The organism is Ruminiclostridium papyrosolvens DSM 2782, assembly GCF_029318685.1.
Lineage (GTDB): Bacteria > Bacillota > Clostridia > Acetivibrionales > DSM-1351 > Ruminiclostridium > Ruminiclostridium papyrosolvens.
The window spans coordinates 1,705,343-1,763,013 of record NZ_CP119677.1; the positions used below are offsets into that span (position 1 = coordinate 1,705,343).

Here is a 57,671-nt window from a genome sequence, read left to right on the forward strand (position 1 = left end):
GCTTGAACTGGAGGAAGATGTTGAAATACCTTCGGTTCTTGCCTGTGGAGGAGAATTAAAAAATGTTTTTTGCCTTAATAAAGGAAAGAACTTTTATTTGAGTCATCATATCGGGGATTTGGAAAATGAGAGTACAAATATTGCTTTCCGTAATGGGATTGAACACTTTAAACGATTGTTTGAAATTTCACCCAAATGCATAGCATATGATCTTCACCCAAATTACTATTCATCTCAATATGCACTTAGTCAGCCGGATATTGATAAAATTGCCCTTCAGCATCACAAGGCGCATATAGCTTCTTGCATGGCTGAGAACCGACTCAAAGGTGATGTAATAGGAGTTTCCTTTGATGGAACTGGCTACGGTGAGGATGGGAAAATATGGGGAGGAGAGTTTTTTACGGGAGGTTATTACGGCTTGCGTAGGGCCGGACATTTGGATTATGTTATGATGCCGGGCGGTGATTCTGCCGTAAAACATCCGTGGCGTATGGCTTTAAGCTATTTATATGCCTCAGAACAGGGTGTGCTTGATAATATAATGGAAATTGTGGCCAAACTCCCGGCATTTAAAGACAGAAGTAGGGAAGAGATAATTTTTACATTAAGAATGCTTGAAAAGAAAATTAACAGTCCATTTACTTCAAGTATGGGCCGGTTTTTTGATGGTGCTTCTGCTTTATTGGGTGTTAAAACAGATATCAGCTATGAAGGACAGGCTGCAATTGAACTGGAATACTATGCTGATTTATGCTGTACAGAGCCATATAACTTTGATATTGAAAATGTAAACTCTGAAGAAGGCTTTAAAGTCAATATAAGCGATATTATTAAGCAGCTTGTTAATGATATTCTGACAGGTAACGGTTTTGAGTATATCTCAACCAGATTTCATGCCACAATAGCAGATATGGTACTTGAAGGATGTGTAAATATCAGGAGCAGGAATGGTTTGAATAATGTAGTTTTAAGCGGAGGAGTATTCCAAAATGTAACTCTGCTTCAATTAACGGCGGATTTATTGGAACAACAAGGTTTTAAGGTCTTTACGCATTCTGAAGTTCCTGCTAATGACGGAGGAATCGCTCTGGGACAGTCAATAATGGCGATTGCACAAATGCTTAAAAGGGGACAACAGGACTTTCCAGCTCTTGAAGATTGAAATGTAACTCAGCAGGGTATATACTCATTAATATGTATAAATGAATAAATTCTGATGTATATAATATAGTAGATAAACTTGACAACAGGAGGATTAAGATATGTGTTTGGGATTGCCTGCAAAGGTTGTAAGTATTGATGGTAACAGTAGTAATGTTGAAATGATGGGAGTAACAAATAAGATTTCTATAGAACTTTTGGAAAACGTACAGGTGGGTGACTATGTTCTTGTTCATGCAGGATGTGCCATACAGGTCCTTGACGAAGAAGAGGCACTTAGAACCATAGACATTTTCAACGAAATAAAGGAGCTGGGCATTAAATGAGAAATTATATAGATGAATTCAGGGACAGCGAAGTTATTGGCAAAATAGTGCAAAGTCTTCAAGGTTACTCCGGACGCAGACTAAAGATAATGGAAGTATGCGGAACTCATACAATGGCTATTTCCAGATATGGACTCCGTTCCCTTCTACCTCCTCAGATAGAACTGATTTCCGGGCCGGGATGTCCTGTCTGCGTAACGCCTACGTCATATATTGACAGTGCGACAGAACTTGCAGATAACAAAAATGTTGTTATTACAACATTCGGGGACATGATGAGAATCCCGGGGAGTAACAGCACACTGATTCACAAAAAGGCCCAAGGCAGCAACGTCCAAATGGTATACTCTCCGCTTAACGCAGTAGAATTAGCGAGAGAGAATCCAGATAAGGAGGTTGTTTTTTTATCAGTTGGTTTTGAAACAACAACGCCTGTAATAGCACTTTCCGTATCAAAGGCAAAAAGTGAGGGTATTACGAATTATTCAGTTCTCACTGCAAATAAAACTATGCCGGAAGCAATAAAAACTCTGTCAGGGGACAGTGAATTATTGATTGATGGATTTTTATATCCGGGACATGTTTCTGCAATAATAGGTACAGACTTTTTTTCTTACGTAGCGTATAATATGGAAAAGGCAGGTGTAGTTGCAGGCTTTGAGCCGTTGGATATACTGTACTCTATCAAAGTACTGGTAGACAATATTACAAATGGAAATATCGTTTTAGAAAATATGTACTCAAGAATAGTATCAAAGGAAGGAAATATTAAGGCTCAGCAAAAAATGTATGAAGTTTTTGAGCCTGTAGATTCAGTTTGGCGTGGAATAGGAATGATTCCCAAGTCAGGTCTTGGTATTGTAAAAGAGTATGAGATATTCGATGCGGCAAAAAAGTTTGATATTAAACAAAAGGATACACCTGAGCCAAAAGGATGTTTGTGCGGGGAGGTTCTTAAAGGAAAAAAACGTCCTGGAGACTGTAAGCTTTTCAAAAAAAGATGTACTCCAGAAAACCCGGTAGGTTCTTGTATGGTTTCTTCTGAAGGAACTTGTGCCGCCTACTATAAATACGGAGGATAAAATGGAAAAAAATATGATAACCATAGCTCACGGTAGCGGTGGAACAGCTACTTCAAAGCTGATAGAGCAAATATTTAAGAAGCACTTTTGTAATGACATACTGTCACAGGGAGATGACAGCGCAAGATTAGATATAGGTGATGCAAGGAATCTGGTATTTACTACTGACAGCTTTGTTGTTACTCCAATTTTTTTTAATGGGGGAAATATAGGCAAGCTGGCAGTATGCGGCACGGTAAACGATCTGGCAACAAGCGGTGCAAAACCTCTTTATTTAAGCTGTGGTTTTATTATAGAAGAGGGTTTTGATATTGAGGAGCTGGAAAGAATAGTTGAAGCTATGGGCGCAACTGCCAAGGAATGTGGTGTCAAAATTGTTACAGGCGACACAAAGGTAGTTCAAAAGGGAGCGGCTGACAAAGTATTCATAAATACTTCAGGTATAGGCATACTCCCCGATGGAGTAAACATTTCCGGCAGAAATGCAAAAGTCGGAGACAAAATCATAATTTCAGGTACTATAGGCGACCACGGTAGCAGTATATTTCTCGAAAGGGAAAGCATAGGCTTTAATGCGAATATAAAAAGCGATTGTGCTCCTTTGTCCGGTATGGTTCAGGATATATTATCTGTTGTCCCGGAGGTTCATGTTTTGAGAGACCCTACAAGAGGAGGAGTTGCCACAACTCTGAATGAGATAGCTGTTCAGAGCAATGTTTCCATTTTGATAAGGGAAGACAGCTTGCCTGTTAAGCGTGAGGTTCAGGGAGTATGTGAGCTTTTGGGTATGGACCCATTATATATGGCTAATGAGGGAAAAATGCTCTGTTTTGTTGGTGAGGACAAGGCTGATACAGTATTAGAAGCACTTCGTAATAACAAATACGGAAAAGATGCGAGGATAATAGGAGAGGTGACTGAGGAGGGACAACCCAAGGTTCTGCTAAAGGCACTTAGCGGCGGAAGTAGAATTATCAGCGTTCTTGCAGGGGATCAGCTCCCACGTATATGCTAATAATTGTTTTTTAGGGGGCGGTAAAACTTGATAATATCAATAAAGGATTTGGGAAAGGTCTATAAAAACGGACAGATAGAAGTTGAGGCGCTAAGAAATGTCAATGTAAATATAAACAAGGAAGAATTTGTTGCAATAATGGGGCCGTCTGGTTCAGGAAAATCAACATTAATGAACATAATTGGATGTCTTGACAAATCTACAGCGGGGGAATACTGGCTGGATGGAGTTAATATTTCTACATTGAACGAAACTGAACTTGCAAAGGTAAGAAACCACAAAATAGGTTTTGTATTTCAATCATTCAATCTACTTCCAAGAATTACTGCATTGCAAAACGTAGAACTTCCAATGATATATGCCGGAGTAGGCGCTAGAGAAAGGCGCAAAAGAGCCATGCTGGCACTGGAGAGGGTTGGCCTTGAGAAAAGAGTGCATCACAAGCCAAACGAGATGTCCGGAGGGCAGAAGCAGAGGGTTGCAATAGCAAGATCCCTTGTTAATTCTCCTGCCATTATACTTGCCGATGAACCGACAGGAAACCTTGACAGTACGGCAGGGGAAGAAATAATGACAGTATTTCAGGATTTGAACCGTGAAGGAGTTACTATTGTGCTTGTAACTCACGAGCCGGACATTGCAGAGCATACCAAAAGAGTATTACGATTTAAAGACGGTACGCTCAGAAGTGACGAAATGGTCCAAAACCCTCTTGACGCAAGAATTGTATTAAGTCAGTACAAGGAAGATGTTTAGCTACTGATTATTTATAAATATAAAAATTTTTGCCGCATTAAGTGGCCATGGAGGTATGAGGATGGAAGACAATATGCAAGTATCCGTTAACGGAGCTGCTAATCTCCCGCAAAGCACGAAAATGAACTTTTTTAAAAGAATTGCAGGAGTGTTTTTCTGGCCGGGAAAAGTGATGGATAACCTTGCTGAAAGACCAAGAATAGTTTTTCCTTTTATTTTTCTGCCAATTGTTCAACTGGTAGCTGTGCTAGCTATGATTCCAATGTACAAAGAGTTTACCAGAAATAGTACAGCAGAATTACTTGCCAAACAAAATCTTGAAATGACAACGGAACAATTAAACAAGGCTGTAAATCTTGCAATGTTTTGGGGCCCGGTGGGGATAGCAATAGGAGTTGTAATAGCATGGGTTCTGGGAGCTTTGATTTTATTGGGGATTATTAAAATATTCAAAGGACAGGGCGGTTTTAAACAGGTACTTTCAATAACAGGGTATTCCGCTGTAATTACAACTCTTTCAACGGTGGTGCATGTAATTAAGACAAATATCACAGGTGTATACGACCTTTTCAGTTATACCAGTATAGCTGTACTAATGCCTAATATGAATGGAAACTTCTTTTATGGTATGGCGAAATTCCTGGATGTATTCAGTATATGGCAGTATGCTGTTATAGCTATAGGTGTTGCAGCAGTTAGTAAGCTGCCTAAAAAGAAGGCGTATTTGATTGTAGCCGGTATATTTGTTGTTCAATTGCTGTATGCAGGAATAACTGAAGGCAGGATAGCAGGATAAATGTAGAATTTTCATTGGGGGACATGGAGGTTAAAATGAAAAAAAAGATAATTATTGGTGTGAGCATTGCAGTTGTTGTAGTGGCTCTGATCACTGTAGGTATAGTAAATAATGCAGGTTCAGTTGGTTCTGGTACTGTTTTTACAGTACAAACAGGTGAAATAAAAAAAGGTGATGTAAGTTCATTTATTTCTGCAAATGGTACAGTTTCTGAAATAGAAAAGGCTGAGGTGTACATTGATAACCCGGTAAAGGTAACTAAGCTATATGTAAAACAGAATGACATCGTTAAAAAGGGACAGAAGCTTGCAGATATTGATTTGGATGATCTGAATAATCAACTTGAGACGCAAAAGCTTCAGAAGAAAAGTCAGGAGCTGCTACTAAGAAAGGCCAGGTCAGCTGATACAACAATCAGTACTGTAAACAATCAAAATGAAATAAAAGCAGCTGAAAATGATGTTGCTTCAAAACAGAGAGCATATGAACAGGCCCTCAAAAACCGCAACGAGAAAAAGGCTTTATATAGCGCAGAAGCTATATCCAAGGTTGAACTTGACAGCGCCGAAAGTACCTTAAAAGATGCCGAGGATATGCTGGGTGTTGCAAAACTGACTCTTCAGGCAAAGAAAGATGTCCAAAACGAGAACAGCAAAACAAATAGTAAAACTAAGGCAGCACAGCAGATAGATATAGAGTCACAACAGGTAGCAATAGAAACAACCGATGTCGCAATTAAGAACCTAGAAAACAAGATTGACAAGTATAAGAAATCAATGTTCAGTACAATGGATGGAATTGCATCTCAGGTAAATGTTGCAGAGGGTTCATACACAATGTCAGGTCAGCCCGTATTTGTGGTTATCAATCCCGGAAAGCTGGAAGTTAAGCTTAATATAAATGAGTATAACGCCAAGCTTTTAAAGTCTGGACAAGCTGTGGATATAAGCGGTGATTCTATTTCCGAATCAGAAAAAGTTACGGGTAAGGTTAAGAGCATAGCCCCTATGGCAAAAGCAAATACAACTAACACCGGTTCTTCTGAAACGGTTATTCCTGTAGTTGTCAGCATTGATAATATTACGCCTTCCATAAAGCCCGGTATTACTGTAAGCTGTGATATTAAGACCGTAGATATTTCGAATGTGCTTACTGTAGATTTGGATATGCTGAGCCAGGATAAGGATGATAGCAAGTATGTATTTGTAATAAGCCCTGACAAAAAGACCATGCAGAAAAAGAAAATTGTGCTTGGAACAACTTCTGATATGAAAGCAGAAGTGGTAGGCGGCGGATTAAAGGAAGGCGATCTTGTTGTTACGAATCTAAACCCTGCATATAAGGACGGAGCCCGTGTAAAAATTAAAGATTAGTAAACGGGATTGGAGGATACAGAAAATGAATTTAGTTGAGAGCTTTAAACAGGCTTTATCGAGTCTTAGGGCAAACAAGCTCCGTTCCGTCCTGACAATGATAGGTATAATTATGGGTGTATTCTCGGTTATAACTATAGTAGCAATCGGAAATGCTACGCAAAGTTATGTGGACAACCAATTTGCAAAAATCGGAGCAAATATACTAATAGTATCATATAAGACAGACAGCCTGAGTACAAATGATAGGCTGGCTAGTGATGATTTAAAGGCTATAAGCAGAAATGTTAAAAAAATAAAAAATGTTGGAACAAATGTCAACCGACCAGGAACTATAAGACTTGATAACAAAACAAGAAATGCCAGTTTAAATGGTGTTTCGTCCCAGTACAAGGATATTGTACCAGTTGATATGGCACAAGGCAGAATGATAAATGAGATAGACAATTCTACAAGATCAAATGTAGTTGTGATTGATGAAGAATTTGCAAAAGCAAATTTCGGAAAACAAAATCCCATCGGTCAAAAACTAAAGGTTACCCTTGGCTCAGGAAGTACTCTGAGACTAAGAGTAATAGGAGTTACAAAAATTGAAGAAACTCCCTTCGGAGGAATGATTGATAACGAAAGCAGACCGGTAAGCCTTACTGTTCCTATGACTACGCTTCAGTCATATTCTCCTGATTCTGACCGACTGAACTACATTTATATTTCGGTAGACGAAAAGGATAAGACTACTCTGAAAAAAATTGCTGATGAAATAATAAAAACCCTTGAAAATAAGCATGGAAATAAGGACAAATATACAATACAGTTTAATTCTGATTTTCAGGAGGGCTTAAATACAGTACTGAATGTCTTATCTACAGTACTTCTGGTTATAGCTGTAATTACATTAATTGTTGGAGGTATAGGTATAGTAAATATACTTCTGGTTTCTGTTACCGAGCGTATAAGGGAGATTGGTGTAAGAAAAGCATTGGGTGCCAGAAAGCGAGATATAGTAATACAGTTTATAACAGAATCTATTATATTAACAGGAATAAGCGGTACAATCGGTATAATTATGGGAATATTAGGTGGGTTTGTAATTTCATCACTTGTAAAAATTCCACCGGTTATAAACATACAGGTAATTGTACTAGCTTTTCTGGGATCTGTTGCATTAGGACTGCTATTTGGAGTTTATCCTGCGAAACGGGCAGCAGACCTTGATCCTATAGAGTCACTGAGATATGAATAATTAGAGTTTTATTTTAAGCGGCCAGTCTTTTTGAGAGTTGGCCGCTTAAAATTTTAATACCTGATTTATATCCTTTTGCACATTGAGACCAGTGTTCCTGAGACCATTCCGATTAGAAAAGCTCCTCCGACAATCCCTAAGGCCATTGTTGTAGAGAGTGAAAATTCTGTATCCTCGGATATATCAGGTAACTGTTGGCATTTTTTAGTTGTTCTTGCGTATTTTCGGTTTCGTCCGTTCAAGTATACCCCTCCCTTTTAAGTAAAAACTTTTTTTAATCAATTGTATTATTTGCATTTATAACATATTTAATTACTTAATAACCTTGTCTAACTTGAATATATACGAAAAATTTTATTATACTATATAAAGAAAAGTAAAAATTCTATAATTTGTAATTGAAGGAGGTATTTATGATTGATACCCATGTAGAGGAAAAGCTATGCAGGTTGTTTGAAAAGAACGGAATAGAGGTTTACAATATCAATTCAAATAGATTTAAAACAAATACAATCAATATTTTCTTTCAGGATAATTTGAACAAGGATACAGTTGCTTTAAATGCACTTTTTCCTTCGGTATTGAGAAGAGGCTGCAAAGGTCTTCCTACAATAAAAGATATTAATTTATATCTTGAAAAGCTTTACGGTGCAGTGTTTGACTGCGGTATAGTAAAAAAGGGAGAAAGACAGATAATACACTTTTATTTTGAATATATTTCAGATAAGTATACTAACGATAGCCAAAGAAATTTTGAAAAGGCATTTGAATTTCTTATGAATATCATTTTCCGACCTGAACTTAAGGACGGCTCGTTTAATGAACAGTATGTACAACAGGAAAAAAATAATCTGAAAATGATTGTTGAAGGCAGAACCAATGACAAGATTCAGTATAGTATGGAAAGATGCTATGAGCTGATGTGCAAGGAGGAACCCTTTGGTCTGTACGAATACGGTACTGTTGAGCAAATAGATGAAATAACCAATGAGAAGCTTTATGAGCATTACAAGAAGAAAATAGCATCACTTCCTGCAGAGATTTTTATAACCGGAGAAATTGATGAAAAAGAGGTTGCTTTTATAAAGGAAAAACTGTCCCTTGTGGAAAGAAGTATACCTCAAAAATTGAATTCTAGCATTATACTTAAATGCGTTAAAGATGTAAGAGAGTACGAAGACAAAATGGATGTTAATCAGGCTAAACTGTGTATGGGCTTAAGGACACATGTACAGCCTGCTGATAATGATTACTATGCACTGTTGGTATTTAACGGCTTACTGGGAGGAGGTATGCATTCAAAGCTCTTTCAGAATGTCAGAGAGAAAGCAGGACTTGCGTACTATGTATACTCCGGGTTGGAAAAGTTCAAGGGGCTGATGGTTATTGCAAGCGGTATAGATATTAATAACAAAGATACTGCTCAGGAGATAATTATGAAACAGTTGGAGGAATTGCGTTCGGGAAATATAACGGAGTATGAATATGAGGCTACCTTAAAGTCTATAAAAACAGGAATTATGTCACTAAAAGACAGTCAGCTTTATGTGGTGGATTTTTATCTGAGTCAGTTAATAAACGGCACACATGATACAATGGAAACCTTGGTAGAAAAAATAAACAGAGTAACGGTTGACGATATTATCAAGGTAGCAGATAAGATACAGTTGGATACGGTATATTTTCTGACTTCAAACACACAAGAAAGCAATAAATAAAAAAGTTATGCAAAGCGGAGGAGCTTATGAATTTTGATACCATTGAATACAAAAAGTATAACGAATTATTTTACCGGTATGAACATCCCAGTGGTTTGAATTGTATAGTAATTCCTAAAAAAGGCTACTACAAAAAGTATGCCACATTTTCTACCCAATACGGTTCTGTAGACAATGAATTTATCATACCCGGAGAAAACGAACCCACAAAAGTTCCTGATGGAATTGCCCATTTTCTTGAGCACAAGCTTTTTGAGCAAAAAGACGGAAGTGTAATGGACAAATTTGCCGCTTTAGGTTCTAAACCAAATGCATTTACAAGCTTTAACCAAACAGTTTACCTTTTTTCATGTACAGACTTGTTCCATGAAAATTTCAAACTTTTATTAAATTTTGTTCAAAACCCGTATATTACTGATGAAAGTGTTGAACGTGAAAAGAAAATAATAGGTCAGGAAATTAATATGTACCGTGACGATCCCGGGTGGAGAGTAAACTTCAACCTTTTGAAGGCAATATACAAGAACCACCCCGTAAGATATGATATAGCCGGCACTATTGAGAGTATCAGCGAAATTACAAAAGAAACCTTATATCAATGCTACAAGACCTTTTACCATCCCTCCAACATGCTGATAACAGTAGTTGGTGACGTGGATCACATTAAAGTTTTTGAACAGGTTGAGAACTGTATACAAACATCGGAAAAGGCTTCTGAAATTAAAAGAATCTTTCCAAATGAAAGCACTGATATTAACAAAAGTTATATAGAGCAAAATATGCCGGTTTCTACACCTATATTTTATATGGGATTTAAAGACAGCAATCTTGACTTAGAAGGTGCGGAAATACTCAGGTATGAGCTTGCCACAAAACTTCTGCTTTCAATGCTTATGGGTAAAAGTTCGAGACTATACGAAGAGTTGTATGACAAGGGACTTATTAATTCCAGCTTTGAAATGGATTTTTCATTGGAGAAAAGTTATGCGTATTCAATGTTTGGGGGAGAGTCTGTAAACCCGGAAGAGGTTCAGGACAGAATTACAAAAGAAATTAAGTTACTGAAAAAACAAGGCCTTGATGAGGACACCTTTAAGAGACTTCTTAACGCTTCCAAAGGAAGATTTTTAAGGCAGCTTAACTCACTTGAAAATATTTCGAGGTCATTTATTAATTTATATTTCAAGGGTGTTACAATGTTTGATTATTTAGAGGTTTATGATAAAATGAAATTTGATTATATTACAGATGTGTTTGACAGTCATTTTGATATTAAACGCATGGCATTATCTGTTGTTAAGCAGAAATAAAAAGTGTTATTGTGGAGGTTATAAATGAATAGTACATTAGTCAGTTTTCCTGAACTTGGTTGGAGTTTTAATGTACCAAGAGTTGCTTTCAACATTTTCGGCAAACCAATATACTGGTATGGAATTATCATAGCAGCAGCTTTTTTGATATGCGTATTGTGGGCTATGAAAGATGCACCCAAATATGATCTTGTTCCTGATACAATAATAGATTTGATGCTGTTTGCAGCTCCGGCAGCTATAATATGTGCAAGGTTATATTATGTTATTTTCACCTGGTCTGATTATAGCGACAATCTTATTGATATTCTGAATCTGAGAAAAGGTGGCTTAGCTGTATACGGAGGAATAATAGGAGCTATAATTACAGCATATTTTCTTGCAAGATACAAAAGAATTCCTATCATGAAGCTTTTTGATTTTACCATACCATATGTGGCGCTGGGACAGGCGATTGGACGTTGGGGGAACTTTTTCAATCAAGAGGCATTTGGTACAAATACGAGTCTTCCATGGGGAATGACCAGCCCTACAATAACGTCTTATTTGACAAATAAGGCAGAATCAATTCAGAAAACCGTAGGTATAACTGTAAATCCGGATTTACCCGTCCATCCTACGTTTTTATATGAATCTATATGGAATCTTGTAATATTTGCATTTCTTATGTGGATGCGCAAAAGAAAGAAATTCAGCGGTGAAATATTCTGCCTTTATTTTATAACTTACAGTATAGGAAGAGCGTTTATAGAAGGTCTTAGAACAGATAGTCTGATGCTTGGAAATCTCAGGGTTTCACAGTTCTTATCTATTTTACTGATAGTTGTTTTCGGTATACTGGTAATAGTTCTGAGAAACAAAGCAAAAAATGCCGTTAATGAAGTAGAGTCCGAAACTGCACCAAGTGCATATGCAAATGTTCTTAAATACATGGAAGAAGAAGAGCAAGCAGAGCAAGAGCAACAAGCAGTTGAAAGCAATGAGCATAGCACTGAGAGTTTGCAGGAAGAAGAAAATACACAGGATGTTCAGGCAGAATTTGTTGAACAACAAGAACCTGATGATAGTGAAATTAAGCCTGACAGTGAAAATTCACAAGAAGATAAAAATAAAATGACAGACAGCCAGTAATTTAGGAAAAGGTGAAAAATGTATTTCGTTGAAAAGTCACAAACGACAAATCCTTATAAGAGATTTGATTATATGTTGTTTATATCAGTTCTGGTCTTATCAGGAGTAGGACTTATTGTTCTCAGCAGTGCAGTAAGAACCAGACCGAGTATTCTGAAGTCACAGATACTTGCTATGATAATGGGAGTTGCACTGTGCCTTATCTTGAGCATAATAGATTATAGAGATTTAAAAGTGCTAAGTTTATTTATTTTTTTTGGTGCAATGTCTATGATGGTACTTGTATTGTTCATTGGTTCCGGTGATGAGTTGGGAAGCAGAAGCTGGCTGAAAATTGCCGGATTCAGTATACAACCGTCAGAATATGCAAAGATAGCTTATATTATTCTGGCTTCGGTTTTTCTGGAAAGAATTAAGGACAGTACTGAAAAAAATAAATCAGATATTATTAAGTTTATAGTTTACTCCGGAGTTGCCATAGGTTTTGTGCTTTTACAAAAGGACTTGGGAACAGCACTTGTATTTGGCTTTATATTTCTTCTATTTATATATACTGTGGGTATTCCTTACAGATATATATTCATCTTGGGGGGAGGGGTGTTGCTTTCATTACCCTTCATATGGGTTTATGTTTTGAATGGTAAGAGAAGGGAAAGAATTCTGACTTTTATTTCTCCTGACAGGGACCCTCAAGGGGCAGGTTATAATGTAATTCAATCCAAGGTTGCGGTGGGCTCGGGACGGCTGTTCGGACAAGGCTACGGAAGTGGGTTGCAGACCCAAAGCAGGAATGTCCCGGTAAATGAGTCTGACTTTATTTTCTCGGTGGTTGGTGAAGAATTTGGGTTTATCGGTGGTGTAATTATTATACTTTTAGGGTTGATAATTCTTTTGAGATGTATTTATATCGCAAAAAACTCAAGTGATTCCTATGGTTCATTTCTTGCAATAGGAGTGACTGGCATGTTGGCCTTTAATTTCATGGAGAATATAGGAATGAGTATAGGGCTGCTTCCGGTAACAGGTTTGCCGCTCCCTTTTGTAAGCGCGGGAGGAACTGCTGTACTGGCAAATTATATGGCCATAGGCATTGTGTTAAGTGTGTCTTCCAGACGAAAAAAAGTAATGTTTAGTACTTAGTTCAAAAACAAGAGTTGAAATATATGCTTGGGAAATAAATAAGCTTTAAGGTGTTTTATTAAAATGCCCGAAAGCTAGTACTACTGGCCTATAAAAGGCAGGATTAACATCCTGTCTTTTATTTTTTTTATTCCAATTGGATGAAATATATTGATAATTTTAAGTTTTTGCAATAGAATATCTTTATAAGTGGTGAAAAGTGGTGGGAAGTGGAGGAAACTTATCGGATGTGGGGTGTACGAATTGTTCTATGGTGAATACCAACATACAATTGACCCTAAAGGAAGAGCAATAGTACCTTCGAAGTTTCGTGAGGGGTTGGGTGAAAAGTTCATACTGACCAAGGGACTTGATGGTTGTCTATTTGCGTACTCATCTGAAGAGTGGACAAGCCTTGAAAACAAACTTAAATCCTTACCATTTACAGATAAGGATGTCCGGGCGTTTATCAGATTTTTCTTTTCTGGAGCAACGGAATGTGAAGTTGATAAACAGGGCAGGATATTGATACCACAGAATCTGCGTGAATACGCTGCTCTTGAAAAGGACATATATATAATTGGTGTGTCTTCAAGAGTGGAAATATGGAAAAAGGCGGCTTGGGAAGCTTACAATAGCGACGACAACATCAGTGCGGATAAAATTGCAGAAAAGATGGCGTTACTCGGTATATAGCCGGAAACTTTGAGGTGAATAATGGAATTTAAACATAAATCCGTATTACTTGATGAGTGCATTGAAAATCTGAACATAAATCAGGATGGTATTTATGTTGACGGTACTATTGGCGGAGCGGGACATTCATCAGAGATATATAAAAGACTAGGTGAAAAGGGATGTTTGATAGGTCTTGACCAAGATAGCTTTGCTGTAGAAACATCGGTTAAGAGGCTTAGTGAAATTGAGTCACAGGCAGATTTCAAGGTTGTAAATACTAATTTTAAGAATATACGCAAGGCATGTTCAGAGTTGGGAATTGATGAAGTAGACGGTATTCTTCTGGACTTGGGAGTTTCGTCCCATCAATTGGATGAAGCATCCAGAGGTTTTAGTTACCAACATGATGCACCCCTTGACATGAGAATGGATACAAAATCAGACCTGTCAGCTTATGACGTGGTAAACAAGTATTCAGAGCAAGATATATACCGTATAATACGTGACTACGGAGAAGAGAAATGGTCTTCACGGATAGCAAAATTCATTGTGGAAGCCAGAAGTAATAAACCTGTGGAGACTACCTATGAATTGGTAGACATAATAAAAAGGGCAGTTCCAAGCTCTGCCAGAAGAGACGGTCCTCATCCGGCAAAAAGAACTTTTCAGGCTATCAGAATTGAAGTAAATAACGAGCTTGGAATATTGAATAAAACTATTGAAGATTGTGTAGATTTGCTTAAAGGCGAAGGACGGTTATGTATTATAACTTTCCATTCCTTGGAAGATAGAATAGTTAAGCTTCAGTTTAACAAAATGGTAAATCCATGTACCTGTCCCACATCCTTTCCTGTATGTGTTTGTGGGAAAAAACCCCGGGCAAAGCTTGTAAATAGAAAGCCAATTGTTTCGGGCGTAAGTGAACTGGAGGAAAATCCAAGAGCAAGAAGTGCGAAATTAAGGGTACTACAAAAAATTTAATATACAACCTAAAAGTATGATAACAAATGAAAAACCATAATATATCAACGTGTGAAGAAGTAATTGAAATACAAGCGACAAAGTTTGAGGAAACAAAAGCTAAAACTTCTAAAAATGAAAACGGGGGTTCAGCTTAACGGCTGATTCCCCCAATTATCTTTATTATTGACAGGGGTGTTGAAAGTGGCAGAGACAAAAAATGAATATGTACACGGCTCCTTAGCGGAAAAAATAAAATATGACCCATACGAAGATAATGCCATACTCAAGTCAAAAAAGACAGCAAGAAACAACAAAAAAGTTAAAGCAAGAATTGTATTTAACATTTTTCTTGTTTTTGCAATGTTTATTGTTGTTATGTTTAGGTATGCTCAAATCAGTCAGTTGAATTATGAAAATAACATACTGAAAAGAGATTATACCAAGATACAGAATGAAAATCAATTGTTGCTTATTGATATACAGAATGCCATGGATTTAAAGAATATAAGACAAATCGCAGAAACAAAGCTGGACATGCACAAGCCTTACAAGTCACAGATTGTTTATGTAAGTATACCAAAAAAGGATGTTACAATTACAGCAAACAAGGAGCAATCAAAGCTAACAGCACTGTTCAATGGTATACATAAAAGCTTTAACAAGTTTTTAAACATGATTTATTAGGCCTTATCACCTTGGCTGATTCAAACTAACATACCATGATTAATATGTATTATATCCGACAACAATAAAATTTGGATACTCATGGGGGGCTAAAAATGAATAAAATTAACTACAAATAAGCAGCTATAGATTTATTAATATTATATTATATTAAGTCTATAGTTTTTATTTTTGGACAATTTATTTTGGATATTAATAATATATTTAATTAATATGAAATATTATTTAGTAAACGGGACATTTTACTTAAATTGACAACAAGGGGGAGAATACTTTGGCTGGAGTAAATTTAAAAACAAAAAAACGACTTTTGTTCATACTTGGTACATTTACCGTACTAACACTTATTTTGGTGCTAAGGATTGCATGGATTCAAATATATAGCGGGAAAGAATATCAGGAGTTTGCATATAATCAACAGACAAAGAACCGTGTAATAAGTGCCAAAAGAGGTACTATATATGACCGTAATATGAAGCCTCTTGCAGTAAGCGGCTCGGTAGACACTGTCAGTGCAAGTCCTCAGGAGATAGGAAAACAAAAACTTGATATAGACAAGATTTCCGGTGAACTTGCAGGGATACTTGAGATGGACAAGGAGACTGTTAAAAAGAAACTCACTAAAAACAACCAATACGAACTCATAAAGCAAAAGATTGACAGAGAAATCGGAAACAAAGTTCGTGAATGGAAGAAAAAGAACAAAATTTCCGGCATCTATATTGATGAGGATACAAAGAGATTTTATCCCAACAGAAATCTTGCTGCTCACGTTGTTGGCTTCACAAATATAGACAATGACGGACTTGACGGTGTTGAAAGGATTATGGAGAAGTATTTAAAAGGCGTACCCGGTAAAATTCTCAGTGAAACAGATGCAAGCGGAATGGCCCTGAGCATGAGTGATGAAAAGTACATACAGCCTCAGGATGGCAACGACGTTATTCTTACAATTGATGAAACAATTCAGTATTTTGCTGAAAAGGCACTTGAAAAGGCCATTTCAGATAATAATGTATTAAACGGAGCCACCGCCATAGTAATGGACCCGCGAAACGGAGAAATACTGGCATTAGCTTCAAAGCCGGATTTTGATTTGAATAATCCCAGAGGAGTTCCCAAGGGAAAGGACCCTGCAACCTGGACAGGAAAAAGCAAGGATGATGTAGAGTATCTTCAGCAGACGGTGTGGAGGAATAAAGCAGTTGTTGATACATATGAGCCGGGCTCAACATTCAAGCCGGTTACATCAGCAGCAGGGCTGGAGGAAGGTGCTATCACACCGGACACTCAAGTTACTGACGCAACTGTAAAAGTAAGCGGATGGTCCATTAACTGCTGGAAACCGAATTTCCACTTACATGAAACCTTCAGAGAAGGGGTTTATAACTCATGTAACCCGGTATTCGTACGGCTTGCACAAAAATTAGGAGTTCCGCTGTTTTTTAAGTATGTAAAGGCCTTTGGTTTTTACGATAAGACAGGAATTGATTTACCGGGTGAAGCAAGCAGTATAATGTTTACAAATCCTACAGAGATAAACATGGCAACAGCTTCCTTCGGACAGCGTTTTCAGATTTCACCTATACAGCTGATACAGGCATATGGGGCAATTGCAAACGGTGGAGACCTGATAACACCCCATGTTGTTAAAGAGGTAGTAGACGAATCAGGCAGCGTAATAAAGAAATTTGAGCCTAACGTTGTAAGAAAGGTAATTTCCAGACAGACCTCCGATACCTTAAAATCTATCCTGCAAGGTGTTGTTGATGTAGGTACGGGTAAAAATGCAAGGATACCGGGCTATAAAATCGGAGGAAAAACAGGAACGTCAGAAACAGTACCGGACAAAAAGCTTCAAAAACTGAATATTATAGGAAAAAACGAGAGACGTATAGTTTCTTTTTCAGCCATAGCACCTACAGATAACCCAAGCTTGTGCGTACTGGTTGTACTGGATTACCCTGATGTATACAAGCCCGGCGGCGGAATGCTGGTTGCACCTGTTGTAGGAAAATTAATAGATGATATTCTCAGCTACAAGGGTGTTGAAAAAGAATACACAGAAGAAGACAAAAAACAGCTGCTAAAGGAAGTACAGGTACCAAATGTAAAGGGCAAGACTGTAGAAGAGGCAGTTAAACTGTTGAAACAAAGCAATCTAGAGTATAAAATAGAAGGAAGCAACACTGACAAAAAGGCAATTGTACAGGACCAGACACCTAAATCAAGTGCATTGCTCCACGAAAAATCCATTGTTATACTCTATACATATAAGCCACAAGAGGAGGCAATGGTCAAGGTTCCGGATGTTAAGAACAAGTCAGTTTACGATGCGACACAAACGTTTAAGAAACTTGGACTTAATATTCGTGTAAACGGTACAGGAACAGCTGTCAGCCAGAATATGGATGCCGGTACAAAAGTCAAAAAAGGTGCTGTTATCGAAGTTATATTCAGGAATGTAGTTTCTGATTAGTTTAGTGATAAAAAAACAGGGCAATACTTATAGAAATGTATGGAATTCTAATTGGAGGTGTTTTTCTTGCAGCTAAAAGAGCTGGTGAAGGATTTGAATATCAAAGAAATAAATGGAAGTCTTGAAGTGGAAGTTGACAGTATAGCATATGATTCCAGAAAAACAAAACAAGGAAGTCTTTTTGTTTGTGTTGAAGGAACTGTAGTCGACGGACACAAGTACATAAATGATGCTATAGAAAACGGAACCAAAGCGTTTCTTGTTCAGAAACATGTAGATGTGCCCGAAGGAATTACAACCATTGAGACAGATGATACAAGGTTTGGACTTGCAGCAGTATCCGATGCATTTTTTGGCCATCCGTCTTCAAAATTGAACCTTATAGGTATTACAGGAACAAAAGGTAAAACTACAACCACTTATATGGTTAAAGCTATTTTAGAGGCTGCAGGGCATAATATGGGACTGATAGGTACCGTTGCCAATCTTATAGGAAATCAGGTGTTGTATACTTCCAGAACAACCCCAGAATCCTATGATTTACAGAGTCTTTTTAATGATATGATTGACAATAAGGTAGACAGTGCTGTAATGGAGGTTTCCTCTCAGGGATTGGAACTTCACAGAGTAGCAAAATGTGATTTTGATATCGGAGTATTTACAAACTTTTCAAGAGACCACATTGGACCAAAGGAGCATGCAACACTGGAAGAATATTTTAATGCCAAAGCAAAGCTGTTTAAAATGTGCAACAAAGCGGTTATAAATATAGACAGTGAACATGGAAGAAAAATGGCAGAACTGGCTGAAGGAAAAGTGCTGACATACGGCTTGAGTAGTAGGTCGGATATATGGGCTTCTGATGTTATCAAGAAAACAGGACACACTTTCTTTAAACTCAATTCTCCATGGGGCAGTATTGACATTGAAACCGATTTACAGGGTGAGTTCAACATATACAATGCTTTAGCTGCCATTGGCTCATGTTGTTTGATACCGGGTATTACACTGGAGCATGTAAAAAAAGGACTTACAAAGGTTACGGTTCCGGGCAGAATGGAATCTGTTAAAACCGATGGCAATTATTCTGTTCTTATTGATTACGCACATACCCCGGATAGCCTTGAACAGGTGCTTAAAACAGTAAAAGAATTTGCACATGGCAGAGTTGTCAGTCTGTTTGGCTGCGGAGGGGACAGAGATAAGGGAAAGAGACCTGCAATGGGTGAGATTTCAGGAAATATAGCTGATTTTACAATTATAACTTCTGACAATCCGAGAACTGAAAACCCGGAGCAAATAATTGAAGATATTGAGGCAGGCATTAAAAACACAAATGGAAAATATATTAAAATAACAGATAGAAGGCAGGCAATAAAATTTGCACTTGAAAATGCTCAGGATGGAGATATAATTATTTTGGCAGGCAAGGGACATGAGACCTACCAGCAATTTGCCGAAAAAACAATACACTTTGATGAACGTGAGGTAGTAAATGAACTGCTGGTAGAACTCGGGAGGAGTGTATAGCATGATTTCTTTTGACTGCGTTGAACTGGCAGAAGCAGTAACAGGTAAACTGCTCTGGGGAGAACCCGACGTTACTTTTTTTGGTGTAACCACTGACTCCAGAAAAGTTACCAAGGCTAGCTTATTTATCCCGTTAATCGGGGAAAAATTTGATGGACATGATTATATTGAGCAGTGCTTCAAGGCTGGTGCGTCAGTTTGTCTGACTTCTAAACCAATACCGGAGGTAGCAGGCTGTTCTGCAGTTTTAGTGGATGATACCGCCAAGGCTTTACGGGATTTGGCTGCGTGGCATCGAAAAAAATTTGATATACCCGTTGTGGGTATAACAGGAAGCGTCGGTAAAACCAGTACAAAAGATATGGTGTCGTGTGTGCTGTCTCAAAAGTATAGTGTTTTAAAGACTCAAGGTAATTTCAATAATGAAATAGGCCTTCCCCTGACTGTTTTGAATATTGATAGCAGCCATGAAACAGCAGTAATAGAGATGGGAATGAGCGGTTTTGGGGAAATCAGCCGACTTACTGCTATTGCCAGACCTGATATTGCAATAATAACAAACATAGGAGTTTCCCATATTGAAAAACTCGGCTCCCAAGAGGGAATTTTAAAGGCAAAACTGGAAATCCTTGAGGGTTTACACAAGAATGGATTAGTAGTCCTGAACGGAGATGACCCGTTACTTAAGCCTTTAAAAGGAAAACTTCCTTTCAGGACTGTTCTCTATGGAATGCATGGAGGCAGCGATTACACTGCCTCAAACTATCAAACCATGGGAGAGCAGGGAACTAGCTTTGAGATAACAGTAAACGAAGCTCCGTATAACGTGGAAATTCCTGTTCCAGGTATACATAATGTGTATAATGCTCTGGCTGCTATAGCAGCAGGAATCGAAATGAAAATACCTATGGAAATAATTATTAATGGAATTAAACAGTTCAGCCCTGGAAATATGAGACAGAGTATTATAAACCATAATGGCATAAAAATTATAAATGATGCCTACAATGCAAGTCCTCAGTCCATGCAGGCTGCAATTAATGTTCTCGAAGAAATATCTTCAGGTTCACGAAGTATTGCTGTTTTGGGTGACATGTTCGAAATGGGGAATATGTCAAAGGATTTGCACTACTCAGTGGGAGAATTTATAAAAAACAAAAAGATAAATTATATTATTACCGTAGGACAGGATTCAGGAATGATATCACAGGCAGTGGCTGATTCAGGCAACGGTGAGATAAAATTGCGTCATTTTGAAAGCAACAAGGAAGCACTTAAATATATTCTGGGAATAGTTATGCCCGGAGACTACATATTGATTAAAGGCTCAAGAGGAATGAAAATGGAAGAAATCGCTGACGGAATAATGAAGTCAGAATGATTTCCATATAAATAAACAGGGGGAAATTGTTTTGTTTACTTTTTCTTTGACATCTGAACATATTATAGCGTTTGCGGCATCATTTTTGCTTGCTCTGATTGCAGGCCCCATATTAATCCCGTTTCTACGGAGGTTAAAATTCGGCCAGACAGTAAGAGATGACGGCCCGCAGACTCATTTGAAAAAAATGGGAACGCCGACTATTGGGGGGCTTATTTTTATTGTCCCGATAACGCTTACATCAATATACTTTTATCAAAGCTATCCCCAGATAATACCTGTACTGATGTCAACATTAGGATTTGCAGCAGTTGGATTTATTGACGATTTTATAAAGGTTGTAAAGAAGAGGAAGGATGGACTTTTTGCAGGTCAGAAAACGTTCTTTGAATTGATTGTATGCGTTTCATTTGCTTTTTATGTCATGAGATATACTGAAGCAGGAAGTTCAATAGTTATTCCCTTTACAAATACATTTATTCAACCATGGGTTTACTTTATACTAATTGTGTTGTTTATGTATTTCTTCTCAAATGCGGTAAACATTACGGATGGTCTGGATGGTCTGTGTGCGGGAGTTACGTTGGTTGTGGCTATATTTTTTACAATCGTTTCTCTTACAAACGGTGAGTGGGGGTACATAAAAGTATTTTCTGCTGCCATTGCAGGAGGCTGTCTTGGGTTTCTGGCTTTTAATATTCATCCGGCCAAGGTGTTTATGGGTGATACGGGAAGCCTTGCGCTGGGTGGGGCGTTGGCATCCATAGCAGTTATGATGAGAATGCCTCTTATATTATTTCTTGTAGGAGGAATATATCTGATAGAAGCACTTTCGGTAATTCTTCAGGTTGCATCCTTCAAACTTACAGGAAAGCGTATTTTTAAAATGGCGCCTATCCACCATCATTTTGAACTGAAGGGGTGGAAAGAAACCAAGGTTGTGGCAGTATTCATTATAGTGACTGTACTGTTGGCAATTGCTTCACTGATTGTCATAGGTTCGGACATATTTTGATAATGGGAATTTATAGCATATTTTTTACATATAATCAATATATACAAGGTACATGGCTGGAGGGATAAAATGAAGAACAAGAACACAAAGCCTTTTGATTTTTGGATATTTGCAGCAGTAATTTTGTTACTTTCATTAGGAACCATAATGGTATTCAGCTCCAGTTATTATTTTTCTACACAAAAGACTGGTGAATCATTTATGCTGCTAAGGCCGCAGCTACTTTACATGGCGTTGAGTATTGCGGTTCTGATAGGAACTATGAATTTTGACTATCGTAAATGGGGGAAGATATCACCTATTATACTTATGGTAAGTATAGGTTTACTTATATTGGTATTAATCCCCGGAGTAGGGCAGAACAAAAATGGTGCTCAGCGGTGGCTTGGAGTGGGTTCAAAAACTATACAGCCTTCAGAACTGGCAAAGTTAGGGGTTATTATGTTTTTGTCCTTCAGTCTATCCAAGAGAAAAGAGGTTTTACAGTCGTTTATTAAAGGACTGTTACCATATCTTATGTTAGTTGGTTTTATTGCCGGATTGGTTGTGGTAGAGCCTCATTTAAGCGGTACTCTTATAATCGTAATTACTTCATTCATATTACTTTTCTGTGCAGGAGCAAAAATATCACATTTTATTGTTATGGCCGCACCGGTTGTTGTTGGAGTTGTAGGTGCTATACTTGTGGCTCCTTACCGATTTAACAGAATTTTGGCCTGGCTGCATCCTTTTGATTATTACAAGGATCAGGGTTGGCAAACTGTTCAGTCTTTGCTGGCCATCGGCTCAGGAGGTGTTTTTGGAAGAGGTCTTGGACAAAGCATGCAGAAGTACCTTTGGATTCCAGAGCCTTACAATGACTATATCTTTGCAGTTTTGTCAGAGGAGCTTGGATTTATAGGGGCCCTTGTGGTAATGCTCTTATTTCTTATATTTATATGGAGGGGTATTAAGGTTGCCATGAATGCACCGGACACCTTTGGAAGTCTCATGGCTACAGGTATAACCTGTCTTATAGGACTGCAATTTCTGTTTAACGTTGCAGTTGTAACTAACTCCATACCACCGACAGGTATCTCTCTCCCGTTCTTTAGTTATGGAGGTACATCGCTGATATTTCTTATGTATGGAGTTGGAATACTGCTTAATATATCAAGATATTCAAATTATGAACGATTCTGAGGTGAGATTATTTGAAGGTTTTAATAGCAGGAGGAGGAACGGGAGGACATATAAATCCCGGACTGGCGATTGCAAAGTATATAAAGCAAAAGGATGCAGATGCTGATATTACATTTGTAGGGACAAAAAAAGGCTTGGAGACTAAATTGGTTCCAAGGGAAGGATTCCCATTGGAGACCATTACTGTAAGAGGCTTCAAGAGAAAGCTTTCTCTGGACACACTTATTGCTATAAAGGAACTGATACAGAGTTTCTTTCAGGCCTCAAGACTTATAAAAAGAACTAAGCCGGATGTTGTTATTGGTACGGGAGGATATGTGTGCGGTCCTGTGCTGTATATGGCAGCCAAAAAAGGAATACCAACACTAATACATGAATCAAATGCTTTTCCGGGTGTAACCAACAGGCTGCTTGAGAGATATGTAAATTATGTGGCTATAAGCTTCAAGGATGCGGAAAAGTACTTTAAGAACAAAAAAAAGTTGGTGCTTACGGGGAATCCTGTAAGGGAGGAACTGCTAAAATCAGACCGGGAAAATGTTATATCCGATTTGGACATTGCAGATGGAAAACCTTTGATAGTTGTTATGGGAGGCAGCAGGGGAGCAAGGAAAATTAACGAAACTATTGCAGATATGCTAAGCAACTATTTCAAGGGTGAGTTTAACATGATTTTTGCAACAGGAGAAGCTCAATTTGATGATATAAGCGCAACTGTTAAGGTTAATGAGAAGTACAAGAGTATGGTAAAAGTTGTACCTTACATATATAATGTGGACCAGGTTTATACAGCCAGCGATTTGATGATTTGCAGAGCTGGAGCAATTACCATAAGTGAGCTTCAAGTCATGGGAATACCCTCAATTCTGATTCCGTCACCTTATGTAACGGCAAACCATCAGGAGCATAACGCAAGGTCACTGGAGAGAGAAGGCGGGGCAGTGGTAATACTTGAAAGTGAACTTAATGCTGATTTGCTTTATAAGCAAATTTGCAATTTGATATCCAACAAGGATGTATTAAAGAAGATGTCAAAAAATGCTTCTAAAAATAGCGTAACAGATTCTGTTGAAAAAATATATCACCTTATTAAGGAGATAATATAAAAAACAGCAGGAGTTAAACTCCTGCTGTTTTTCTTGCTTTAAGCCTGTGGGTTTTGATCTCTGAAAGAAGAAAAAACCTTTTTTACTATAGTACCACCGATTTTTCCTGCTTCTCTGGAAGTGATATCACCATTATAACCTTCCTTTAAGTTGACACCAACTTCTCTTGCAACTTCGTACTTCATGTTGTCAAAAGCTCCACTGCTTCTTCCACCACTTCTGTTGTTAGCCATAATAAATCACCTCCTTAGTGATTATTATGGCACATAAAGTCCAAATTATAATAAGCAAAAAATGGTTTTTTCTTTAAGTAAAATTTGATAAAAAATATGTAGACTATTGTTGAAAAATATGATAGAATCATTTCCGGATAAAAAAACTTTTAAATTAGTCCAGAGAGGCTAGTAAGGGTATATATGGGAAAAGTGTATTTTAATGGATAGAGACCCTACCTTACTGCGCCTAGTCAGTAAGGTTTTTTTATTTGCATAAATCAATTTTCGTATATTGGATATGATTAGTATTATCATATTAGAAAATACGAGTTGATTAAAAAATTATTGGAGGGGATTTATACAATGAAAAAAGAAAGACCGGTAATACAAGTTGATCAAAAAGTTCCTTTTTTAAAGGCAATACCTCTCAGCTTACAGCATTTATTTGCAATGTTCGGGGCATCTGTATTAGTACCGTTTCTATTTAACGGTTATGCTAAGACACATTTTTTAGAAAAGGTTCTTCACACAACCTTTGAAAATCTGACACCGGATCAATTAGTTCAGTATAACAATATTCAGGTTATAGACCCGGCACTTGTACTTTTACTTAACGGTATTGGAACACTGATTTATCTGCTGCTTTGTAAAGGAAAAGCTCCTGCATTTCTTGGCTCCAGCTTTGCATTCCTTTCACCTACAGCTTCATTAATTGCAAGTTCATCAAGTTATAACGATAACTTTTCAAAGGCACTGGGCGGTTTTATAATATGTGGTTTGATATTCGTAATAGTAGCTTTTATAATAGGCAAAGTCGGTACAAGCTGGCTTGATATAGTTCTTCCACCTGCTGCAATGGGCCCTATAGTTGCACTTATAGGACTTGAATTGTCCGGCAATGCTGCTAAAATGGCGGGGTTACTGCCAAATGATAAGGGTGCTTTTGACACAAAGGCCATAATTATATCTTTGGTAACTCTTGCAATAGTTATAATAGGCAACCTTTGTTTCAGAGGATTTTTATCAGTAATCCCTGTACTGGTTGCCGTGGTTGTCGGCTACGGTATGGCAGCTTTAATGGGCAAAGTTGATACCACTTCAATAGCATCTGCACATTGGTTCAGTGCACCAACCTTTGCAATGCCTTCATTCAGCTTTAATGCCATGTTGATAATGGCACCTGCGGCATTGGTTGTTTTATCAGAACATATTGGACACCTTTTTGTAACCAGCAACATAGTTGGAAGAGATTTAACAAAGGACCCCGGTCTTCACAGGTCATTACTGGGAGACGGCTTGTCGACAATTCTTTCCGGATTTTGCGGTTCATGCCCAACAACCACCTATGGTGAGAATATGGGTGTAATGGCGATAACACGAGTTTACAGCGTTTGGGTTATCGGAGGAGCAGGTGTTATCTCAATAATAATTGCTTTCATAGGAAAGCTTTCCGGAATCATATCAAGTATTCCTGAAGCTGTAATGGGCGGAATAAGTCTCCTGCTGTTCGGTGTAATCGCCGCTTCCGGTATCAGAATGATAGTTGAAGCAAAAATAGACTACAGCAAATCAAAGAACCTCATACTTACTGCAATAGTATTTGTAATCGGTATCAGCGGTGTAACAATAAAGCTTCCCGGAAATGTAGAGCTAAAGGGAATGGTTCTTGCTACTCTGGTTGGAATAGTAATAAGTACCTTATTCTATATCCTTGAAAAATTAAAATTGACAAATGATTAATAACTAATAACTAAAGTAAAAAGCTTGTTCAGATTGATATTCAATCCGGACAAGCTTTTTTGTTTAAATCAGAAGTTCATATATAATCAGGAACTTCTTCTTGATTGAAGTCTTAGAGTAAGGAATTTCTTTCTGCGTCTTAACTCAGACGGATATATAAAAATATCATTTTTAATAAGTCCTAAAACATGATTAGCAATCTTTTCTGCCGAAGCATGGTCGAAATAATTTCTTTGAGCCTGTTTTATCTCATTTAGCCTCTTTGCATTGTCAGACAGTAAACCGGATACTACGGCAGCCAAAGATGATAAATTATCACAATATATACCAAGTTTGTTGTTAACTGCAAAATCAGGATTTTCCTGTTCCTGTCCCGGTAATGCCCCTGTTATTATAAGCGGAACATTGCAGGCGACCGCTTCCATCATAACATTCGGACTGCCTCTGGTAAACGCTATGTCTGATTTAAGCATAAAATCCTGAATATTGGTTACATATCCATATACTTCAACTCTTCCCGGAAATTGTTGAGAAAGAGTCTTTTCCAGTTTTTCCTTCATTGATTCATTTCTGCCCGCAATAATGCGTATATTACAGTTAAAATTGTCAAGAAGAATACGGGCTACATTATTCATATCTCCGGAGCCTTCTCCACCGCTCATAATAAGACATTCTAACGGTCTGTCCAAAGTATAGTCAGTATGCTCAATATTTTGAGAGATATGCTGTGTGAATCTGGAGCGGACAGGGAAGCCAATGACTTCCAATTTGTGTGATGGAACACCGAAGCCCATACATCTTTGCTTTGCTTCTTCAGTAGGACAGATTATACAGTCAGCTCTTGAATCCGCCCACATTGGAGATATACTTACCAAATCAGCCACAAAAGTGGCAAAAGGTATATTAATTTTATATTCTTTAAGAATGTTTATTATAGGTGTATTAAATACAGGATGTACACTTAAAATCAAATCGGGTTTTAGTTTTCTTAGCAGCTTTATAAAATTTTCCCTGATTGTCAGTTCTGTAAACTCATGAATAAAGCTAGGGTTCCTTTTGGAAATCTTCCATGCAAGCTTCCATATTTCCTTTGCATTTCTGGTTACCATACCATAGGACTTACCTACTTTTATCCACATATTGCCGCCAAGTTCGAATCCATCTATTATATTTAAGCAGACATCTTCATGCATGCAAAATTGCTCCTTCAAAGCTTCGCTAATACTTTTATGACCATGTCCTGTATAATCTGAAGATATTATTACAACATTTTTCATGTTTTTTCATTGCCTCCAATAAAGATTATGTATCATTTACCAAACTAATTATATAATAATACAACCCTTTAGTAAATTGATAGGTATTTTAAACTCTTTATATTTTACGTTGCTAAAAATTAAAAGTTTGATTTATTTTCATATAATTAATATATCCAAACGTTATAATCACATTACACTTTTCATATATTTATAACGCTTGATATTTGTCCGCTTAAAAAAAATCCGGGGATGTGAGGTTTTTGAATAAAACTGCAAAAGTAGTTATAACAGTTATGATTATTTTATCAAACCTGATATGTACTAATATGGTAATAGCAGATGATACAAATGATGATGGGCCTATTACTAAGGATATAATTAAGAATGAGAGCTGGGAGGCTACCGGAACTCAGTTGCCACGAGTTTCGGCAGGAGCTGCGATTGTAATGGATGCAAAAAGCGGCAGGGTTTTGTATGAAAAAAATGGCTATAAAAGAAATTCCATTGCAAGTACAACAAAAATCATGACTGCAATAGTTGCAATTGAAAATGGAAAAGATGATGAAGATGTTATTGTCAGTAAAAGGGCAGCATCTATAGGAGGGTCAAGAGTAAATCTTAAAGAGGGAAAAATATATAAACTGGGAAACCTTCTCAATGCAATGATGCTCAGGTCGGGGAATGATGCTGCTATTGCAATAGCGGAGCATATAGGCGGTTCTGTTGAAGCATTTGCTGAAATGATGAATAGAAAAGCTGCCCAAATAGGGGCTACAAATACAAACTTTGTAACGCCTCATGGACTGGATGATCCGCAGCATTATTCAACTCCTTTTGATCTTGCTATGATTACTCAATATGCTTTGAAAAATGAGAAGTTCTGCAAAATAGTAAGTACAAAATCCTCTTCTTTTGAGGGAAATCCAATTAACAATACAAATGAGATGCTAAGCCTTTACCCCGGAGCCGACGGCGTAAAAACAGGGTATACCGGTCAGGCAGGAAGATGCCTTGTAACCTCTGCTACACATAATGGATGGAAGGTTATATCCGTAGTGCTGAATTGCTCCACAAGGTCTGTCAGAGCTCAGAACAGTAAGATATTGCTGGATTATGCATTTGGCAACTACAGTACATACGACTATCTGAAGCAAGGCCAGCAAATATCGGAAATAGGAATACATAAAGGTTTAAACAATTCAGTTGGATTATGCTCTGATAAAGATGTTTCAATTCCATTGAAAAAGGATGAAGCAGACAGGATAAAGGCAGAATATGATATTCCTAAAACATTGGAAGCACCAATACAAAAGGGCAGCAGGATAGGTACAGTTAAATATGTACTGGATGGTAAAGTACTGGCGTATGCTGATATCAAAGCAACTGATAATATAAAAAGAAAGGACTTCTACTACTATTTTGACCGAATATTTAAAACATGGGCAAGACTTGTACATGAACGTTAAAGATGGGATAATAGTAAAGTATTTTTTACTTTTACTTACGAAGAGGGAATTTTGATGAAAACACTGCTGGTAGGCATAAATTCAAAATATATTCATACGTGTCTTGCAATATGGTATCTCAAAGCAAGCATAAATGAAAATGATAATATAACTGTCAGGGAATTTACCATAAATGATTTACAGGATAATATTCTCTCGGAGATTTATAGGGAGAAGCCTGACGTTATAGCATTTTCATGTTATATATGGAATATAGGTATTGTTCTTTCAATTTCAAAGGAGCTTAAAAAGCTATTGCCGGACTGTAGCATAATTCTGGGAGGGCCTGAAGTTTCTTATGATTCCCAGCAAATTATGTGTGCAAACGAGGCTGTTGATTTTATTATATCCGGTGAGGGAGAGGACGTAGTCCCTGTATTGTTAAAGGATATGTATGCCGGTACTCAGGAGTATAAAGCATTACAGGGAATAGCGTATAGAAACGGCTGCTCTGTAGTGAACAATAAGGGTTTTAATCTGGTTAAAGAGCTTGATAAAATTCCTTCGCCGTATAATAGCGAATTAATGAAAACTACACTAAATAGAATTGTTTATTACGAATCTTCCAGGGGCTGTCCGTTTTCCTGCTCCTATTGTATTTCATCTACTTTTAACGGAATAAGATTCTTTAGTATGGAACGTGTAAAAAGTGATATATGCAGAATTCTTGAGTATAAGCCAAGACTTATAAAATTTGTTGACAGGACATTTAATTGCCATAGAGAAAGGGCAAAAGAAGTATTACGCTTCTTAATATCCTTAAATTGTGAAACGGTTTTCCACTTTGAGGCAGCCGCAGACCTTTTTGACTGTGAGATGTTGGATATACTTAGAGAAGCTCCAAAAGGCAGGATACAGCTTGAAATAGGAATTCAGACTATAAACACTCAAACCTTGAAGGAAATAGACAGAGTAACGGATATTGACGTATTAACCAAGAATGTACAAAAAATCCTTAGTGCAGGAAATATCCATGTGCATCTTGACCTGATTGCAGGTTTGCCCTACGAGAATTTTGAAGGTTTTCAAAAATCCTTTAACTATGTCTATAACCTGAGACCTCACCAGCTTCAACTGGGCTTTCTGAAAATGCTGAAAGGCTCAAGAATACGGACAGAATCCGAAGAGCATGATTTTTATTTCAGAGACTATGCGCCATACGAGGTTTTGAAAAATAAGTATATTTCATATGACGAAATACTTCTTTTAAAAGACATAGAGGAGACTTTTGAGAGGTATTATAATTCCGGCAGGTTTGGTAATTCGCTAGACTTTATTGAAGCGGATTGTTTTACTTCGGACTCATTTAATATGTATGAAAACCTGGCACATTACTGCAGGAAAAACGGTTATCTGGACAGACCGGTATCCTATAGGGAAAATATAAAGATTTTGTACAGTTTCTATAAAGACATTTGTCAAGATAGTACAGAACTTGAAAAGTTCAGGCAATACATGGTACTTGATTTTCTGAGCAAAGACAGTTCGGGAGCAATTCCCGATTGCATAAAAAGAGAAGATGATTTACTGTCCCCCTTTGATATTCATTCTATGCTCAGAAATGAAGAGTTTATTGACAGACATCTTCCTCAATACAAAGGTACTCAAGCGAAAAATATTTTAAAGAGAGTTTTCTTTGTCAGATTGAATTTATTGTATCCATCTGATGAAGTACTTTTGTTTGACTATTCCTCCAAAGAGGAAGTTACCGAGCAATATCGGAATGTAGCAGTAATAGTTAATCCTCTGCAAGATAATTAAATACCTATGGAAGAAACAATATCTATCAGCTTTCTCCAATTATCAATATCTTCGACAAGTGCATTTTTTCCTGCTTCGGTAATGTGATAGTATTTACGAGGAGGTCCATTGGAGTCTTTCCCCCAATATACCTCCGTAAGTTTTTCTTTGTTTAGCCTTCTAAGAATAACATAAAAAGTACTGTCGTTTACTTCAGGGAATAACGCGCCCATTTGTTTCATCACATCATATCCGTACATATCCTGTTTAGATATGATGTGAAGAATACACATGTCAATGACTCCCTTTTTTATTTGTGCATCCATGTCTGGTTACCTTTCTAGAAGTAAAATAAAAATTTCATATTAGTGTCACATTTCTTTTTCTTTTTTGTAATATAAACTGACAAATAGAAAAGTGTGTAATTAATAATATTTTTAAAATGAACACATATATTTTAAAATGAGAAATATTTTATAAGATTACTAATAATTACCAGCGCATAAAAGGGAGGGGCTTAAATGACCAAACCGGAATTTGATTTTAGGGAACTGATTAAACGAGACAGAGAGGAACATATACGCAAACAATTTGATGGAACATTCTTGGATTATTTGCAGATAGTTAAATCCAATCCGGAGGTTGCCATGCTGTCTCATCAAAGATTGTATGAGCTTATCAGCTGCAAGGGAGTTGAAGCTGTCAAAACCGAGGAAAATCCAAGATTAAGAAGAATTTACGGAAACGACATAATTAAAAAATACACCTTCTTTGAAGACGATTTTTTTGGTATTGATAAAACAATAATGAAAATCGTAAGGTATTTCCACTCTGCTGCCATGGCAGGAGAAGAGGCCAGACAAGTTTTATATCTTGTAGGTCCGGTCGGAGCGGGTAAATCATCATTGATGGAAGCCCTAAAAAAGGCATTGGAAGCTGCTTCCCCGATATATTCGCTAAAGGATTGCCCTATGAGAGAAGAACCACTTCATTTAATTCCAAAGCACCTTCGAAAAGATTTTGAAGAAAAATTGAATGTAAAAATTGAAGGGGATTTGTGTCCTGTTTGCAGATACCGTTTAAAGAACCAGTATAACGGGGAATATGAAAAGTTTCCGATTGAATCAACAGGCTTTTCCATAAGGTCCAGAAAAGGTATAGGCGTAGTGCCACCCGTAGACCCTAACAACCAGGATACCTCAATACTAACAGGAAGCGTTGATATATCAAAAATAGACCTTTATTCTGAAGACGACCCAAGAGTATTATCTTTGAATGGTGCTTTTAATGCCGGAAACAGAGGTATAGTGGAGTTTATAGAAGTATTCAAAAATGAAACGGAATACCTTCATACCATGATTACAGCAACTCAGGAAAAATCCGTTCCATCGCCGGGCAAAGGGGCAATGATATATTTCGATGGAGTCATATTGGCTCATTCCAATGAAGCAGAATGGAATAAATTTAAGTCAGACCACACAAATGAGGCAATTCTGGACAGAATAGTAAGAATTGAGGTACCCTACTGCCTTGAGCTAAATGAAGAAATAAAAATTTATAAAAAGATGCTTTCTAAAAGTAAATTCAAAGCACATATAGCTCCTCATACCATAGAAATTGCTTCCATGTTTGCAATACTGACCAGATTAAGTCCATCCAACAAAGTCGACCCGCTTACCAAGCTTAAAATATATAACGGAGAAGAAATTCTGGAGAAAGGAATGACTCGAAAAATTGATATATTTGAGCTTCGGGAGGAAGCACCCAGAGAAGGCATGACGGGCATATCAACCAGATTTATAATGAAAGCTCTAGATACTGCATTATCCGAATCAGAGAATGATTGCATAAATCCCATTGCAGTTATGGAAGCTTTAATAAAATCCGTAAAAGAGCTTGGAATCGGTGATGATGAAAAAGAACGTTATTTAAGACTTATATATGATTCTGTAAAGAAGGAATACAATAAAATTCTTGAAAAAGAAGTTACAAAGGCATTTATACATGGCTACAGAGAACAGGCAGAGAGCCTGTTTAACAATTACCTTGACCATGCTGAAGCTTTTGTCAACAAGACCAAGATAAAAGATACGAATACAGGTGAGGAACTGGAGCCCGATGAAAAATTCTTGCGTTCCATTGAAGAACAGATAGGTATCTCAGATACTGCAGTAAAGGGGTTTAGGTCGGATGTTACCGCATATATGTTCTTTGTTATGAGAAATGGGGGAAGTCTGGATTATACAAGCTACGAGCCTTTGAAGGATGCAATAGAAAAGAAGCTGACGGCATCCGTAAGGGATTTAAGCAGGATTATAACACAGGCAAAAGTAAGGGATAAAGAGCAAACCCAGAAATACAATACAATGGTTGAGGAAATGAAGAAGAACGGCTACTGTGACCACTGCTGCAACGTTATACTAAAATATGCAGCAAACAATCTGTGGAAGGATTAATTGGAGGGTCAAGTATGGCTATATTCAGAGATTGCAGTAACATTGGCAAAGACAGGTCTGCCGAAGACAGAAGGCGACACAGGGAGCTTGTTGAGGAATCCATAAAGAAGAATCTGGGCAGTATTATTGCAGAAGAAAGCATAATAGGCAAAAGTAAGGATAAGAAAATCAAGATTCCCATCAAAGGAATAAAAGAATTTCAGTTTATATATGGTAAATCCAAGCCCGGCGTAGGAGCGGGTGACGGCAATGAAAAAAGGGGCGATAAATTTGCAGGAGAGGCACAGGCGGGTAAAGGTAAAGGAGGCGCAGGAAATCAAGAGGGAGAAGAGGTTTATGAAACGGAAATAACCATTGAGGAGGTAATAAAATACCTTTTTGACGATATGAACCTTCCCGATATTGATAAAAAGCAGCTATCCCAATTGGAGGAAAAAAGCTACAGAAAGCTTGGTTACCAACACAAGGGTATTCCTCCGCGACTTGCCAAAAAACGTTCCGTCATTGAAAAAATAAAGCGCAAACAAGCCGCAAAAAGGTCTGAAGATGGAGAGGAAGCCACATATGATAAGGAGTCAGGGGAAGAAAGATTTCCTTTCATAGAGGAAGATTTAAGGTATTACAGAATCAAGGAGGAAAACAAAAGGGATTATAATGCAGTTGTGCTGTGCATTATGGATGTTTCGGGTTCAATGGATCAAACAAAAAAATATCTGGCAAGAAGTTTTTATTTCCTTTTGTATCAATTCCTAAGATTAAAATATGCAAACGTGGATGTAGTTTTTATAGCTCACACAACAACAGCAAAGGAAGTGAACGAAAGAGAGTTTTTCCACCGGGGTGAGTCCGGTGGAACCTACATCAGCAGCGGGTATGATAAAGCTTTAGAAATAATTGCGGAAAGATACAGTCCTGCCAACTGGAACATTTATGCTTTCCACTGCAGCGACGGGGACAATTGGTCTGAAGATAATAAAAGAGCTGTAGAAAGTGCTAACAAGCTTTGTGAGGTATGTAACCTGTTTGGCTATGGAGAAATAGTACCCGGTTATTACAATATAGGCAGTACCATTAAAAACGAATTTCAGACCAAGATTAAAAGCAAGAATTTTGCAGCTATAAATATTAACAAAAAAGAAGATGTCCTTCCGGCACTTAAAAAGCTCCTTGATAAAGCAAGCGACAGGGACGAGAAGGCAATATTGAATTAGCTTAAATATTAAATAAATCGGGAGGAATAAAAGCTTATGGCGGATTTTAGTCTAAAGGAGCTGGAATACTGGAATGAGCGTATAGAAAAAATAGCGGTGGAGAGTGGATTGAACTTCTATAATCAGGAGTTTGAAATAATAAATTATGAAGATATGATAGGATATGAATCATACGTAGGGATGCCATCCCACTATCCGCACTGGAGTTACGGTAAATCCTATGAGAGGATTAAAACACTGCATAAATATAATCTTACAGGACTTCCGTATGAAATGGTTATAAACTCCAACCCGTGTATTGCCTACCTGATGAAGGATAATTCACTTCTAATTCAGATACTAACAATAGCACATGTATATGCACATAATGATTTTTTTAAAAATAACAGGCTATTCAATAAAGGAACAAAGGCTGAGTATGCAGTTGAAACCTTTAAAAATCATGCCAACAGGATACGTGACTATATCTCTGACCCCAGTATTGGTTATGCAAAAGTTGAAAAGATACTTAATGCCGCACATGCAGTAAAACTGCAAACGGAAAGGATAATTGACTACCGCAATAACAAAAGGGAGAAAGAAGAGTCAAAATCTGCTTTGATTGAGCATAAGTCTGATTTTCCCAATCTTGACAGGTATTCCAGAAGAGAAATGAAGTACGATACTGAGGCCGGCAACCAGGAAATAAAAATACCTGAGGAGCCTCAGGAAGACATACTCAGTTTTGTTGCAGAATATGGGCGTTTGCAGGACTGGGAAAAGGATATACTTTCTATTGTAAGAGAAGAAGCCCTGTACTTTATTCCACAGATAGAAACAAAAATAATGAATGAGGGCTGGGCAAGTTTCTGGCATTACACCATATTAAACAAGCTTGAACTTCCTCAAAATATGCATTTTGAGTTTTTAAGAAAACACAATGAGGTAATCAGGCCATTAAAATCAAGTATAAATCCATATTTCATAGGATTTAAAATTATTGAGAACCTATACAATACACAGGGAAAAGACAAGATATTCGAGGTAAGGGAAAATGAGAGAGACCAATCTTTTATAAGAAGATACCTGACTCAGGAATTGTGCAGTGAAATGAATCTCTTTGAATATATATCCACGGGAAACGAATATATGATTTCTGAAGTTTCAGATGATGAGGGGTGGAAAATGGTAAGAGATACTTTGTGTAATACAGTTGGTATTGGAAGTGTCCCAACAATAAAAGTCACCGAATGGAGCCCAAAGGAGAATACTTTGTTCCTTGAACACGAATTCGACGGCCGTGAACTGGAATTAAGCTACGCGTATGAAACTCTTAAACACCTTGTAGATCTGTGGAAGGGTAAAGTTGTACTGACTACACATCTGGAAGAAAAAATGAAAAATATAGCATGCGATGAAATGAAAAGAATATCCCTGTACACTTGAGATAGAGCCACATTTAGAAAAACTGTTAGCACTCTTGTTAATTGAGTGCTAAAAAATACTTGAAACTTTACTCCATTCGGGTTATATTATTAATAGTGTAAAAAATGAAGTGGAGGTAATATTATGAAACACGAAAGCGGAAGTATTTCAATAAATACAGAAAACATATTTCCAATTATTAAAAAGTGGTTGTACTCTGAAAAGGACATATTTATAAGAGAACTAGTGTCAAATGCAAGTGATGCCATTAGTAAAATGAAAAAACTTGATGTAATGGGAGAAGCCGAACTGCCCGAAGGTAATAAGTTCGAAATAAAGGTCATTGTCAATAAAAATGATAAGACCATAAAAGTAATAGATAACGGATTGGGAATGACTGAGGAAGAAGTAAAAAAATATATAAATCAGATTGCTTTTTCAGGAGCAGTCGATTTTCTTGAAAAATATAAGGACAAGTCAGATGACGGACAAATTATAGGTCACTTTGGTCTGGGATTCTATTCGGCATTCATGGTGTCACAGCGTGTCCAGATTGACACACTTTCATACCAGAAAGATGCGGCTGCTGTAAGATGGGTAAGTGATGGCGGAACAGAATTTGAAATGTCAGATTCCGACAAGAGTGAGAGGGGAACAACAATAACTCTCTATTTATCTGATGACAGCTTGGAATTCACTGAAGAATACACAATGAGAACTACCCTTGAGAAATACTTTGCCTTCCTGCCATATGAATTATATCTTGAGGATGCTGCAAAGGTAGAAGAGAAGAAAGAGGAAACTAAAGAAGAGGAAAAAGAAGGTGACGAAAAGGAAGTTACTGAGCCTAAAAAGCCCGAGCCTTTAAATGATACACAACCTCTTTGGCTGAAAAATCCAAAAGACTGCACAGACGAAGATTATAAGAAGTTCTATTCAAAAGTATTCCATGACTTTAATGAGCCGCTTTTCTGGATACACTTAAATATGGATTACCCCTTTAACCTGAAAGGTATACTTTATTTCCCTAAGCTCAAACATGAATTTGAGACTAACGAAGGGCAGATAAAGCTTTATTACAATCAGGTATTTGTTGCTGACAATATAAAGGAAGTAATTCCTGAATTCTTGCTGTTATTAAAGGGTGTACTGGATTGTCCTGATTTACCTTTGAATGTTTCCAGAAGCTTCTTACAGAACGATGGTTATGTTAACAAGATTTCCACACACATAACAAAGAAGGTTGCAGACAAGCTTACATCTATATTTGAGAACGACCGTGAAAGCTATAATAAATACTGGGATGACATAAACCCGTTTGTAAAATACGGCTGTTTACGTGAAGAAAAATTCTATGACAGAGTTAAGGATGTCCTTATATTCAAGTCAACTAAGGGCGGATACACTACTCTAAAGGAATATCTTGAAAACAACAAGGACAAGCATGAAAATAAAGTATTCTACGTATCAGATGAAAATCAGCAGGCTCAGTATATAAAGCTGTTTAATGAAAACGGAATGGAAGCGGTAATACTTTCAAACATGATAGACAATCACTTTATGTCTCTCCTTGAAAGCAAAGGTACAGGCTTACAGTTTAACAGAATTGATGCTGATATTTCAGAGAGTATGAAGCAGGAGAACACAGGTATTCCTGAAGCTGATGTCAGCTATCTGGAAGGTTTGTTCAAGGAAACAGTAAATGATGAAAAACTAAAAATACAGGTTGAATCCTTGAAAAATGAAACTATACCGGCGGTAGTACTGCTGTCAGAGCAGTCCAGAAGAATGCAGGAAATGAGTAAAATGTTCGGGGGAATGGATATGGGACACATGTTCCCGAAAGAACAGACTCTCGTTTTGAATTCTTCAAATAAACTCGTAAAAGCATTGCTGGATTTAAAGGAAAAGGATGAAAGAAAAGAAGATGTGAAGCTGGTAAGCGAACACATATATGATTTAGCCATGATGAGTCACCAGACTTTAGGGCCTGAGGCTATGGCGAAATTTATACAGAGAAGTAATGAAATATTGATGAAAGTTCTTTAATATAAAAAGTAAGCAAAAACCCGGAGGGCACTTAATGGCCATCCGGGTTTTTATAAAGCCTATTTACTATCTTTATCTGTCTGCCTTATTTCTACACGTCTTATCTTGCCGCTGATTGTTTTTGGAAGCTCAGTTACAAACTCAATGATTCTTGGATACTTATAAGGCGCCGTAACCTTTTTTACATGGTCCTGAAGTTTCTTAACCAGTTCCTCGCTTGCAGTATAGCTTTTTGCCAGTATAACTGTAGCTTTAACTATCTGACCTCTGATAGGGTCAGGAACAGCAGTTATGGCACATTCCAGAACCGCCGGATGTTCCAGCAAGGCACTTTCAACCTCAAAAGGCCCGATTCTGTAACCTGAGCTTTTAATAACATCATCAGCTCTGCCAACAAACCAGAGATAGCCGTCCTCATCTCGCCATGCCATATCACCCGTATAATAAATACCATCATGCCATACACTCTTTGTAAGAGCTTCATCTCTGTAGTAACCGCCAAACATACCGGCAGGCTTCTTTTTTGTGGTTCTTACCACAATCTGTCCTTCTTCACCGTCCTGACATGAATTTCCATTCTCATCAAGAAGGTCTATATCATATCCCGGAGACGGCTTACCCATTGACCCCGGTTTTGGCTCCATCCATGGGAACGTACCCACTGTGACAGTCAACTCAGTCTGACCGAAGGCTTCCATTAACTTTATACCGGTAGCCTTGTAAAATTGGCTGTATACTTCGGGGTTCAGAGGTTCTCCTGCTACAGTACAGTATTTCAGACTGCTTAAATCAAACTTTGAGAGATCTTCCTTGATAAAAAATCTGTAAATCGTAGGAGGAGCGCAAAAAGAAGTAACATGGTGCTTTGAAATAACTTCAAGAAGTTCCTTTGGAACAAACTTATCAAAGTCATATACAAATACAGCACACCCTGATAACCATTGGCCATAAATTTTGCCCCATACAGCTTTAGCCCAACCTGTATCGGCAACTGTCAGATGCAGACCGCCTTCAGAAACATTCTGCCAGTACCTTGCTGTAAGGATATGACCCAGAGGATACTCATAATCATGCTGAACCATCTTTGGCATACCTGTAGTACCCGATGTAAAGTACAGCAAGGATATGTCACTATTGTGAGAACCCAATTCGCCCAGAGGCCTTTGAAATTCGTTGGAAGCCTCTTCGATACCGGATGAAAAATCCAACCAGCCATCCTTGGAACCATCAATCAATGCCTTATATTTTACAGTAGGTGTTTTACTAGCGGAATCTTCAATATGCATTACAACTTCCGGCTCATTAACACACACAATCATTTTTATATCTGCTGCATTAGCTCTATAAACAATATCCTTTGAAGTGAGCAGATGAGTTGCCGGAATTGTAACGGCACCCAGCTTATGCAAAGCCAAAATACAGAACCAGAACTCATATCTTCTTTTTAATATGAGCATTACCGGGTCGCCTCTCTTAATACCCAAGGACTTGAAATAGTTAGCTGTCTTGTCGCTATACTCTTTTAGCTGACCGAAGGTGAAGGTTTTTTCGGCACCCGATTTATCACACCATACAATTGCTACCTTATCCGGCGTTGTCTTAGCATATTCATCAACAACGTCATATGCAAAATTAAAGTTCTCAGGTACATTTATTTTTAAATTTTCGTAAAAATCCTCGTAAGATGTAAAGTCTACCCGAGATAAGTATTTTTCCAACATTACTTACTCCCCCTGATACCTAAAGAATAATTGCCAAAAATCTGGCTTTCTTACCATTCATAGCTTTCATTCCGTGACTTGCCGACGAATCAAAATAAATCGAGTCACCCTCATTCATCACATGCTCACGTCCATTAATTATTATTTGAAGAGTTCCTTCTATAATATAGTTAAATTCCTGTCCTTTATGGGAATTAAAGTGGACAGTAGAATCGGAAGTATCCGGCTCAACCGTTACAATAAAAGGCTCTGCCTTTTTACCAACAAAATTGTAAGCAAGGCTGTGATATTTATAATGTTCGCGTCTCTCAACACTTACACCTTTTCCATCCCGAACAAGCTGATAAGTATGAAGCTTTGGAGCATCTCCCGTAATTATTGCTGAAAGTTCAACATTAAACTTATTTGCTATTTGATAAAGAAAACTTACCGGAATATCGGTCTCACCGCTTTCGTATGACCTGTAAGCTTCTTCAGAAATTTTAAGTTCTGCTGCAAGTGCTTCAACAGTAATTCCAGATATTTCTCGTAACTCTTTTATTCGTGAAGCAATTAATCTGATTTGCTCAGACATGTAATCACCTTCCCATGTTTTATGTAGTTGAATAAACAATCTTATAACAAAATAATATCATAAAAACAGTGAATAGTTGCAAAAAAAATTGGAAGATATGTACTAAATTAAATACATCAATCAATAAGCTATGTTAGCACATTTGATTTTGTAAATATATATCGTAAAGAACCTTTTGACTATAAATCTTTAACGATTTCTGCTTTTTTTATACAAAATTCCATCATAGTTTAAAAAAGTAAAAGTATCTTTAATAATATGGAATTTATTCAAATAATATGTTACTATGAACTTATGTTTAAATTTATTATATTTTTAACTTACTGGGGGCGAAAAACATGTCTATAGGCAAAAAGATACTTTGTATTGTAATCGGTTGCGTAATTATTGTGGGCGGTGGAACAGCTTTATATAGTATTTACGATTTTCCTGTATATATAGTTACTGCAATTTTCTGTATATTTGCTGTTGCGGTGGGGTTATGGCTTACTTTTTCTCTTACTATGCCTATCAAAGTACTTTCACGGGTTGTTGAACGAACTGCAAATTTTGATTTATCACATGACAAAACATATAACCAGATTAAAGGCAGAAAGGACGAAATAGGATTTCTTGCAAGAAATCTTTCAACTATGAGGGGTTCTCTGAGAGAAATACTTGGCCTTATGGCTGATGCATCTGAAAAAGTTATTGAAAATTCTCAGCAGGTAGAAAGAATGACAGAGAATTTAAAAGAAAAAGCAGATGACACATTATCAACTACAGAGCACATATCTGCGTCAATGCAGGAATCAGCAGCTACATCACATCAGATTAATTTCAGTACTCAGGAAATTAAGAAAAATATAACCCTTATTGCCCAAAACTCGGAGGAAGGGGCACAAACAGCAAATGAGGTCAGTATTAAAGCAAGCGAGATAAAGGAAAGTGCAGTATTATCTGCAGAGAATGCAAATAAAGTATACCTTGAAGTTAAACAGCAGCTACAGGGCGCCATTGATAAGGCTGGAGAGGTTTCTCACATAGACCAGCTTGCTCAGGCTATACTTCAGATAACCGAGCAGACAAATCTGCTTTCACTTAATGCGGCTATAGAAGCAGCAAGAGCTGGAGAAGCAGGAAAAGGTTTTGCAGTAGTAGCAGATGAGATAAGAAAACTTGCAGACCAGTCTTCAAAAACAGCAGCTGATATAAAAAATATAGTTAAGACGGTAAATGAATCCGTAGGTGCCTTGACTGACAGTGCGGGAGTACTTCTGGAATTCGTAGACAAGGAAGTATTAAACGACTACAAGAAGCTCATTGATACCGGCGAGCAGTATTATAACGATTCAGCACAATACAGCAAGATAATGAATGCCTTTAATGACTCAGCAAAGGTTATGAACAATTCCATTGCAAACATTGTTACTGCATTGGAACAGGTTACTTCCAGTGTAAACGAAAGTGCAGAGGGAGTTGAAGTTATTACAGTTAAAACAGCTGAGGTTGTTGAACACTTTGCAAATGTCAAGGTATCTACTCAGGATAATCTTGTAGCTTCCAAAAAGTTAAAGGATCAGGTATCAAAGTTTACATTATAAATGAAGATAAAATTTAAGAGCCGCATCTGATAAGTTTACCATAATATTACTGTCAGAGCGGCTTTTTTGGGAAATATCTACGGGCTAAAACCGCTGCATATAGCCATAAAAAAAACTGGAAAACTAATTTGTAAAATGATAGTATAATATATAGAGGTTTCCGTATTTAGTAATTTATACCCTTATATAATAAATAAAAGTAGGTGCTAATGTGGAAAGAGAATATGTAAAAGTAAGTAAAGACATTATGGATAGTATTTTGGCTGACGATGTTTATACCCGTGGAGGAAACATGATAGTTCCGGCTGATACATTGATATCAGAGCATATTATCAAAAAGCTGGAAGCCTTTAGGGTTGAAAGAGTACCCATATACAGGTCTCACTCTATTCTTGGCAACGAATATCTTTCAGATATGAGTATCAGTGACAGCCAGAAACAATATATCGAGGATGTCAATGCTACCAAAGAAATATTGCGCAATCTGGCAATAGGTAAGGAACTTGATATTGATAATGTAAAAACCATAACAGACAATATCTATGAGAGACTGAGCGATGTAAATACAATAATTGAATGTATCAATTCAATTAAAGTGGCCGATCAATATACATATTCACATTCTGTAAATGTTGCATTTTATTCAATGTTATTGGGTAAGTGGATGAACTTGAGCAAACTGCAGGTCAAGGATCTTGCCATGGCAGGTCTTTTGCATGATATAGGGAAATCCAAAATATCTGCTGAGATTATGAATAAAAAGGGTCCTCTAAGCGAAAGCGAGTTTGATATTATCAAGAGACACCCCATTTACGGGTATGATATTATTAAAAACATTCCTGATATTACAATAGAAATAAAAAGAGCAGTTATATTACATCACGAAAAGGAAAACGGTACAGGATATCCTTTTGGTATTCAGGGAAATAAAAAGAATCTGTATGCAAAGATAATTACTGCCGCAGATATATTTGATGCAATAACCTCTGAACGGGTTTACAAGGAAAGGCAGACACCATTCTCGGCATTTAAGGAAATGGAAAAAATCGGGTACGATATTGTTGACCCTATGGTAATGGGTGTAATGTTTGATAATATGCCAAGGTATTATATCGGTTCAAAGGTAAAGCTTGACAATGGTGAAATAGGTGAAGTAGTTTACGTTCCCAGTTCTTGTGCCTACGCCCCCGTTGTAAAAATAAATGAGGACTTTGTTGACTTTGCAAAAGAAAAAGAAGCCCTCATAAGTGAACTGCTGTAAAATTATATCAGTTCACTTATAAAGGTTTTAACTGCTTTAGATAAAACTACGTTTTTCATGGTAACAACCCCTATACTCCTTGGAGGTAGGGGTTCTTTTGATATAATCTGGAATAACTCTCCTGATTTTATTGCATCCAAAGCACTTTCCTTCAGTACGCAGGCTACTCCTGTACCTATTTTTGCAAATTCAACCAAGAGGTCCAGACTTTCCAGCTCTATTTCAGGAGAACATGTAAGGCCATAGCTTTGGAAGAAACGGTCAACAGATTTTCTGGTTGAACTGTCTGACTGAAGTAATACAAGAGGATATTTGTTCAATTCCTGCAAGGTTATTTCCCTTTCTTTCAATTCTTTAAACCTATCTGATGCTACAAAAATATCCTGAACTGAAATAAAAGAAACAGCATCAAACATATCCTGATTAACAGGCAGTGTAGAAATTGCGATATCAATTAGGCCACCTTTTAAAACGTCCAGTAGTTGGGGAGTAGTTCTATTGATAACCTTAACCATAATATTCGGGTACATTTGCCCAAACTTTTTTATATATGGCATTATGAAATATTTACAGATCGAATCGCTTACGCCTATTCGAATTTCGCCGGCAGTGAGGCCTTCAAATTCCTGAAGCTTTTCTTCTGCAGTTTTCAAAAAATTATAGGCCTGTGATGCATAACTGAAAAGAAGCTCACCTTCATTTGTCAGCTGAATATTTCTGGACTTTCTATGGAATAATGTCACTCCGAGCTGCTTTTCAAGGTTTTTTACAGACTGGCTTACAGCTGACTGTGTTATATACAGTTTGCGGGCTGCCTCTGAAAAGCTTTTATTTTCAGCACACTGATAAAATATTTTATATAACTCAAAATTAATATCCATAAGTACTCCTAATACAACATATTAAATATATTAATTTTACTAATATATTTTATCATAATATAATAATAATTAGAAAGCTTATTCGAATGAATTTATATATATCAGGAGGACTGCAAAATGAAAAATACTGTAAAGAGATTATATGTTGTAAAGAAACATCCTTATGACGTTGAGGCACAGGGACTTTTGAAGGATTTGAGAGAAACACTGGGAATAAAGGCATTGAATTCTTTAAAGATAGTAAACAGATATGATGTGGAAGGCATAAGCGATTCTGAATATCAACTGGCAAGAAACACCATATTCTCTGAGCCAACAGTTGATTTTGCATATGATGAGGAATATGAAATTCCTTCAAATTGCAGAGCTTTTGCAGTTGAATATCTTCCGGGACAATACGATCAAAGAGCTGACTCTGCTGCTCAATGTATACAACTTTTAACACAAGGAGACAGACCTGATATAAACACTGCCAGAGTAATTGTTTTGGAAGGCAGCATTAATGAGGAAGAACTTAATTCAATAAAAAAATACTATATAAATCCTGTTGAAAGCAGGGAAGCAAAGATGGCAAAGCCTGAAACACTTAAATCACAGGCCGAACAGCCTGAAGATGTTGCCACTCTTGACGGCTTTACATCTCTGGATGAAAAACAATTATCACAGCTTTTAAAAGAGATGGGCTTTGCAATGTCTTTTGACGACATAGTTTTCTGTCAGAGCTACTTTAAAAATACTGAGAAGCGTGATCCTTCAGTTACAGAAATGAGAATGATAGACACTTACTGGTCAGATCACTGCAGACATACAACCTTTCTTACATGTATTGACAGTGTAACATTTGAAAAAGGCAGATTTACAGAAATCATTGAAGAAACCTATAAGGACTACATTGAAAAAAGAGAGGATATCTACAAAGACCGTAACGACAAAGATATATGCCTGATGGATGTAGCACTTATGGCAATGAAGGCATTGAAAAAACAAGGAAAACTAGACGACCTTGACCTCTCAGATGAAATAAATGCATGCAGTATTGTTGTTAATGCTGATGTAAACGGAAAAAATGAAGAGTGGCTTGTAATGTTTAAAAATGAGACACACAACCATCCAACAGAAATAGAGCCTTTCGGTGGAGCTGCAACATGTCTGGGAGGCGCTATCAGAGACCCGTTGTCAGGACGAGTTTATGTATATCAGGCAATGAGGGTAACAGGAAGTGGCGACCCAAGAACCAAGCTTGAAGATACAATACAAGGCAAGCTGCCACAGAAGAAAATAACCACCGGAGCGGCTTCGGGATACAGCTCCTACGGAAATCAGATAGGCCTGGCTACCGGACAGGTAGCTGAAATATATGATGAGGGCTATGTTGCAAAAAGAATGGAAATCGGTGCCGTAATTGGTGCAGCACCAAGAAAAAACGTAGTAAGGATACAGCCGGAGGCAGGGGACAAGATAGTGCTACTGGGTGGAAGAACAGGCAGAGACGGTTGCGGAGGAGCAACCGGTTCATCAAAGGCTCATACTGAGGAATCTCTCATGACCTGCGGTGCTGAAGTTCAGAAGGGTAATGCTCCTACAGAGAGAAAAATACAGCGTTTATTCAGAAATCCTGATGTAAGTACATTGATAAAAAGATGTAATGACTTTGGTGCAGGTGGTGTTTCCGTTGCAATTGGCGAGTTGGCAGACGGACTTGAAATAAATCTTGACGCAGTACCAAAGAAATATGAAGGCTTGGACGGAACAGAACTGGCAATTTCAGAGTCCCAAGAGCGTATGGCAGTTGTCGTTGAAGCTTGCGATGTAGAGAAATTCATAGCTCATGCAGCAGAAGAAAATCTGGAAGCAGTTGTTGTTGCAGAGGTAAAGGCAGAGCCAAGACTTAAAATGTCATGGAGAGGAAAGCAAATCGTTGATTTAAGCCGTGAATTCCTTAATTCAAATGGTGCAAAGCAGCGAATAGACATAGAGATTTCAGCACCAAAAGAGATAACATATTTTGATGAATGTAATGAGATAGAGATAGACAATATAAAAGAATACTGGGTAAATAATCTGCAAAATCTTAACAGATGCAGCCAAAAAGGATTAATTGAACGATTTGACTCAACAATAGGTGCAAATACAGTACTTATGCCTTTCGGCGGAAAAACTCAGCTTACTCCTGCAGAAGGCATGGCTGCAAAGCTGCCGCTTATGGAAGGTGATACAACAACCGGAACACTTATGTCCTTTGGATACAACCCTGACATATCAAAATGGAGTCCTTTTCACGGAGCAGTATACGCTGTTGTAGAATCAATAGCTAAAATTGTTGCTATGGGAGGAGATTACAGCAAAGCAAGGCTGACACTACAGGAGTATTTCGAAAAGCCTGGAAAAGATGCAAAGCGTTGGGGAAAACCTCTTAGTGCTTTACTTGGTGCGTACTATGCACAGATGAGGCTGGGAACAGCGGCAATAGGCGGAAAGGACAGTATGTCGGGAAGCTTTATGGACATGGATGTTCCGCCGACCTTGGTTTCCTTTGCTGTAAACACAGTTAATGTTGAAAATGTAGTTTCAAACGAATTCAAGGCTGCGGGGAGCAAGGTTGTACTCCTAAAAGTAAAGCTTGACGATAATATGCTCCCTGATTTTGATGAGCTTGACAAAGTATACAGTCGTGTCAATAAGCTTGCAAAAGAAAAAGCTATACTCTCTGCAAGTTCTGTTCGCTCAGGCGGTATTGCAGAAATAGTCAGCAAAATGGCATTTGGAAATATGATAGGATTCAAGCTCGAAGGGATAGCGGATGTTTCACTTCTGTTTAAACCTTTCTACGGTTCTTTACTCCTTGAAATACCTGAAAACATTGATTTGACAAAAGTTCTGGAAGGACTTAGATACACTGTAGTAGGTGTTACCACAGACAATTCGCAAATTAATATAAATGGAACTTCAATTGAACTCAGTGAGCTTGCGGCAAAATGGCAGGAGCCTTTAGAAAAGGTTTTCCATACAAGGGTAATGGAAGAGAATAAAAATGTAGCTTCATACTGTTACGAAGCAAAAACAAAAGTAAAACCTTCTTTAAAGATTGCAAAACCAAGAGTATTCATTCCCGTATTTCCGGGAACAAACTGTGAATATGATACCAAAAAGGTATTTGAAAATGCCGGAGGAATTGTAGAGACACTGGTAATAAAGAACATGACCCATAATGACATCGAAGAATCTATAAAGAGAATGGAAGCACTGATAGATAATTCTCAGATAATCATGATTCCCGGTGGTTTCAGTGCCGGCGACGAACCTGAAGGTTCAGGTAAGTTTATAGCTACAGCTTTCAGAAATCCTGTTGTCAGCGAAGCTGTTATGAAGCTTCTGAAAAACAGAGACGGATTGGTTTTGGGTATTTGCAACGGATTTCAGGCACTTGTCAAGTTGGGACTGCTTCCCTTCGGTGAAATAAGAGAAATTGACGAGGCATGTCCTACACTGACCTTTAATACAATAGGACGTCATCAATCAAGCCTTGTTAAAACAAGAATAGCTTCAAACCTTTCACCGTGGCTTAACAACGTAAAGGTTGGTGATATTCATACAGTAGCAATATCTCACGGTGAAGGACGCTTTACTGCAAGCAGTGACGTTCTGGCTGTACTGGAAGCAAACGGACAAATAGCAACACAGTATGTTGATTTAAACGGACAGCCAACTTATGATATAGCATACAATCCTAACGGTTCAATAAATGCCATAGAAGGTATTACAAGCCCCGACGGCAGAGTTTTGGGTAAGATGGGACATTCCGAAAGAATAGGTACAAACCTGTATAAAAATGTGCCGGGTGAAAAGGACCAGAAAATTTTCCAAGCGGGAATTGAGTATTTTGGGTAATTCCAGGTAATTGTTGAATAAACATAGCAGGTACAAATAATGGCAAAATTGGTGACAGCCCAAAGAAAACATGTTATCATGAAAAAAAGCAGTTATATTCGGAGGTGGCTATTTATGAAGATTTCGTTTTCTACATTGGGCTGTCCGGGATGGAGTTGGGAGGATATGCTTTCAACTGCAAAGGACATCGGATTTGACGGTATTGAAATCAGGGGTATCGGCAATGAACTTTATGTACCTAAAGTAAAACATTTTTCAAACGATAATATAGAACTTACAAAGAAGAAATTGACCAAAATAGGTCTTGAAATACCTTGTTTGACTTCGGCATGTTTTTTATTTGACAAGGCAAATATAGATAAACATATAAAAGAAGGCATTGAGTATATTGAGTTGGCTCAAAAGCTTGGTGTACCTTACGTAAGAGTTTTAGGTGATGCTCAGCCGCAATCCTCTGAAATAGATATTGATTTTGTTGCTGAAAATCTTAAAAAGCTTGCTACTGAGGCAAAGGGAAAAGGTGTCAAATTATTAATTGAAACCAACGGAGTATTTGCCGATTCAAAAGTTATGAAAGCATTGCTTGATACAGTCAACTCTGACAGTGTTGGAGTGCTTTGGGATGTACATCACCCGGTGAGATTCTTTAATGAATCGTTGGAATACACATACAGTAATTTGAAGGAATACATATGTTTTGTACACATCAAGGATTCAACCGTTGTTGATGGTACCATTAAGTACAAAATGACAGGTTACGGTGATATTCCGGTGAAAGCAGCTGTTGAACTACTCAAAGAAAACGACTATAAGGGATATGTCTCCCTTGAATGGGTAAAAAGATGGTGCCTTGACTTGGAGGAACCGGGAATCGTTTTTGCTCACTTTGCAGGGTATATGAAAAGTATAATATGATATTTAGTAAATCAGGGGCTGTTGCATTTTTATGTAATAGCCCCTTTTATGTGCGCCCAGTATGGGCGCAATCTAACGGGTGAAAGTCCCGAGTGCGGGCTAGTAGTGCCAAGCACATAGCCAAGAGCAAGGGTGTCCTTGGTGACGAGGAATCTGAAGAAAGCTGGAGGCAAACTTCTGGTCTGACGAACAGAAATCACATCAGGCATATTTAGGTCGGGTAAGGCTGCATAACAAGCCGAAGCCCAATAACTACTCGGAGCCTATGGTGTATATGTGGCAGGTAGATGGAAGGAAAGATTGCGCTCTTACCTGGGGAGGTCTCACGGACATGCAGAAACATAAAGTATGAAGCATGATTGAAATAAGATTTATCGTGAGAAGTCAGCCGAGGTCGTAGTACCAGATGAAGTCGACGCCATTTGGGAAGGACTGAACTTTAGGAGGTGAAAGTAAATGAATGTTACCAGAAGTGAATATAAGGACAGACAACCACAAAATAAGGGCTATCTGCAAAAGGTATCTGCGGAACAGAAAGAGTATGCAGAAGCGTCCGCTCACAAGAGGATAACTGAAAACAACATCACCAATACATACCTGTCGACAGATGATTTATTGAAAAAGATATTGGGCAAAGACAATTTAAATGCGGCATTCAAGAAAGTAAAATCCAATAAAGGTGCTGGAGGAATTGATGAAATGGAGGTAGATGAACTTCTGCCGTATCTCAGAGAAAACCGAGAGCAGCTAATTCAAACAATCAGGGATGGCAAATACCATCCTAATCCGGTAAGAAGGGTAGAAATACCAAAAGAAGAGAAAGGAAAAGTGAGAAAGTTGGGTATACCCACTGTTGTTGACCGAGTAATCCAACAGGCAATTTCGCAAATACTTTCACCGATATTTGAAACACAGTTTTCAGAGTACAGCTATGGCTTTAGACCGAAAAGGAGTGCGCATGATGCAATAAACCAATGCCAGAGGAATGTGAACGAGGGGTACAAATATGTCGTAGATATGGACTTGGAGAAATTCTTTGACACAGTGAGCCAAAGCAAGCTGATAGAAGTACTATCAAGAACCATAAAAGATGGCAGAGTAATATCACTTATTCATAAATATCTGAGGGCAGGAGTTGTTGTAAGGCATAAATTTGAGGAAACAGAAGTCGGCGTACCTCAAGGAGGACCACTAAGTCCGCTGCTCAGTAACATAATGCTGAATGAACTGGATAAGGAACTGACCGCGAGAGGACATAAATTTGTCCGCTATGCAGATGATAGTATGATATTCTGCAAAAGCAGGAAAAGCGCAGAAAGAACCCTGAATAACATCATACCGTTTATCGAAGGAAAACTTTTTCTGAAAGTAAACAGAGATAAGACAACGGTTGCACGCTACAAAGAGGTGAAATTTTTAGGATTTGCTTTTTATTGGAGCAAAGGGGAATACAGAGTCAGAATACACCCAAAATCAATCAGCAAGATGAAGCACAAAATAAGAGGACTCACAAGTCGCTCAAACGGCTGGGGAAATGAACTCAGGGCGAATAAACTAAAACAGTATATTCAAGGCTGGATAAATTATTTCAGAAAAGCCGATATGAAAGGCTTGATGAATCAGACAGATGAGTGGATGAGAAGAAGGATAAGGATGGTATACTGGAAACAGTGGAAGAAAATCAAGACAAGAATTAAAATGCTCATGCACTTCGGAATTGAAAAGCAGAAAGCATATGAGTTTGCGAATACAAGAAAAGGCTACTGGAGGATTTCCTGTAGCCCTATACTTAGCCGAACTCTTAATAATGATACTCTAAAGAAATTAGGGTACATCTTCTTTTCGGATTACTATAAACAAGTACGTGTAAACTAGAGAACCGCCGTATACCGAACGGTACGTACGGTGGTGTGGAAGGTCGGTAGCTGAAATAATCAGCTACCTCCTATCCGATAATGCAAGACAGGAAATAATTGTTAAAACATAATATAATATGTTATTATTCTTGCAACACTATGACTTGCAGGAGTGATATCATGAAAAAAATACACTTGTGTCTGGTAATGGCTGCTTTTATTATATTAAGCAGCTGCGGCAGTGAAAACACCGTGTTTCCTAAACACAGTACATATGGCTATAGAAACGGCTCCATAAAAGTAAGTAAGTCAATAAAGACACTTAATATCAACATAGATTCAGGAAATCTGCAAATATATTGTTGGGATAATGATGAAATCAAATATGAAGCAAAACATGTTGTCAGGGGAAATAAGTCCGATGAAGCTCTCCGGAAACTTTTGAAGAACTATTCCATCAAATCAGGTCAAAAGGAAAAAACAACATATATTACAGTCTCTTACGCCGATAAAATTAAGAAACCTCAGGATTTTTATACTGAAATAAAGCTAACCCTTCCTCGGACTATTAAAAATCTATCTATAAAAAACGGAGTAGGCTCTATATTAGTTGAAGATAAATTTGAGGGAAACATAACCGGGGACGTTGATTCAGTTAACACTGAAATTAAAGCAATGAACGGAAAACTCATATGGAAATGTGATACAGGAAACTTTCGGCTTGGTTCAGGAAAGCTTTTGAGAGATTCCACAGTAAATATAACTGCCGGAAATATATCATCAAAAGCAGAGTGTGAGGATAATTCACAGTTTGTATTTAAAACAGGTGCAGGCAATGTGGAATTAAGTTTTCCAAAAGAGTCAGAGATTACTGTAGACAGTTATGGCACACTACAAAATAATCAGTTTACAGGGATTACAGGTAATATACAAGTTAAGGCAGCTACTAATATGGGTAAAATAGCCATAAATGGATACTAATATAAATATGAAAAAGTACAAATAAAATTCTTGACAAACATAAAATATGTAATATAATGGTTGTATTAGTAAATTCTTATTGCGTTTTGTCTTATATTTTCTTTTCAAAAATTTAAAATCTATTGGAGACATATCATGGCACTCATAAAACTCTTAATTATTGATGAGGACAATGAGTATTTGATCACCTTATGTAACTTTCTTACTCATAGTTACTCAGAAACTTTTGCGGTATCATATTGCAAAAATCTCAATGAAATTAATAATAGTATAAAAAAGATTGCCCCCAATGTAATACTAGCATCAGAGAAATACTACAGTGAAATACAAAAATATACTAATATTGATTTAGTTCTGTTGACATCTATAAAAAATTCAGAAACAACAATTGAGAAAAATTACATATACAAATACAAAGATGTCAATCAGATTGCGGCTGAAATAGTAAACATACATACCGCAACAGGGAATAAAATAAATAATACAGGAGGGAAGAATACTAAAGTAATTTCTGTATTTTCAGCTGCCGGAAATGTTGGTAAAACCTCATTGGCATTGGCAGTTAGCAGTATATGTTCATTCACCGGACTGTCAGTCTTTTACCTTAATCTTGAGCAATTCCAATCAACCGGTGTCTTTTTTAACGAAAACACCCAATATTCTTTTTCTGATATTATTTATTTTGCCAAGGAAAAAGATAAAAATCTTGTGGCAAAAATCCCTTCTATCTGTTCCAGAGAAATTGATTCCGGCGTTCATTATTTTAGTCAGGCAAACAACGTTTTTGACATAAAAGAAATGTTACCCGAGGATATTGACTTTATAGTTTCTGCCATTGAAAACTGTGGAAACTATGACCTTGTGGTAATAGATATGGATTCGCAGCTTAACGAAAATACAATGAAGGTTTTTGAAAAGTCTGATGAAATTCTGTACCTTTTAACTAAGGAAGAAAGTTGTTTACATAAAACCAAACTGTTTATTGACAGCATAGATATATTTGCAAAAAGCTTTCAAAATAAAGTTTTCGTGAACACAAAAATAAAATACATTGCAAACAAAGTATCTCCACAGGCTCCACTGTCTGATAAAATCTGTTTTGAACAGAAGTTCTTGTCTCAAATCTTTTACGATTCTGACTTCCCGTCTTTAAGTAACCTGTCCAAATTCAACGGAGGTTCTGAAATAATACTTAATTCTTTCGGAGATATTGCAGGAAGATATTTAAAACAAAACGAGGAGGGGATGGTGTGAATCAGGAACTCATAAATGAAATAAAAGCCTCAATCAATGAAAAAATTGATTTAAAGAGGAATTTCTCTGACCACGAGATTAATGATTTAGTAGTTCGTACTGTATTGGATAAATCAAAAGAAGTATTTCTGAATACGTCTGATAAAAAGCAAATAATTGAAACTGTTTTTAATTCCCTTCGCAGACTAGATATATTACAGCCCATACTTGACGATAATCAGGTAACAGAAATAATGATTAACGGCCCTGAAAATATTTTTGTTGAAAAGAAAGGAAAAATAAGCCACCTTGAAATATCCTTTGAATCTCAACAAAAGCTGGAAGATATTATACAGATAATGGTGACGGCGGTTAACAGAACAGTGAATGAATCCAATCCTATTGTTGATGCCAGATTAAAGGATGGGTCAAGGCTTAACGTAGTACTTCCTCCTATTGCATTGAATGGTCCTATTGTAACTATAAGAAAATTCCCGGGCAAACCCATTGATATGGAAAGCCTTATTGAATTACAATCCTTAACAATTGAGGCAGCAGAAGCGCTAAAAATGCTGGTAAGAGCAAAATATAACATCTTTGTGGCAGGTAGTACCGGTTCGGGAAAAACAACTTATCTCAATGCCCTTTCAAACTTCATACCAACAGATGAAAGAATAATAACCATAGAAGACTCTGCCGAACTTCAAATAGCAAATATATCAAACCTTGTAAGCCTTGAAACCAGAAATGCAAATGTAGAGGGAAGAGGAGAAATCACTATTAGAAAGCTTATAAAAACAGCCTTAAGAATGAGGCCAAATCGCATAATCGTGGGGGAAGTAAGGGGTGAAGAGGCAATAGATATGTTGTCTGCAATGAATACAGGGCATGACGGTTCCCTTAGTACAGGACATGCAAACTCAACTCAAGATATGTTCTCACGACTGGAAACAATGATTCTGAGTGCCGCAAATTTACCTCTTGAAGCTGTGAGAAAACAGATAGCTTCGGCTATTGATATTATTATATTTCTTTCCAGGCTCAGGGACGGGTCCAGACGTACAATAGACATTTCAGAAGTATTGGGAATTGAAAATGGATTAATAAAACTTAACCCGCTTTTTATATTTGAAGAAGATATTCAAACAAATCACAAAGCTAATAATACTGTATCAGGAAGCTTGAAACGAACAATGAATCCATTAATTAATAAACAGAAAATGATAAATTCGGGGATTTATGATGATTTTTAGGAGGATTATAATTGGTTGACTATAACGAATATTCTATTCCGCTGCAATTAAAGCTATTATATGCACTATCAGCTGCAGCGGTTGTATTTGCAGTATCTTACATGTTTTACAGGAGCATTGTCATTTCAGTGATAATAAGCCCGTCAGGTATATGTTATTTGCGGTACAAAAGAAAACAGATAATATATAAAAGAAAAAGAGAACTTAATTTGCAATTTAAAGATTTACTCATATCTCTTGCATCATCCTTATCAGCAGGAAAACCTTTGGAAAAGTCTTTTGTAGGAGCACTTTCAGACCTTTATGTTTTATATCCCAGTGATGATGCACACATAGTCAGAGAAACGAAGATAATTATAAATAAGCTGTCTCTGAATGTAAGTATCGAGGATGCAATTTCAGAGTTTGCAGACCGTTCTGATATAGATGACATAAAAAACTTCTCAGATGTAATTATAATATGCAAAAGGACTGGTGGGAATCTGGTTGAAGCAATTAAGAATTCATCGAGAATAATAAGCGAAAAAATTGAAATGAAACAGGAAATAGAAACCTTACTTTCATCCAGAAGATTTGAACAGAAAATTTTAAATATTATGCCAATAGCAATGATTTTTATTTTATCAACAACTGCAGGAGAATATATAAAACCGGTATTTATTACTGTTACAGGTAGAATAGCTGTAACACTTTGTTTGGTTCTTCTTATAGTAGCATATTTGATTTCAAATAAAATAATGAATATAAAACTGTGAGGTGTTATGTCTAAATTATTGATTTTGACTGGAATTATTTTAGTTGTTTACATAATAACTTTTACTGTTATTTTAATTAAGTATTATTCTAATTACTCTAAATACTGTAGCGTATTAAAATCAAAGGAGTATCGCCTAAAAAGCTTGTTGCCCTTCGGTCTGTTTATATTGGATAAATCCAGATACTCCTTTAATTCTGCATATGACAGAAGGACTATAGGAAGGATTAGTGAAATATACGGACAGGAATATTCAGCTTTTTATATAAGAATATTTCATGCGAAAAAAATTGTACTATTGGCTTTAATTATTCCCGTTGAATTACTGGTGGGGATTTTATCTGATTATCAGGCTGCATTTAATATTTACATAACGTTTTTATTCGGTTTAATGTTAGTTCTGGATGATACCATATTAACCAATAAGGTTAAAAAACGTCGTTTGGAAATACAGTTGGAGTTTCCTGATTTTATAAATAAACTTACACTGTTACTTAATGCAGGATTGACAATGTCTAAGGCATGGGAAAAGATTTCTTTGGACAGCAAAAAAGTGTCTGCTTTCCATAAAGAAGTGAAAAAAACAGTAGCTCAGCTAAAAACAGGTGTAAGCGAAGCAGAGGCCTTTGGAGAATTTGCAAAAAGGCTAAAAACACCTGAAATATCTAGAGTTATGTCAATAATTATTCAAAATTCAAAAAAGGGAGGGTACGATCTTGTAATGACCTTGAAGCTTCAGTCTAATGAAAGCTGGGAAATTCGAAAAAACGCTGTAAGAAGACTTGGAGAGGAAGCCTCTACAAAGCTTTTGTTTCCTATGATGATAATGTTTTTTGCAATAATTATCATTGTAGTTACACCCGCATTAATTTCTATGCAGGGAATATCAAATTTTTAGAAAATTATTTATTAACGAATAAGGAGGATTTAAATGATTGCAGCATTAAAAAGATTTATAAGAGAAGAAGATGGTATGGGAACAGTTGAAGTTATTATTATCATTGCTGTTCTTGTGGGAGTGGCTCTGCTTTTTAGAAAACAGCTGATTACTTTTGTAAACGGAATAATAAAAAATTTGTTTCCTGATGCAGGCAAGCTTGAGGACAACAGAAATGGCGCTGATATAAAGCTTTTAGGTTAGGTATATCAATATGAAAAATACTAAAGGCAGTTTTACTGTTGAAGCTTCACTGGTTTTTTCTGTAGTTTTTCTTATGGTGTCTGCATTTGTACACCTATTTGTAATAATGTATCAATATGTAAATGTACAAAGCATAGCTGATGAAGCAGCAACTAAAGGGGCGTACTATTATGTTAATGAGACAGCAGAAAATTACAGTTCATATAAAATAAACGAACTGTACTGGAGAATTTACGATACAGATAAAGGCAAAAAGATAAATGCGATTAGTAATTATGTGAATAAATTATTGGACAAGTCTGTTTTTCCCGCAGAGAATAAAGTCTATGTAAGTACAAAAAACAAGATTCTCATGAAAAATATAAATATAGAAATTCAAGAGGAATACCCTCTCACGGTGGGCAACATGCTTGATATTTTTGGTCTTTCACCTGTACTAAGTCTTAGAGCTGTGTCTACTTCTCCAATGGATGACAATACAGAATTTATAAGAAATATGGATATTGTTAAAGACATACATAACTGTATTCAGAACAGGGATAGCAAGTGGATTGGAGAGGATACAAAGCCAGACGACATAATTAAAAAAATGTTGAAGAAAAAATAAAGGAGAAATTATGGTGGGCCATCATAAAACTAAAGGTGCAATAACAGTGTTTTTAAGCATAGTTTTGTCTGCTGTATTTCTGGTTATAGGAACATTCACTGAGGGAGCCAGACTAAGGCTCGCTCATTCACATGTGCAAAGGGCAAGTAAATCTGCCCTTTCCTCAGTACTTGCAAATTATAACAATGATTTAAAAGATGAGTATGGACTTTTTGGAGTTTATTTGGATGAGGACTCAATACTGGAAACCTTTGAAGATTATTTCAGCAAAAATCTCGGAATTGTTGGTGTGGGAAAATCCATGTATGATTTTTGCATAGATGATATTAAACTTGACAATCCATACAGTCTTGAGAATAAAGATGTATTCCATAAACAGATAATGGAGTTCATGAAGTACAGGGCACCTTTTGAATTGGCCACTGAACTTATTGAAAAGGTAAAAGGAATCAAGAATATTTCAAAAGGAGCAAATCTATACAGCCGGAAAATACAGACAGACAAGCAGGCAGCAGAAATAGGAGAAATACAGCTTTTACTTGAGAACAAAACACAGAGAATAAATGACAAAAATTTGCCGGTTCAACTATCAAAGCTTAAAAATGATTACAAAAAACAAAATGAAGTTCTAAATGAAAAAAATATAAGTCTACAAAACATCGAAATTGCTTTTACAGGTGAAACAGATATAAAGAAAAAAGAGGATATAGGTAAATTGCTCCAAAATATACGGGAGGAGATACAAAGTGTAAATATCAAAAAAAATAATATTAAAAGCAATATTCTTGAGGAAGTAAATGTATTCAAATCATTAAATTCCGAAGCTTTAAAAGAAGTTGATACTATCGCTGCGAAGACAAAAGGTCTTTGTGACAGGATTAACGGGGAAATGAAACAACTTGAAGAAAATGAGGAAGAAATCCCTGAACTTCAAAATTCATATAAAGACAGTATGAAGGAGATTAAAAGCTACGTGGTGCAAGACAATTCAAAGATTCTTTTAGAGAACTTCAATCAGAATATAGAAAATTGCAATAAAATATTAAACTCTGTGGAGAGGGAAGAAGAATTTCTGAATTCACTTGATAAATTTTCAACTACACATATGGAAAAGTACTCCTTTGGCAGAACACAAACTTCCAATTCACAGGATAAGGACAACCGTAAAATAGCCTCAAAATTGCTAAAGGAAGCTTTTGATATGGAGGAAGCTTCAATAAAAATACCTCAGAACCTGTTAGAAAACCTGCCTTCAAAAAAATCAGGTTCCCAGGATGAACCCCAAGTTAGAACTTGGGATAGAATGGACTTTGAAGATGAAAGCTGTGCCCTTGATAATTTTAACTATATAGCAGATAAAGATAATATTTTAGGTAATATAATTAATAAAGTA

General features: G+C 37.1%; 48 protein-coding genes (2 of these 48 running past the window's edge). 41 read left to right on the forward strand and 7 right to left on the reverse strand.

The genetic code is table 11. From position 1 onward, the window contains the following. The 8 genes from hypF to P0092_RS07645 all read left to right on the forward strand — a co-directional run. On the forward strand, positions 1 to 1,165 hold the 3' end of the coding sequence (gene hypF / locus P0092_RS07610) for a carbamoyltransferase HypF (RefSeq protein ID WP_004621063.1). Its footprint begins 1,208 nt before the window's first position; the window shows 1,165 of its 2,373 coding nt (coding positions 1,209–2,373); the start codon falls outside the window, past its left edge; it ends in the stop codon at positions 1,163 to 1,165. A 100-nt stretch (positions 1,166 to 1,265) separates the two neighbouring features. Then, a complete protein-coding gene (locus tag P0092_RS07615) occupies positions 1,266 to 1,490 on the forward strand; it encodes a HypC/HybG/HupF family hydrogenase formation chaperone (protein ID WP_004621064.1) in 225 nt (74 codons plus the stop codon). Next, positions 1,487 to 2,572, forward strand: a complete 1,086-nt coding sequence (gene hypD, locus P0092_RS07620) for a hydrogenase formation protein HypD (protein ID WP_004621065.1) — start codon at positions 1,487 to 1,489, stop codon at positions 2,570 to 2,572. Before P0092_RS07615 ends, hypD begins: the two co-directional genes overlap by 4 nt. A gap of 1 nt (position 2,573) precedes the next feature. Continuing rightward, complete coding sequence (gene hypE / locus P0092_RS07625) at positions 2,574 to 3,587, forward strand: hydrogenase expression/formation protein HypE (RefSeq protein WP_004621066.1); 1,014 nt, start codon at positions 2,574 to 2,576, stop codon at positions 3,585 to 3,587. A 27-nt stretch (positions 3,588 to 3,614) separates the two neighbouring features. After that, positions 3,615 to 4,343: an ABC transporter ATP-binding protein gene (locus P0092_RS07630; RefSeq protein ID WP_004621067.1), complete on the forward strand. Its 729-nt coding sequence runs from the start codon at positions 3,615 to 3,617 to the stop codon at positions 4,341 to 4,343. Between the two features lie 61 nt (positions 4,344 to 4,404). Then, positions 4,405 to 5,139: a Yip1 family protein gene (locus tag P0092_RS07635; RefSeq protein ID WP_004621068.1), complete on the forward strand. Its 735-nt coding sequence runs from the start codon at positions 4,405 to 4,407 to the stop codon at positions 5,137 to 5,139. Between the two features lie 35 nt (positions 5,140 to 5,174). Next, positions 5,175 to 6,512, forward strand: a complete 1,338-nt coding sequence (locus P0092_RS07640; protein ID WP_004621069.1) for an efflux RND transporter periplasmic adaptor subunit — start codon at positions 5,175 to 5,177, stop codon at positions 6,510 to 6,512. Between the two features lie 25 nt (positions 6,513 to 6,537). Then, the gene (locus P0092_RS07645; RefSeq protein ID WP_004621070.1) at positions 6,538 to 7,755 is read left to right on the forward strand and encodes an ABC transporter permease; all 1,218 of its coding nucleotides are present in this window, start codon (positions 6,538 to 6,540) and stop codon (positions 7,753 to 7,755) included. Between the two features lie 65 nt (positions 7,756 to 7,820). Here P0092_RS07645 and P0092_RS07650 read toward each other — a convergent pair whose 3' ends face one another. Then, positions 7,821 to 7,997: a hypothetical protein gene (locus P0092_RS07650; RefSeq protein WP_004621071.1), complete on the reverse strand. Its 177-nt coding sequence runs from the start codon at positions 7,995 to 7,997 to the stop codon at positions 7,821 to 7,823. Positions 7,998 to 8,168: 171 nt separating this feature from the next. Between P0092_RS07650 and yfmF the strand changes: the two genes are divergently transcribed. From yfmF to murG, 13 genes are all read left to right on the forward strand, one after another. Beyond that, the gene (gene yfmF, locus P0092_RS07655) at positions 8,169 to 9,473 is read left to right on the forward strand and encodes an EF-P 5-aminopentanol modification-associated protein YfmF (RefSeq protein ID WP_004621072.1); all 1,305 of its coding nucleotides are present in this window, start codon (positions 8,169 to 8,171) and stop codon (positions 9,471 to 9,473) included. Positions 9,474 to 9,499: 26 nt separating this feature from the next. Further along, positions 9,500 to 10,783 (forward strand): EF-P 5-aminopentanol modification-associated protein YfmH, encoded by a 1,284-nt coding sequence (gene yfmH / locus P0092_RS07660; RefSeq protein WP_004621073.1) that lies wholly within the window; start codon positions 9,500 to 9,502, stop codon positions 10,781 to 10,783. Positions 10,784 to 10,807: 24 nt separating this feature from the next. Then, positions 10,808 to 11,914 (forward strand): prolipoprotein diacylglyceryl transferase, encoded by a 1,107-nt coding sequence (lgt, locus tag P0092_RS07665; RefSeq protein WP_004621074.1) that lies wholly within the window; start codon positions 10,808 to 10,810, stop codon positions 11,912 to 11,914. A gap of 18 nt (positions 11,915 to 11,932) precedes the next feature. After that, positions 11,933 to 13,054 carry a rod shape-determining protein RodA gene (gene rodA, locus P0092_RS07670; protein WP_004621076.1) on the forward strand — a complete coding sequence of 374 codons (1,122 nt, stop codon included), beginning with the start codon at positions 11,933 to 11,935 and terminating at the stop codon, positions 13,052 to 13,054. Positions 13,055 to 13,297: 243 nt separating this feature from the next. Continuing rightward, a complete protein-coding gene (gene mraZ / locus P0092_RS07675; protein ID WP_014313084.1) occupies positions 13,298 to 13,729 on the forward strand; it encodes a division/cell wall cluster transcriptional repressor MraZ in 432 nt (143 codons plus the stop codon). Positions 13,730 to 13,750: 21 nt separating this feature from the next. Beyond that, positions 13,751 to 14,692, forward strand: coding sequence for a 16S rRNA (cytosine(1402)-N(4))-methyltransferase RsmH (gene rsmH / locus P0092_RS07680; protein WP_004621080.1), 942 nt, complete (start codon positions 13,751 to 13,753; stop codon positions 14,690 to 14,692). A 183-nt stretch (positions 14,693 to 14,875) separates the two neighbouring features. Beyond that, positions 14,876 to 15,358, forward strand: a complete 483-nt coding sequence (locus tag P0092_RS07685) for a cell division protein FtsL (RefSeq protein WP_004621083.1) — start codon at positions 14,876 to 14,878, stop codon at positions 15,356 to 15,358. A gap of 274 nt (positions 15,359 to 15,632) precedes the next feature. Then, a complete protein-coding gene (locus tag P0092_RS07690) occupies positions 15,633 to 17,837 on the forward strand; it encodes a penicillin-binding transpeptidase domain-containing protein (protein WP_004621085.1) in 2,205 nt (734 codons plus the stop codon). Positions 17,838 to 17,903: 66 nt separating this feature from the next. Beyond that, the gene (locus P0092_RS07695; protein ID WP_004621086.1) at positions 17,904 to 19,367 is read left to right on the forward strand and encodes a UDP-N-acetylmuramoyl-L-alanyl-D-glutamate--2,6-diaminopimelate ligase; all 1,464 of its coding nucleotides are present in this window, start codon (positions 17,904 to 17,906) and stop codon (positions 19,365 to 19,367) included. Between the two features lies 1 nt (position 19,368). Continuing rightward, positions 19,369 to 20,748 (forward strand): UDP-N-acetylmuramoyl-tripeptide--D-alanyl-D-alanine ligase, encoded by a 1,380-nt coding sequence (locus P0092_RS07700; protein ID WP_004621088.1) that lies wholly within the window; start codon positions 19,369 to 19,371, stop codon positions 20,746 to 20,748. 31 nt (positions 20,749 to 20,779) lie between these two features. Beyond that, the gene (gene mraY / locus P0092_RS07705; RefSeq protein WP_004621090.1) at positions 20,780 to 21,763 is read left to right on the forward strand and encodes a phospho-N-acetylmuramoyl-pentapeptide-transferase; all 984 of its coding nucleotides are present in this window, start codon (positions 20,780 to 20,782) and stop codon (positions 21,761 to 21,763) included. A 69-nt stretch (positions 21,764 to 21,832) separates the two neighbouring features. Further along, entirely contained in the window at positions 21,833 to 22,945 is a 1,113-nt protein-coding gene (gene ftsW, locus P0092_RS07710; protein WP_004621092.1) for a putative lipid II flippase FtsW, read from the forward strand. 11 nt (positions 22,946 to 22,956) lie between these two features. Further along, on the forward strand, positions 22,957 to 24,051 hold the full coding sequence (gene murG, locus P0092_RS07715; RefSeq protein WP_004621093.1) for an undecaprenyldiphospho-muramoylpentapeptide beta-N-acetylglucosaminyltransferase: 1,095 nt from the start codon (positions 22,957 to 22,959) through the stop codon (positions 24,049 to 24,051). 38 nt (positions 24,052 to 24,089) lie between these two features. On the opposite strand, the gene P0092_RS07720 is transcribed toward murG, so the two are convergent. After that, the gene (locus P0092_RS07720; RefSeq protein ID WP_004621095.1) at positions 24,090 to 24,284 is read right to left on the reverse strand and encodes an alpha/beta-type small acid-soluble spore protein; all 195 of its coding nucleotides are present in this window, start codon (positions 24,282 to 24,284) and stop codon (positions 24,090 to 24,092) included. A 345-nt stretch (positions 24,285 to 24,629) separates the two neighbouring features. Between P0092_RS07720 and uraA the strand changes: the two genes are divergently transcribed. Then, the gene (uraA, locus tag P0092_RS07725) at positions 24,630 to 26,006 is read left to right on the forward strand and encodes a uracil permease (RefSeq protein ID WP_004621097.1); all 1,377 of its coding nucleotides are present in this window, start codon (positions 24,630 to 24,632) and stop codon (positions 26,004 to 26,006) included. Between the two features lie 86 nt (positions 26,007 to 26,092). On the opposite strand, the gene P0092_RS07730 is transcribed toward uraA, so the two are convergent. Beyond that, entirely contained in the window at positions 26,093 to 27,283 is a 1,191-nt protein-coding gene (locus P0092_RS07730) for an MGDG synthase family glycosyltransferase (protein WP_004621098.1), read from the reverse strand. A 233-nt stretch (positions 27,284 to 27,516) separates the two neighbouring features. Here P0092_RS07730 and P0092_RS07735 point away from each other — a divergent pair, with 233 nt between their 5' ends. Continuing rightward, a complete protein-coding gene (locus tag P0092_RS07735) occupies positions 27,517 to 28,731 on the forward strand; it encodes a D-alanyl-D-alanine carboxypeptidase family protein (protein ID WP_242831794.1) in 1,215 nt (404 codons plus the stop codon). A 54-nt stretch (positions 28,732 to 28,785) separates the two neighbouring features. Continuing rightward, a complete protein-coding gene (locus P0092_RS07740; protein WP_004621103.1) occupies positions 28,786 to 30,531 on the forward strand; it encodes a B12-binding domain-containing radical SAM protein in 1,746 nt (581 codons plus the stop codon). Here the strand turns inward: P0092_RS07740 and P0092_RS07745 are convergent. Next, the gene (locus P0092_RS07745) at positions 30,528 to 30,836 is read right to left on the reverse strand and encodes a PadR family transcriptional regulator (RefSeq protein WP_004621105.1); all 309 of its coding nucleotides are present in this window, start codon (positions 30,834 to 30,836) and stop codon (positions 30,528 to 30,530) included. The genes P0092_RS07740 and P0092_RS07745 overlap by 4 nt on opposite strands. A gap of 195 nt (positions 30,837 to 31,031) precedes the next feature. On the opposite strand from P0092_RS07745, the gene P0092_RS07750 reads away from it, so the two are divergent. The 4 genes from P0092_RS07750 to htpG all read left to right on the forward strand — a co-directional run bounded on the left by P0092_RS07750 (position 31,032) and on the right by htpG (position 37,630). Next, positions 31,032 to 32,966, forward strand: coding sequence for a PrkA family serine protein kinase (locus P0092_RS07750; protein ID WP_004621107.1), 1,935 nt, complete (start codon positions 31,032 to 31,034; stop codon positions 32,964 to 32,966). Between the two features lie 14 nt (positions 32,967 to 32,980). Continuing rightward, positions 32,981 to 34,177: a sporulation protein YhbH gene (gene yhbH / locus P0092_RS07755; protein ID WP_004621108.1), complete on the forward strand. Its 1,197-nt coding sequence runs from the start codon at positions 32,981 to 32,983 to the stop codon at positions 34,175 to 34,177. Between the two features lie 36 nt (positions 34,178 to 34,213). Then, the gene (locus P0092_RS07760) at positions 34,214 to 35,602 is read left to right on the forward strand and encodes a SpoVR family protein (RefSeq protein WP_004621111.1); all 1,389 of its coding nucleotides are present in this window, start codon (positions 34,214 to 34,216) and stop codon (positions 35,600 to 35,602) included. A 123-nt stretch (positions 35,603 to 35,725) separates the two neighbouring features. Further along, complete coding sequence (htpG, locus tag P0092_RS07765; RefSeq protein ID WP_004621112.1) at positions 35,726 to 37,630, forward strand: molecular chaperone HtpG; 1,905 nt, start codon at positions 35,726 to 35,728, stop codon at positions 37,628 to 37,630. Between the two features lie 59 nt (positions 37,631 to 37,689). Here the strand turns inward: htpG and P0092_RS07770 are convergent, their stop codons facing one another. Both P0092_RS07770 and P0092_RS07775 read right to left on the reverse strand, forming a co-directional pair. Next, positions 37,690 to 39,351: an AMP-binding protein gene (locus tag P0092_RS07770; RefSeq protein WP_004621115.1), complete on the reverse strand. Its 1,662-nt coding sequence runs from the start codon at positions 39,349 to 39,351 to the stop codon at positions 37,690 to 37,692. Positions 39,352 to 39,370: 19 nt separating this feature from the next. Continuing rightward, positions 39,371 to 39,925 carry a helix-turn-helix domain-containing protein gene (locus tag P0092_RS07775; RefSeq protein ID WP_004621116.1) on the reverse strand — a complete coding sequence of 185 codons (555 nt, stop codon included), beginning with the start codon at positions 39,923 to 39,925 and terminating at the stop codon, positions 39,371 to 39,373. Positions 39,926 to 40,263: 338 nt separating this feature from the next. Here P0092_RS07775 and P0092_RS07780 point away from each other — a divergent pair, with 338 nt between their 5' ends. Continuing rightward, entirely contained in the window at positions 40,264 to 41,508 is a 1,245-nt protein-coding gene (locus P0092_RS07780; protein ID WP_004621119.1) for a methyl-accepting chemotaxis protein, read from the forward strand. Positions 41,509 to 41,719: 211 nt separating this feature from the next. Then, positions 41,720 to 42,769: an HD-GYP domain-containing protein gene (locus P0092_RS07785; protein ID WP_004621121.1), complete on the forward strand. Its 1,050-nt coding sequence runs from the start codon at positions 41,720 to 41,722 to the stop codon at positions 42,767 to 42,769. Positions 42,770 to 42,771: 2 nt separating this feature from the next. Here the strand turns inward: P0092_RS07785 and P0092_RS07790 are convergent, their stop codons facing one another. Continuing rightward, a complete protein-coding gene (locus P0092_RS07790; protein ID WP_004621123.1) occupies positions 42,772 to 43,650 on the reverse strand; it encodes a LysR family transcriptional regulator in 879 nt (292 codons plus the stop codon). A gap of 117 nt (positions 43,651 to 43,767) precedes the next feature. Here P0092_RS07790 and P0092_RS07795 point away from each other — a divergent pair, with 117 nt between their 5' ends. The 11 genes from P0092_RS07795 to P0092_RS07845 all read left to right on the forward strand — a co-directional run. After that, on the forward strand, positions 43,768 to 47,538 hold the full coding sequence (locus P0092_RS07795) for a phosphoribosylformylglycinamidine synthase (RefSeq protein ID WP_004621124.1): 3,771 nt from the start codon (positions 43,768 to 43,770) through the stop codon (positions 47,536 to 47,538). A 114-nt stretch (positions 47,539 to 47,652) separates the two neighbouring features. Beyond that, entirely contained in the window at positions 47,653 to 48,453 is an 801-nt protein-coding gene (locus P0092_RS07800) for a sugar phosphate isomerase/epimerase family protein (protein ID WP_004621128.1), read from the forward strand. A 456-nt stretch (positions 48,454 to 48,909) separates the two neighbouring features. Next, on the forward strand, positions 48,910 to 50,328 hold the full coding sequence (ltrA, locus tag P0092_RS07805) for a group II intron reverse transcriptase/maturase (RefSeq protein WP_004618377.1): 1,419 nt from the start codon (positions 48,910 to 48,912) through the stop codon (positions 50,326 to 50,328). 161 nt (positions 50,329 to 50,489) lie between these two features. After that, a complete protein-coding gene (locus tag P0092_RS07810) occupies positions 50,490 to 51,290 on the forward strand; it encodes a DUF4097 family beta strand repeat-containing protein (protein ID WP_004622637.1) in 801 nt (266 codons plus the stop codon). A gap of 135 nt (positions 51,291 to 51,425) precedes the next feature. Continuing rightward, positions 51,426 to 52,544 carry an AAA family ATPase gene (locus P0092_RS07815; RefSeq protein ID WP_004622638.1) on the forward strand — a complete coding sequence of 373 codons (1,119 nt, stop codon included), beginning with the start codon at positions 51,426 to 51,428 and terminating at the stop codon, positions 52,542 to 52,544. Continuing rightward, positions 52,541 to 53,776: a TadA family conjugal transfer-associated ATPase gene (locus P0092_RS07820; RefSeq protein ID WP_004622639.1), complete on the forward strand. Its 1,236-nt coding sequence runs from the start codon at positions 52,541 to 52,543 to the stop codon at positions 53,774 to 53,776. Before P0092_RS07815 ends, P0092_RS07820 begins: the two co-directional genes overlap by 4 nt. 11 nt (positions 53,777 to 53,787) lie before the next feature. Then, positions 53,788 to 54,531 (forward strand): type II secretion system F family protein, encoded by a 744-nt coding sequence (locus P0092_RS07825; RefSeq protein WP_004622640.1) that lies wholly within the window; start codon positions 53,788 to 53,790, stop codon positions 54,529 to 54,531. 6 nt (positions 54,532 to 54,537) lie between these two features. Further along, positions 54,538 to 55,428 carry a type II secretion system F family protein gene (locus tag P0092_RS07830; protein WP_004622641.1) on the forward strand — a complete coding sequence of 297 codons (891 nt, stop codon included), beginning with the start codon at positions 54,538 to 54,540 and terminating at the stop codon, positions 55,426 to 55,428. A gap of 33 nt (positions 55,429 to 55,461) precedes the next feature. Further along, positions 55,462 to 55,671: a Flp1 family type IVb pilin gene (locus P0092_RS07835; protein WP_004622642.1), complete on the forward strand. Its 210-nt coding sequence runs from the start codon at positions 55,462 to 55,464 to the stop codon at positions 55,669 to 55,671. Positions 55,672 to 55,681: 10 nt separating this feature from the next. After that, a complete protein-coding gene (locus P0092_RS07840) occupies positions 55,682 to 56,278 on the forward strand; it encodes a TadE/TadG family type IV pilus assembly protein (protein ID WP_004622643.1) in 597 nt (198 codons plus the stop codon). A gap of 10 nt (positions 56,279 to 56,288) precedes the next feature. Then, positions 56,289 to 57,671, forward strand: partial view of a DUF5702 domain-containing protein gene (locus P0092_RS07845; protein WP_004622644.1) — the 5' portion only. Its footprint extends 765 nt past the window's final position; the window shows 1,383 of its 2,148 coding nt (coding positions 1–1,383); the start codon lies at positions 56,289 to 56,291; its stop codon lies off the right edge, out of view.

What these genes read in the sequence shown, in the direction of transcription:
- ltrA (WP_004618377.1), top strand. Translation starts at nt 48,910, where the DNA reads ATGAATGTTACCAGAAGTGAATATAAGGACAGACAACCACAAAATAAG.
- P0092_RS07780 (WP_004621119.1), top strand. Translation starts at nt 40,264, where the DNA reads ATGTCTATAGGCAAAAAGATACTTTGTATTGTAATCGGTTGCGTAATT.
- P0092_RS07750 (WP_004621107.1), top strand. Translation starts at nt 31,032, where the DNA reads ATGACCAAACCGGAATTTGATTTTAGGGAACTGATTAAACGAGACAGA.
- P0092_RS07745 (WP_004621105.1), bottom strand. Translation starts at nt 30,836, where the DNA reads ATGGATGCACAAATAAAAAAGGGAGTCATTGACATGTGTATTCTTCAC.
- ftsW (WP_004621092.1), top strand. Translation starts at nt 21,833, where the DNA reads ATGAAGAACAAGAACACAAAGCCTTTTGATTTTTGGATATTTGCAGCA.
- yfmH (WP_004621073.1), top strand. Translation starts at nt 9,500, where the DNA reads ATGAATTTTGATACCATTGAATACAAAAAGTATAACGAATTATTTTAC.
- P0092_RS07815 (WP_004622638.1), top strand. Translation starts at nt 51,426, where the DNA reads ATGGCACTCATAAAACTCTTAATTATTGATGAGGACAATGAGTATTTG.
- P0092_RS07830 (WP_004622641.1), top strand. Translation starts at nt 54,538, where the DNA reads ATGTCTAAATTATTGATTTTGACTGGAATTATTTTAGTTGTTTACATA.
- P0092_RS07810 (WP_004622637.1), top strand. Translation starts at nt 50,490, where the DNA reads ATGAAAAAAATACACTTGTGTCTGGTAATGGCTGCTTTTATTATATTA.
- yfmF (WP_004621072.1), top strand. Translation starts at nt 8,169, where the DNA reads ATGATTGATACCCATGTAGAGGAAAAGCTATGCAGGTTGTTTGAAAAG.
- P0092_RS07640 (WP_004621069.1), top strand. Translation starts at nt 5,175, where the DNA reads ATGAAAAAAAAGATAATTATTGGTGTGAGCATTGCAGTTGTTGTAGTG.
- yhbH (WP_004621108.1), top strand. Translation starts at nt 32,981, where the DNA reads ATGGCTATATTCAGAGATTGCAGTAACATTGGCAAAGACAGGTCTGCC.
- P0092_RS07795 (WP_004621124.1), top strand. Translation starts at nt 43,768, where the DNA reads ATGAAAAATACTGTAAAGAGATTATATGTTGTAAAGAAACATCCTTAT.
- P0092_RS07740 (WP_004621103.1), top strand. Translation starts at nt 28,786, where the DNA reads ATGAAAACACTGCTGGTAGGCATAAATTCAAAATATATTCATACGTGT.
- P0092_RS07760 (WP_004621111.1), top strand. Translation starts at nt 34,214, where the DNA reads ATGGCGGATTTTAGTCTAAAGGAGCTGGAATACTGGAATGAGCGTATA.
- hypE (WP_004621066.1), top strand. Translation starts at nt 2,574, where the DNA reads ATGGAAAAAAATATGATAACCATAGCTCACGGTAGCGGTGGAACAGCT.
- htpG (WP_004621112.1), top strand. Translation starts at nt 35,726, where the DNA reads ATGAAACACGAAAGCGGAAGTATTTCAATAAATACAGAAAACATATTT.
- rodA (WP_004621076.1), top strand. Translation starts at nt 11,933, where the DNA reads ATGTATTTCGTTGAAAAGTCACAAACGACAAATCCTTATAAGAGATTT.
- rsmH (WP_004621080.1), top strand. Translation starts at nt 13,751, where the DNA reads ATGGAATTTAAACATAAATCCGTATTACTTGATGAGTGCATTGAAAAT.
- P0092_RS07800 (WP_004621128.1), top strand. Translation starts at nt 47,653, where the DNA reads ATGAAGATTTCGTTTTCTACATTGGGCTGTCCGGGATGGAGTTGGGAG.
- P0092_RS07730 (WP_004621098.1), bottom strand. Translation starts at nt 27,283, where the DNA reads ATGAAAAATGTTGTAATAATATCTTCAGATTATACAGGACATGGTCAT.
- P0092_RS07840 (WP_004622643.1), top strand. Translation starts at nt 55,682, where the DNA reads ATGAAAAATACTAAAGGCAGTTTTACTGTTGAAGCTTCACTGGTTTTT.
- uraA (WP_004621097.1), top strand. Translation starts at nt 24,630, where the DNA reads ATGAAAAAAGAAAGACCGGTAATACAAGTTGATCAAAAAGTTCCTTTT.
- P0092_RS07770 (WP_004621115.1), bottom strand. Translation starts at nt 39,351, where the DNA reads ATGTTGGAAAAATACTTATCTCGGGTAGACTTTACATCTTACGAGGAT.
- P0092_RS07790 (WP_004621123.1), bottom strand. Translation starts at nt 43,650, where the DNA reads ATGGATATTAATTTTGAGTTATATAAAATATTTTATCAGTGTGCTGAA.
- P0092_RS07635 (WP_004621068.1), top strand. Translation starts at nt 4,405, where the DNA reads ATGGAAGACAATATGCAAGTATCCGTTAACGGAGCTGCTAATCTCCCG.
- P0092_RS07720 (WP_004621095.1), bottom strand. Translation starts at nt 24,284, where the DNA reads ATGGCTAACAACAGAAGTGGTGGAAGAAGCAGTGGAGCTTTTGACAAC.
- P0092_RS07775 (WP_004621116.1), bottom strand. Translation starts at nt 39,925, where the DNA reads ATGTCTGAGCAAATCAGATTAATTGCTTCACGAATAAAAGAGTTACGA.
- lgt (WP_004621074.1), top strand. Translation starts at nt 10,808, where the DNA reads ATGAATAGTACATTAGTCAGTTTTCCTGAACTTGGTTGGAGTTTTAAT.
- P0092_RS07645 (WP_004621070.1), top strand. Translation starts at nt 6,538, where the DNA reads ATGAATTTAGTTGAGAGCTTTAAACAGGCTTTATCGAGTCTTAGGGCA.
- hypD (WP_004621065.1), top strand. Translation starts at nt 1,487, where the DNA reads ATGAGAAATTATATAGATGAATTCAGGGACAGCGAAGTTATTGGCAAA.
- P0092_RS07700 (WP_004621088.1), top strand. Translation starts at nt 19,369, where the DNA reads ATGATTTCTTTTGACTGCGTTGAACTGGCAGAAGCAGTAACAGGTAAA.
- P0092_RS07835 (WP_004622642.1), top strand. Translation starts at nt 55,462, where the DNA reads ATGATTGCAGCATTAAAAAGATTTATAAGAGAAGAAGATGGTATGGGA.
- P0092_RS07615 (WP_004621064.1), top strand. Translation starts at nt 1,266, where the DNA reads ATGTGTTTGGGATTGCCTGCAAAGGTTGTAAGTATTGATGGTAACAGT.